This is a genomic window from Rhodoferax ferrireducens, assembly GCF_049302455.1.
GTDB classification, from domain to species: domain Bacteria; phylum Pseudomonadota; class Gammaproteobacteria; order Burkholderiales; family Burkholderiaceae_C; genus Rhodoferax; species Rhodoferax ferrireducens_B.
In genome coordinates this window covers 1-57,671 of the sequence record NZ_JBAQMD010000055.1, presented here as the reverse complement: position 1 = coordinate 57,671, position 57,671 = coordinate 1, and the positions used below count along the sequence as shown (strand labels likewise).

Here is a 57,671-nt window from a genome sequence, read left to right as displayed (position 1 = left end):
GGAGTTGGGGCCGAAGAACTTGAAGTTCTTCCAGTCGCGTGCAATGCGCACGGTGATGTAGATCAGGTGCCAGAAGAACACACCGGCAAAAATGACCGCCGCCACGCGGTGAATGATGCCTGCGGTGTGCGGACCACCGAGTGCCGACATCAGGACCGGCGCCCAGGACACATGCGAGTAAAACAAAGGCATGCCCGTCAGAGTCAAGGTCATCAAACTGAGTGCAAAGGTGATATGGGCAATGCGCCACGTCGCGCTAAAACGCCGAATGTGTTTGCCCTTCATGTGCGCGGGCACAGAGTCCGGCTTGATGTGCGGCTGGCCGGCGCGTGCCTTGCGCTCCTGGTATTCGCGGTAGAACCACAGCAAGGTATGCAGCCAGAAGAAGCCGAAGGTACCCACCAGCAGCTGCACCATGATCTGCCAGGCAACCCAAATTTGCGGGTAGCGGGCAAAATCATGGCCATTGCCGTGCGGCTGGTAGCTCGCAAAGCCGGCTGGCACATCGGGCAAACCCTTCTTGGCGTTGTGGCAGGTTCGGCAGGTCTTCATCCGGTTGGTCGGATAAACCGTGGACTCCGGATCATTGACCCGCCGTATCTCGTGGCTGCCGTGGCAGTTGTAGCACTTGGCCGTGTAGTCGTAGCCGAGCGTACTGATTTGACCGTGGAAGGTGTCCTTGTAGGAGTCGAGATTTTCCACATGACAGTTGCCACAATGGGATGAGACCGTCAGTTTGAAAGAGGTGCTGGCGGTGGCGCTGATGTCGTGGGCGGTGTGGCAATCAGAACAAACGGCGGCTTGAGCGAGCAGCTTCTTGCTGATCTCCTTGCCATGCACTGAACCCAGGTAGGACTCCAATTGGTCGGTATGGCAGCTTTCACCGCAGACCGACGGGATGTTCAAGCGCCATTGGTTGTATTGCGGAGAATTCTTGACCGGCACATTGAAGCTGTGTGTGTCGTGGCAGTTGTCGCACGCGGCATTCGGCTTGGTTTTGTCGTCCGCATTGGGGCGAGCGTGGAAAGACTTGCGGTACGCCTCGATGTTTTTGGCAACGACGCCGAGCCGCGGCCGTTCTCTCTCCTTGCCGCGTTTGACCGTCTGTTGCCACAACTCTTCATGGCAGCCGGCGCAGTCCACTTTTTTCAGTGCGAGCGCGGGGTCTTTGGCGTGCGCGTTGCCTTTGTCAGCGTTGTCGGCAATGTCGGTGTGACAAGCCACGCATTGCATGTTGGCATGTACACCCTCACTGAATTTGTCGGGCGCCACGCTGCGCAGCGCACGCGCTTTGCCTTCAACCCCCGGGACTTCAAGCTTGCCCTTCTTGCCATCGTGGCAAGTCAAACAGGTCGTGTTGTCCAGCAACGGCTGAGCGCTGGCTGGTATAGCCAGCAGCCCACTCGCAAGACAAACCAAGAATGCCCACAGGGCAGAACGCGCTAGTCGCATGTCAAAACCTTCCAAGATAAGTTAGGCGAGTGTATCTGCAACATGCCGGTTTCCTACACAGACTGACTAAGCCATGACTTGGATCAAAAACGGTATGCCAACCACCACAGATACGCGCCCTGTCGCTGGCGCTGGTGTTGATCCTAGCTAAAAAAAGAAAATGCGCGGCTGAAATATCCGAAGTTTGCTATCGGAGTCGCCACACGTTGCGCGAGGAAGTGGCGTGGCCAGGAGAGTCGATTTGCCTACAAATTAAACATCGGCGTCAGCACGCCGCGAACAACCGTCGCTGCGGTGTACACGAAAATGACAGCCGGAACAGCGGCAACAGAGGCCTTGACCATGAACCAGAAAATGGTCATGAAACGCATGTCCAAGTCGGTCACCGTAACAGACAAGGAGCGGTCAGAATCTTCCGGCAGGGCGCCACAATGGGGACAACTGGCCGCCGTATCGCTGATCTTGGCTTTACATTCATAGCAGTCTATTAACACGATATTTCCTTTCGTTATGGCCAGCGGTCTTCAGGCCGCGCCTTGCAGGCTATTACTTGGCAACGGGAGCCGCCTGGATTTCCTGGGGACCTGGACCATCCGGCTCTGTGTGGGCAATGCCAAAATGGCAATCGACACAGGTAATATTTTCGGTGCGTAGCCGCTCGTGGCGCGCCTTGGCTTTGGCCGATTGCTTGTCGGGGTCCATCTTGGCGGTTGTATGGCAATGGCGGCATTCACGTGAATCGTTTTCTTTCATGTAAACCCACACCTTCTTGGCCAGCTCATAGCGCTTGGCTTCGAATTTTTCTTTCGTGTCGATTGAATGCGTGACGAAATGGCCCCAGTAGTCTCTCCAGAGACTGAACTTGGCCAGGTAGTTGGGAATGTAGCCGTGTGGAACGTGGCAGTCGTTACAGGTGGCACGCATCCCGGTGCGGTTGGTGTCATGGATGGTGCCCTGGTGCTCCTGCGCCAACTGGCCCATTTCGTGGCAGGAGGTAGCGCAGAACTTCTCCGAGTTGGCATACACCATGAATGATCCGACGGAGCCAAAGAAAACCACACCGAGAAGCAAGCCCAAAACAAGCACGCCAATGGTTCCGGGACGTGAACCCCAACTGCGGATACCGTTAAAGAATTTTGACATCTGACCCTACTCCTCTAATACGCGCGTTGCTGATGCAAGCGCGTGGAAATCGTCGCTATATTGCGTGCTTTAGAAAATGGCGCTTCTGGGGATGAAGCTCTTGTCTACTTCAATTTCCTGTGGCCCCGGGCCCTCGGGCACGGTGTGAGCGATGCCGTAATGGCAGTCAATGCAGGTCATCTTTTCCCGCTTGGCCTTGGCGTGACGGGCTTGTGCCACTGGTGTCTGCTTGGTCGGATCCATCTTGGCTTCGTTATGGCAGAAACGGCATTCGCGCGAGTCATTGCCTTTCATGTAAGTCCAAACGCGCGTTGCCATCATCGGGCGCGCGGCGTTGAACTTCTCTTTGGTGTCCACGGCATGCGTGACGTGGTGACTCCACAAGTCATTGAGCGCACCCATTTTGGCAATGTACAAAGGAACCGGGGAGTGCGGCACGTGGCAGTCTGAGCAGATGGCGCGCACACCCGTGCGGTTTTTGTCGTGAATCGTGTCGCGATACTCAAGGGTATTGTTGTCAGCCATTTCGTGGCAATTGGTGGCACAAAAAGCCTCCGTGCCGGTATAGATCATGCTGGTACCAAAGAGGCTCAACCCGACGATGCCCATGGCAAATCCGACAAACAGCACCACAATGGCCCTTTTGCGCGAGACCATTCTTCGCACCTTTGCGATTACTCTTTTAGGCATGTAGCACTCCTCAAGGAAAACACGTATCAGCGTCGCTGATGACCCACGAACAACTGCAAGAGACAACGCTCAACCGGACTCAGGCCCGGCACCGGGGCATTCAAAACCCCGGGGAGCCCTCAGCTGGTCGGACTATTAAAGCGACAAAATCCACTGCACCAGATTCTTTTGCTCGGCAGCATCGCTGGTTTTGACTTTGGCATGCTCTTCTTTGACACCGTCGATCTCGACCATCGGACCCGTGGTGATGTGCGTGAGCAGCTTGGCTTCGGCATCGGCCTTGCCCTTGTACTTCTTGGCGACTTCCTTGTAGGCCGGGCCTTCCTTCTTTTTGTCGACGGAGTGGCATTTGGTGCAGTTGCTCTTCTTCAGCAGCGCCTGCGCCGCATCTGCATCGGGTGCGGCATAAGCAAACGAAGCGGTCATCAAACCGCCAGCCAGAAATAATGTTGTAAGAAGCTTCATTTTGGTAATCCTTCAAAGAAAAAATGACGTGGTGATTTGCCACTCGGATAATTCTACGGCTTGGAGTGGCACAGCGAACAAGAGCGCAAATTTAAGGTCGGATTCTATACGTCCCTTCGATATTTCAGGCCTCTTGCAGAACTAACTTCGTTGATCTTGACTCAAATCAAACTCGGTGGCAATCAGCCTCAACATGCCTATCATCTGCCCTTGCAGTTCTGAGTGGGACTGTCTGCAAATAGAGGCGGGGGCCTTGTTATTTCTTTTTCATGTAGAGCTCCGCGTTCTTGACCGCATCCTTGTTCGGCTGCTTGGCAATAACCTGCTGTTTCAGTCCTTCGTAAACTGCCGCGTCGATGATGTTGTGGCTCACCAGCCAGGCCTTGCTGCCGTAGGGCCGGCCAGCGATGATCTTGGCGGCTTGCGCGTCGCTGATGCCAGGGAGCTTTTTCAGTTCTGCGGCGCTGGCGCTGTTGATGTCAACCAGTTTGATTTTGGGCGCGGCCTTGGGTTTGGCATCCGCGCCGTTCTTGACGTTTTTAGGGGTCGCCTGGGCTTTGCTGGCGGCTGGCTGCGGCGCGACAGCCTTGGTGTCTGCGGCAGTGCATACGCTGGCGGACAACAGCAGAGCGAGGGAGATGAGGCTGGTTTTGGCGATGCTGAATTTCATGAAGATCGTTCCTTGATTTGTCTTGGCGCTTGCTAGTGTATTGGAGAAAGCTTAAAAAAACCCCGGAGGCGTTGCTGCCTCCGGGGTTCGTGGTGATTACAGCGTAATGCTGCTTAGTTCATGTGAACTGCCTTGATGTCGGCGACCTTGCCGCTGCCATGGCAGACCATGCAGGTTTCGACCTTGGCGAAGCCCTGTGAGCGGTCGGTGGTCTTGCTAACAGAAACGGCCGAAACCAAACCGTAAATGGTGCCTCCGTTAAGTTGCATGTGCGCAACAGCAGGCTTGCCGTCGTGGCAACCGAAGCAGGCAGACGAAACCGGAGACGACACCAGATTGCCAACCGGTGCAGTACCCGTAGTGGAATAGTTCACCTGTCCTGCGCCCAATGTGGTAATCCAAGGAGAGAGACCGACAGAAGGAAGCAATGTGGGATTACTCATGTCTCCGGCAGCCTCGGTCGTCCACACCAGATTGGGCAGGGCGGCAGCGCTAACCGATGCACTGAAGTCATAGCTACCTGCCACGTGGCATTGTTCGCAGTTGTTCAAAATGCCTGGATAGGTAACTTCAGCAAAGCCCGTCGGGTTTGCAGCTGTTGCTTCATAGGTGTAGTCGTTGGCACGCATCTTTGATGAATGGATCGAATGCACCAGGTTTTTGGCGCTGACCGACCACCCTCCGCCAAAACTGTACGTCGCACCAACGTGGCCCGTGGTCCTGGCTGGATCGTGGCACAGTGCGCAGCCTTGACCGTTGTTGCGGGCGCCGCTGTGGAAGGACGGAGCGACACCCAACTGGCCGTGGCAGCTATTGCACTTGTCACCATCGACCACGGTGCGACGAGCTGTATAACCGGCTGCAGTCATCATGGCGAACTTTGGCTCGCGCAGCCGGATGCCCTTCGGATAAGCCGGTAGGTTCAGCTGCACGAAGCCGTCGTAGCCGACACCCAGTGCCGCCGTAACCATCGTGGCATTATCGGGAATGATCTTAGCCAGGGTTGCGGTGTAATAGCCATCAGCGTCAGGCCCGGTCTGTGTGCCGCCCGTGCCATCCCGAAGACTCTTGACGGGGGTGCCGCCACCGAGGTCCAAAGCCAGCCAGTCAGCGGGCGCAGCAATGCCGTCCCGGGGAGTCGAATACACCGCCATGATATTGGGCGAACCATCAACGCCATCCATCAGAAGGCCCGTGGCGTTGAACTTCACCGGCGTGCCATCCTTGGTGATGCGATACATGACGGTGATCTTCTTGGCGCCTGCGGCACCCGAGACGGTCGCCTGCTTGATTTCCATGCCGATCTTGTAGACACCGGCCGGCAGATTCAGTTGCGAAGCCAGTGGAATCGACGGACCTTGTCCGGCTGGGAAACCTGCGGTTGGTGTATTGGGCGCAGTGTTCAGTGGGTAACCACCGCGGCCATTGGCACCGGTCGGGTCAACCGTCACGTGGTAGGTCGGGATGGTGGTTGCATCGTGGCACAAGACACATTGCGCGTCATTGGCCTTGGCGCCGCCGATGTGGCCCGTCGGTGCACCGGCCACCGTAGTGCCGCCACCGGTGGCGAAGTTGATGCCGTCGTGGCAGGAACCGCAAGCCAGCATACTTGGCACGTTCTTCCAGTTGTCGCCTTGTGTCGTCTTGTTGACTGCAGTGGCAGAACCATCATGGCACTTGACGCAGTTGGTGACCGGTTGCGGGTAGGTAACCTCGTTGTACTTGACACCAAACTGGTTGTAGCCCTGGTAGTAGAGGTCTTTGCCCATATGGATGTGATGAACCATGTTGGGGAAGTTGGGCAACGCCCGGCCCATAGCTTTTAGTGTAGCGCCGGCGCCATAGGGGTCGGCGGCTACCAGGACGTTGCCGGTCGCCGGCACCGATTCGCCGCTGCCGTACTTCACCTGCTCGGTGTGGCAGACCACACATAACTTCGGATCATGCACGCCTGGGAGGAGGTTTGTGTGCATGGTCAGCGTGCTGTGGCATTCGTTGCATTTGTTGATGGTGACAATGTCGCGCTGCGGGTCAGTCGCCGTAACGGCCTTGCCGGTCGCGGGGACGAAGTCATAAACAATGTTGGCCGAAGACTTGACCAGCGTCGTGGTACCAGGCATCTGCCAGCCGGCGGCAACAATCAGCCGGTGCGGTAAGGTCGGATCGTAGGTCAGATCGTCCAAGTCCGCCTTGACGTGTTTGGCGTCAAAACCCGTATACGCGTCCACGTAGCCCTTGACCTTGGTGATATCCAGGGAGAACGTGTAGGAATAAGTGCCGTCAAGGTTGTCCTTCAGGGTTCCGTTATGGTCGTATTCGGGGAACATGGGCACAGCGTTTGTACCAGAGGCGAATGGGAAGTAGCTCACCCAGCGACTCGGGCTGTTATTGCTACCCGGCACCAACTTGGCAATGCTGAACATAAAATTAGTATAGGCGCCCTTCGCGTCCTTATCGCCCAGCCCAACCACAGGGGTACCGGCAGAGTCGGTGATCTTGAACTCAACGACCGGCGCGCTGTTGATGGTGACTTTAGTGACTTGACCCTGAAGGGACAGCGCGCTCCACTGCTCGGACGTCAACGCCGACGCCTTGACGGTGGCAACCGCATCTGCACCAGCAGAGCCGGTCGCCCCGACAGGTCCGGTCGCGCCGGCAGCGCCAGCAGCGCCATCATCGCCACCACCGCAACCGGCGAGTGCAGCCGCGAGCAAGCCCGCCGCAGCGAACTTGAGCCAACGCGGCCCCGCTCTTTTCTTACTTGAAAGTTCAGAATATTTCACTGAGAACTCCTTAACGTTGATACAAACTTCATTCCGTGTTTACACATCTTTACGTGCGTACGCGTTTATACTACTTTAAAAAGAGTTTGGCGCAGTGAACAAAGTGACTTATTTGCGCTAGGTCAAGCTCAACATAATTGGCGTAGTCCATTTTTGTGTTCTTTCTAGATGGATTTGCAGCGGGCGGTCCTGGCAACCCGGCCATGCAAAAAAATAACCCGGATACGTCGCCGTATCCGGGTTATTTTTTTGGGCCCTACTATCGGGGCACTTTACTCAGCACCCCGACTAGGCCAGTTCCAAAATGCGTGGATCATTTGTGAACGACCGCGGCATCAAAGTCCTTGCCAGCACTGTGACACACGGCACACGATTCACCGGCCGTGTTTGCTTCAGTGCGTAGCACCAGAATCTGACCACCATTCAGGGTCATGTGGGCCTTGGCAGTCGACGTGTCATGGCAGCTGACGCAGGCGGCAGTGAACGGGGTCGTCACCTTGTCGTACACATTCGGCTGCTTGAGAGCGTTCACCGCGTCGGTGGTGGTCGTGTTCACCGCAGCAATGTTTGCCTCAAATGAGCTCACCAGCGTGTTGGCCGGAACCGTGCTGTAAGTACCCGCTTTGTGGCAGGACTCGCAGTTGTTCAGAATGCCCGGGAAGCTGATTTCCTTGCCGTCGATCAGTGTGATCGCGCCGCTTTGTGTACCAGCAGTCAAGTTTACCGAGGCCCCGCGATTGCGTGCAATGGCGATCGGATTGGTACGGTCCTTGCCAGCATGGATGCCATGGATCATGTCCTTGAAGTTATTGGAGACCTGCGGGAATCCCAAAGCGCCGTTCACCGCGGTCTTGACAACGCCCCAAGCCGTCAGGATGGCATCTTCTGCCGTCGTGAACTTCCAGTTGGCAAGCGTGGTGTTTGGAATACCCCGGCCGCTGGTGACCAGGCCAGGGTTGTGGCAAACGAGACAGACCACAATGCCTTCAGAACCAAGACCGATGTTGCGGTTGCCGCCGTGTCCTTCAAACACCTCGTGGCAGTTGCCGCACTTGTTCGGCTCCACCACAGACCGGCGTGCTGCGTCGCTACCCACCATCTTCACGACCGACAGGGTGTGCCGAGCGGCTGCAGGTGCGACCTGGGTGAAGTAGCCTTGCAATGCCACCGTGCGAAGTACCGCGCTTGCCGGGAAGACATTGGCAGTGCCGACGATAGTCGCGGTGTAGTACCCGCTGGTGTCAGGACCGGCCAGGGTGCCTGAACTGGTAGCCTTGGCGGTGTCCAGCAAGTTGGCGATCGATACGCTGACTGGCTGGGCGTTAGCTACACCATTGTCCAGGTTGTTGTAGTCGACAGGGACCGCTACGCCACCCTGAGTCTTCGCGTACGCCAGCAGGAAGCTTGGTGCACCGGCGAAGCCGACCAGCGGATTCACCATCGGGGTAGCTGGAGCCACGAAGGTGACTGGCGTTCCGTCGGCGGTAATCTTGAACACAACCGTGACGCTGGTCGCAGTAGCGGCGGCGGACTTAATTTCGTATTTGAAATTCTTCAGTCCGGCCTGAACAGTCGCGTTATGTGGCGTGGCAAATTGTGCAGCGTGGTAGACCGGAATGGTTACTGCATCATGACACAAGACACACTGCGCGTTATTGACCTTGGCACCACCGATATGACCCGTCGTGGCACCGGCAATGGTCGTCCCAGCACCGGTGGCAAAGTCAATGCCGTCATGGCAAGAGCCGCAAGCCAGGATGGTGGGTACGTTCTTCCAGTTGTCGCCCTGAGCCGTCTTGGCGGTGGAGGCGGCGGAACCGTCATGGCACTTGGTGCAGTTTGCAATATCTTGCGGAAAAACGATGTCATTGAACTTGATGTTGGCGTAGTTGTAGCCGGTCTTCTTCAAGACGCTGCCGCCATGGAGCTTGTGGATAAACGGCGGGAAGTCACCGACTGCCTTGTTACCAACCTTGTAGGTATTGCCAGAATAGCCAGTAGCGGTGGTGGTCGCTTCTGCGTTGCCGTATTTGCGCTGGTCGGTATGGCAGGTCACGCAAATTTGGGTGTTATTGCGTGAACCCCCGTGGAAGCCCAGGGCGTTCAGCTTGTCGTGACATTCATTGCACTTGGCTGTGGCAACGATCTCGCGTTGTGCGTCCGTGGCAACCACTGCCTTGCCGGTCGCCGGGATGAAGTCATAGGCGGCATTGACCGGGTTTTTCAGCGGTGCGGCCGTGACGCCAGAATTGCTGCCATCAGCCGTATTGGTGCCGGTGCCGCGGGCGTTGCCGGAAATCTGCAACACCACGCGGTGTGTCAGGTTCGGGTCGTACGTGAGATCGCCCAGATCGGCGGCGACGTTGTTACCGGTCAGTGTCAGCCCGGCGACCACGTCCTTCACCTTGGTGATATCGCGGTAGAAGGTGTATTTGTAGCTACCGTCACCGTTGTCTACCAGCGTGCCGGTGTTGTCTGTGGTCGGCTTGGCGGCAGTCACAGCGGCGGTGGTGGTTTCCACGGAGGTTACGTTGTAGCTGACCCATTTGCTGGGGTCCCCGTTGGTGCCGGGCACCAGCTTGGCTATAGTGAACGCCACGTTGGGGTAACTGGCAAATTTGGCTGTAGCGGTTTTGGTGATATTGGCAAGGCCAACGACCGGGTTACCAGCGGCATCAGTCACTTTGAAGCTGACAACTGGCGGGCTGGCAATGGCAACGCCAGTGATGGTGCCAGTAAAATTGGCATCCGCCCACTGTGCGGGCGTAAGCGCGGAAACTTGTACCGTAGAAACGGCAGGTGCGCCTGTAGGGCCGGTGGGCCCGGCAGGGCCGGCAGGGCCGGCTGGACCGGCAGCGCCATCATCACCACCACCGCAACCGGCGAGTGCAACCGCGAGCAAGCCCGCCGCAGCGAACTTGAGCCATTGAGGCCCTGCTCTGTTTTTGCTTGAAAGTTCAGAATATTTCACTGAGAACTCCTTAACGTTAATACAAACTTCATTCTTGGTTTACACATCTTTACGTGTACGGGCGTTTGTACCACTTTGGATGGAGTTTGCGGGGAAAAGAAAAGTGCGCTGTTTGCGCTATGTCAAATTGAAAATATATCAGTGAACCCTTATTGACATCGTCTCCAAATGGATTGGGAACGGTCAATTTTGGCAATCTAGCCAGAAAAAAGATAACCCGGATACGACGCCGTATCCGGGTTATTTCTTTGGGTCAGGCTGGCGGGGCAATGTGCTCAGTGCCCCGCCAGTCTCAGGAGGAGTCGCGGGGAGATGTTTGCCATAGGTCAAGCGCTATGCTGTTACCACTGTGCGCATTCGGCGTGCCAGTCTCATGCAGTAATGCTCGTTGACCACTAGGGCGGCCCATCCGCTCGAATGGACTGCGGCGTGAGAATGTGGAGCAGCGACGCCGAACGTACCGGAGCAAGTACTACCCGCTCAAGCGGGCTACTTCAACATGTAGATATAGGTGACGCCGATAAAACTGACGGTTTGATTCGGATTTTGTGTCACCGTTGTGCCGTCTGAATATGCGAACTGCGTGCCGTTGTTGTCCCAGGCCCAATCATTCACGCTCACGCGCTGGTGCACCAGATCAACACGCACTGAAGAGCCTTTCTCTAGCTCGTACTTGCCGAACAATTTCAGCGCGGTCTGGCGATAAACCACATCTGGCAAACCCCCGCTGCTCACGAGCGTTTGCTTGTAGACACTTTTGTCATCTACATAAGAAAGGTTGCCACCGACCAGGAGCTTGCTGGCAAGTTTGCCAGTGAAGCCAAAGCCGACACCCGTGTTCGTGTTGTCAAAAGCAATCACGTAACCAGCAGGATGCGACTGATTCAAGGTCTGCAAGCCGTGGGACACATAGCCGTTCAAGCCCCATTTGTCAGACAAGGCATAGCCCCAATCAACGCTGAATTGATTCATGCGGGTGTCGTGCAGACCGTAAGTGCTGGGCGTACTGAACTTGTCTTTGCCTTCTTCAGCACTGAACTGAAGGCTCAACTTCTCGCTGGGCTGCCAGTCGGCAAACAGCTTGATCTTGTCGCGCTGGCGATCGGCCAGTGTCGGCATGAAAATGGCGCTGGACAGGCTGGTGGCGGGGTCGGCAACCTCGGTGACGCCTGTCGCACTGCTGCTGCCCTGCAACCAGTTTGAGCCGTCGCGTTTGCTGCTGGAAATGCTGACTGCACCGCTCAGGTCATTTGTCAACCGGCGGCGCAACTCTGCACGCACGCCAGTCTCCGTCGTCTCCTGGCGTAGCGGGATGAAGCCCGACACCGCACTGGTCGCGGTGAAGGCGCCGCGGTCAATGGATTCGTAGTCTGCACCCAGGGTGCCGCGATAGTCACTGGTGAATTGCCAGCTGGCCTGCAACCTGCCTTTGATTTTCTTGTTGGAAAGATCGCGGTTTGTGACGGACACGGCAGTTGCGCCCGCACCCGCAATGTTGTAGTTGGCAAGCGGCGTCTGGTCATCCTTGTCTTCATAGCGCAGATCGGCCAGCAACGAGAGTTTGGGTATCGGACGCGAGGTAATGCCAAGTTTGGCCATCGTCGTATTCACCTGAGCACCCAGATTCGCGACGCCTGCAGGGCCAACCAGACCGGCACCGGCAAAGTCAGCATTCTGTGTGGCTTGGGCGTAGCCCAGCTTAAACGAGCCGTGTGTGGTGCCGGTGAAGTCGTAGTTACCACTCAGGTCGAGTTGATGCGCCTGGTTGTCTGGCGCCAAAGCCAGTGAATTCAGCTCCGACGTGGTGGTGCTGGCGAAGCCATCCAAATTCGGTTGAAGCGAGGCGTTGTCATTGCGGTAGAACGAGCCGTAATAGCCGACGCTGAAACGCAGCTTCTCCAGGGCATAACTCAAGCGGGCTTCAACCTGACTGTGGTTGGCGTTGATGGGCTCGGGCAGCATCAGCACGCCAGAACCAAGCGCTGTGTTGCACGACCCGGTGATCAGGGGGGAGCAGATCTGACCGAGACCGAACAACCGCTCGCCTTCCTTTTTTTCGGTCTTCAGGTCGACTGCAAACTGAAGCCTTGGCGAGATGATCTTGGTGAACCCGAGCCCCAGGCTGGTTCGCTTGGTCTTTAAGTCAAGTTCGGCCCCCGTGCCTTGAGGCACAACGGCCACCTGCGGTGTCGTCGAACCAGCTCCAATCAGGCCAGTATGGACCGTATTTGGGTCGTAGTGAATCAACTCACCATAGTCGGCGGTGAACTTCCAGCTACCCGGATTCTTCCAGACCAAACCCAGCTCACGCGTGTCGCCCAGCAGGTTCGAACCGGTGAATTGGACCCAGCTGGAGGTCTCTGGTTTGCGCAGGCTGTAGTCAATGTCCAGCATGCCAACGGCGCTTTCATCGCGCAAACCGTTGTACTGTCTAAACAGCGCCCGGTCAGCGTTGGAGCCGCCGACCGCGCCGAGGCCAACACTTATCGTAGTTTGTGCGGCGTTGGCAGCGTCATCCTCGGCCTGAGCCTGCACGGGGGCGAAAGCGGCACACACTGCCAAGGCAAGCGCGGTGCGCTGAAAGCTAAATGATGTAACGATACTGGTCATGATTGCTCTCCGTACATCAGCGCATCAAGAGCTGTGGGGTCGGGTTGGTGGTCGACGGATTGTTGGAACCGTGAACCTGCGTGTGGCAGTTCTGGCAACTACGGCCTTGCCAGATGGTGACAGAGTTCTGGGCACGGGTATCACCGGTGGACTGACCAAAAATCGGGCCATCGCCGGTTTGGGCGTGCGGCGTGTGGCACTGCTGGCACAGCAAGGGCGGACGGGCCTTGAGCATGGCCGCAACGGTTGTACCGTGAGCGTTGTGGCAGTTGGAGCAGTCTTCGGTGACGGGTTCATGCGAATGTACGAATGGGCCGCGTTTTTCAGCGTGGCAGGTGTAGCAGGTGTCGTTGATGCTGTCGCGCTTGACCAGCTTGGGACCGGCCGACCCATGCGGGTTATGACAATCCGAGCAGCTCATCTTGCCCTCTGGCACCGGGTGGTGCGAAGGCCGATTCATCTGTGTGCGTTGCTCCTTGTGGCAGGTGTAGCAAACATCGGTCTGAGTGGCCTTGGACAGCACCTTGTCGCTGTTGGAATGGATCTTGTGGCAGGAATTGCAGGCAACGTCAGCGGCATCGTGCTGGCTACCGCCCCACAGCGCGCGCTTGGCGTCCTTGTTGTGGCAGGTCAGGCAGGCCGCGCTGCGCTCGCTCGCAGGCGTGGCCGACTTCTTGGTGAACATCCGGTCGGGATGGGGACGCTCGCGCACACCGGCTGGCCTGCGGTTGTGAGCATGGTCGTCACTGGCGCCATGGCACGAGATGCAATCCGGCGCACGCTTGTCAGCGGTGAAGCCGTGCGCGGACCTGCTCATGTCTGGCAAGTCTTCTTCGTCGTGACAGGTCACGCACAGCGCCGCCCCGACGGGCTCGGCGCTCCAGGCTGAACCGAGCAACCCGAACAAACTGAGGCCAACGACGGCCATTAAACGCTTAATTCGCATCCCAAACCCCTTCAAAAACTTGCTCTGACCCACGGCACTGCGCCGAAGGTCCAAAAGATCCAAATAAGAGAAGAGGCTTGTGACTGGCCTCTCCTGCTCATGGCTACTTCTGACCGTGGACGGTGTCCACGCCCTTGACGCCGCCGCTTGCGTGGCAATCGGTGCAGGACTCGCGCGGCAAGGCAACGTCGGCTTGCGTCTTGTCGCCGAATGTTGCACCACCGAATTTGGTTACGTGCGCGATGGCCGCGCTTGAGTCGTGGCATGACGTGCAAGTGGCGGCCTTGGGCGAGATGACCTTCCAGAGGTTCGGGTCGGTCACGCCGGCGTCCTTCTGAACAACAGCACCCAGCGTGCCCATGTCAGTCTTGTAGGAGTTGTTCACGTGGCAGGCATTGCAGTTGATGCCAACGCCTGGCCACGCGACCTCTGCTGCATAGTTTTCGGTACCGGTCGTCATCGGTGTCACGCCGTCAGAGAGCAGCAAGCCATCCTTACCGAACGCCCCGACCACCTTGTTGCCATGCGTGAACGGATAGACGCGCTTGGAGTTGCCGTGGATGCCGTGGATCATGCGCTTGAACTGGTAGGACTCATTGAGCGCCATGCCATTCGTCATGATGGTTGAGGACATCCGGTTCGCGTCATGGCAGACCACACAAGCTTCGACCGTGTTGCGGGCACCGCCGTGGAAGGCATTGGCGAGCGTATTTGAGCCGGAAGTGGCTCCCAGCGCACCATGGCAGACACTGCACTTCTCATTGGAAACGATGGCGCGGCGCGGCAGCAAGGTACCGGTGAGGGCAAGCTCTTTGTAGGTGTGCTGCACCAGGGTGTTCACCAACACCGGGGCCCCATCCACGACCACCTCGGGCCGAGGATCCCCTGTCGAAATCGCGGACAACTTGTGCTCCTTGATCTGACCAATACTGACGACGCGGGCCGTGCCTTTCGCAACCGAAGTGGCGGTGTCATCAGGGACGGGAATGCTCACCTCGAAATGATTGTTGCCATCATTGGTGCCCTTGTACGCGTAGGCATTGGCGCTGCTACCGCCATTGTTGTAGGCTGAGAACTCGGTCGTCCCCCCTGGCTGGCCGACCATATTCTGGAAGGCGAGATAGAAGCGCAGGTTGCCGAACTTGGTCGTGTTGGCACAAGCGATGGCGGGGGCAGTACCGGTGCATTCCGACGTCACCAGGTTGTACGCGGCATTTCCGTTCGTGGGATCAGAGAGGAAGTACTTGACGGTCACACTACGGGCGGTGTGGTCAGCCGTGTCGTTGAAGGCGACGCTCTCAATGTTCATTTTGTACTTGGCGGCATTCACCTCGACCTGGTTAAAGTGCACCCGTTCCGCCGAGACGACGCCTGACTCGTGACAGCGGACGCACTGCTGGTTTGGCAGGTCCTTGGCTTGCGCGCCGGCCCCGACAAATATACCGGCAATGAGCTTATGGCTGACTTCCCAGGCCGAGCCCGAGTTGTTGGCGTGACAGGTCAGGCAAGCCTCCTTGCTGGGCTTCGTCTTCCAGTTGTCGCCCTGCGGCGTCTTGGGGTTGGCACCGGAATGGCACACCGTGCAGTTGCGCAGGTCTTGCGGGAAGCCGACCTCGGCGTAGCTGTGCTTGCTGTTGCCATAGCCCCAAATCGTATAGTCCTCACCGCCGACTGCGCTCTTGAGCAGCTTGCCAGCGTGGATTTTGTGGACCATGGTGGCCAGATTCAGGTTGTTGCCACTGTTGGCATCGGTGGTGCCAGGGTTGTGGCACATCACGCAGAACTGCGTATCGACGCGGCCGCCGCCGTGCAAGGCCAGTTTCTCGTGGCAGCCATTGCAGGAGGTCACGTCGGTCATCTTGCGGGTCTTGGCCGGGTCAGTCACCGGGACAGACTTGCCATCGGCACCGATGGTGAAGTCAAAGTAAGGATTAACCTTCACATCAGCGCCCGCTGCGTTCTTGTAGCTCAGTTGGATGGCGACGCGATGCGTCAACGCGGGCTCGAAGACCACCCCATTGGTTTGGGCAACGCCCTTGATGTCGGTCTTGAAGGTGTAGGTGTAATAGCCGTCGGCGTTGTAAACCAACTGGGCCGCCAGCAAAGCGGCGTCTGTTTGCTTGCCGTCGGTTGTGGCCTGCATGGCACTGGCGAGCACCGGCACACCGGGAGTCCCCGGCCCGACGCCAGCTGCCGCCGTTTCCTTGCGATAAATGTAGTTCACCCACTGGTCCGGGTTGCCATTGGCACCGGGCACCAGCTTGGCAATGGCAAAGCTCACATTGGTGATGACCAGACCGGTTTTGACCGCGCCGTCAGAAAACACCGTGAAGTTAACCTTGGGCGGGCTGTTGACAGTGACGACCGGTACACCGGCTGCCTGCACCGCAGTGAAGGGCGCAGCCGAATTGATCGCCGTGTCGTTTGCCGCTAATGCGCTCGCCGTTGCGATGGCGCTATTGACCGCGACTGAAGACGGCGGCTGCACATTGCCCCCATCACCGCCACCACCACCGCAGCCGGCCATGGCAACCACCACCGAGCAAGCCATACCCCATCGTACTAATAATTGTTTCATTTTTTCTCCGTCGGTTGCCCTATAAACGGTATCGCGCTACCCGTTGAACGCTGCTTGAACGGCACTGCCGCTTCTCTGCGATTCAATCTCGCTAAACATTGTTGTATTTTTGTAAAGTGGGGCAGATGTTACTGCGAAAGAATCCAATCAGACAGATTCTTCAGTTCTTTCTGATCTTTGGTTTACATGAGCTCGTAGCAGGGTTCGGCCCCGCCCAAACGACAAAACGCCAATCGCCGTAAGCGATTGGCGTTTTGTCAAGAAGATTTACTGCGAGAGAATCCAGTCGGCCACATTCTTGAGCGCGGCCGGGTCCTTGGTGTCAATGATCTTGTGCTCTTCTTCAGAGCCATCGTCAAGCTTGACCTTGGGTCCCGTCGTCATGTTCTTGATGACTTTTTCCTGGCCGTCCGCTTTGCCTTTGTACTTGGCTGAAATCTTTTGCAGGGACGGACCTTTTTTGGTCTTGTCGACCGAGTGGCACTTGGTGCAACTGTTCTTTTTAAACAGGGCTTGCGCAGCATCAGCATCAACAGCGGCATGAGCCGGGGCCACACTGGCAAATGCCAACATAAGCGACGCACTGACTATGGTGAGAGTGGATTTAAACATTCAAAAGCTCCTAAAAGAATAAGACGAAACTCAACGTGTGAATTTGAGCATTCGGCCGCCAATCATGTCAAGAGACAGAATTGAAATTTGACCGCCGATCCGCCGGAACATGACTTGCATCAAATCAAACCGGATCAGACCAGCGCATGTGTAAGCAGGGGTAAGGCCTGGGCGGCCCAAGAAGCTGCGAAAAGGCGTCAACGGCGAGCCTCTGATACCCGAAACCATGCGTGGACACACCTATTACTCTGACTGATCAATCTTGTGCACAAACGCCAGCGCAATGCGGGGCGACACGTTGAGCAGGCTGGCGATGTCGTCAATGTCGTCGGGCAGGGCCGCATTGTCCCAGCCGAGCATGGTGTGCCGGGCCAGCCGCACGGCCAGCAGGACGTTGCGCACGCTCGGTTGGTCAGGGTGCTTGCCATCACTGATGTGCACCAACAGTTCGGGCAGGCGCCAGTCTTGCATCAGCGCTTGCCGCAAATCGTCCAGCTCTATGTTGAGCACGCTGCGCTGGATGCTGGCAGAACGCAGCGTGGGGTCGACGCGCTGCGCTTCGCTCATCTTGAGCGCCAGGGCGGGCGCATGACACCAGAGCAGCATTTCGGCAAAGTCATGCAAAAACGCTGCCAGCTGGATGGCCCCGGCATCCAGGTCAGCGCGATGCACGGCAAAACCCAATGCAAAGAGCCTGGCGCGTTCGGCGCGTTTCAGCAGATCAAGCAAACCTTCCAGCGCCAGCGGCTGATCTTGCAGCCGGTCTTCAACCGTGGGCTGCGCGCCAAAGTGCTGAAAAAATGGCGAAATGCCCATCATGACCAACGCGCTGGTGATGGTTTCGGTGCCGGTGGCTGCGTCTGGCCGACGCTTGGAGCCCACATGCGCCAGCAGCTTGAGTGTCATGAGCGGGTCATTCTGTATGACCGAGCTCAACATGCTCGCATCCACATCATCCTCATGGACGCGTAACGCTTCCAGTGCCTCGGCGGTCTCGGCCAGTACCGGTATCTCGGCACTACGGAAGTAGCTCAGCCAAGCGGCAAGCCCAGACAGCGGATCCGTCAGGTGCACATGAGGCGCCGGCATAAGGGCAGGTTGGAGTAAGTTGGCCACAGCGATCCTTGTGTTGCTTGCTGGGCAAGTATCTTAGGGCCTGCGCGACAGGTCAAGGCCCGCCTTACTCTCCTGAAAAAAGAGGTCTAAGGTCGCTCTTTTTGCCTCTACGGATCACAATTGGCTGAACAAATACAGACCAGCACCCCCCAACAGCGCTCCCGTCGCGGTGATGACCCAGTTTGCCGTGCGGGCAAGATAGCGGCGAATGCCCAAACCAGCCGCCACACCGCCCAAGTGGAGTGTGGCGGTGGTTAAAAGAAAGCCAGCGGCGTAGCCGGCAAAGCCGGTATCGGGGGTTTCAGCACCGTGCGCCAGACCGTGCATCGATGACGCCAAGGCGACCAGGCCCAAGCCAAGCGCCAGCGGCATTTTTTGACGCGAGGCGACCAGCATGACGCCAAACAGCACCACACTGAGTGAAATCAGCTGTTCAAGCCAGGGCATGGTCAAGCCCATGGCGCCCAGCGCTGCACCAAGCACCAGGGTAAGCAGAAACGTCGCAGGCCCCCACCAGGCCTTGCTGGCAGGCAGGGCGGACACCGACCACATGCCCACCGCCACCATGGCCAGCAGATGGTCCAGCCCGAAGGGGTGAACCAGCCCCTCGAAGACACCCGTGGTGCCGTGACCTGTGTGGGCCTGGGCCAGACCAGCGACCAGCGCCAAGCTGCCAATGCCGATATTGCGCAGCAATCTGTGGGACAAAAATTTCATGGGATGCTCCTAAATATGATTATGAGAAAACAAGATTTTCATACAAGATTCGTGCCTGGTTCTACTCGCGTGCCAACACCAATGAAACAGAATCGTCTTAAAGGCGTAGTGGTCAATTTGGTCATGGAAATACTGGTTAGCACGCTGCATACTTGCTAACCATTGGTACTCTGAAATTGCGTTTTTTAGCTCGGGTAAACCCTTAAATTTCGACCTGAAAATCGCAGTTTCAGCTTGGCCCGTAAATTGCCTGTGTCGTAGCGATCAGGTCCAGAGTCGACCTGGCGTTACGAGGAGACAAGACATGGGCGATAGGAATGAGATATTTGACCTGGGGTCCGATGCGTTCCATGGCATCGAGCAACGTCTGGGCATGTCAAGGCGTGACTATTTGCAATTTTGCGCCACGCTGGCGGTCACCATGGGACTGCCCAAAGGTGCCGACGCTGCGGTGGCCAAGGCGATAGAAACCAGTCAGCGCCCGTCGGTGATCTGGCTGCACTTTCAGGAGTGCACGGGCTGCTCGGAGTCGCTGTTGCGGGCCGAACATCCAACACTGGAAAAGCTGATTCTGGACGTCATCTCGCTCGACTACCACGAGACCTTGATGGCCGCCGCCGGGCATCAGGCCGAGGCCGCCCGCAAAGACGCGATGAAGACCCACAAAGGCAAATATGTGCTGGTGGTTGAGGGCGCCATTCCGGTCAAGGACAACGGCATTTTCTGCAAGATCGGGGGCCACACCGCGATTGATCTGGTCAAAGAATGTGCCGCTGATGCGGCGGCGGTGATCGCCATTGGCTCTTGTGCCTCCTGGGGCGGCATGCCGTCTACCGGCCCCAATCCGACCGGCGCCTCCAGTGTGGCTGAGGTGCTGGGCAAGCCTGTGGTCACCATCCCTGGTTGCCCGCCCAACCCCTATAACTTTCTCGCCACCGTGGTGCACTTTCTGACTTTTGGCAAGCTACCTGACGTCGACAAATTGGGGCGCCCAAAATTTGCCTACTCGCGCCTGATTCATGAAAACTGTGAACGCCGCGCGCACTTTGATGCCGGGCGCTTTGCGATGGAGTTTGGTGATGCGGGCCATCGGCAGGGCTACTGCCTCTACAAGCTGGGCTGCAAAGGGCCGGAAACCTATGCCAATTGCTCAACCATCGGATTTGGTGACGCAGGCGAGAACAACTGGCCGGTCGGCTGTGGCCACCCCTGCATCGGTTGCAGTGAAAAAGGCGTGGGCTTTACCAAGCCGATTCATCAGGTAGCCACAGTGATCAATATCGTGCCACCGCAACAGTATCCGCGCATTGTGGAAGAACAAGGCAAGGGGGCGTCCTTTGCGTCTGCCGCCGCGCTCGCTGCGCTGGCCGGCGCCGCGGCCGGCGCTGCCGTGATGTTGACGCGCAACCTGGGCTTGTCGCACGCAGCCTCCGAGGCCGAGCGCGCCAAAGTTGAAGGCAAGTCCAACGACCAGGCTCAGGTGTAATCATGGACACTCGTCGTCACTTCTTGAAAGGGGTTGTTGCGGGTGGCGCAGCGATCACCGCAGCAGCAGTTGCGCCACCAGCTTGTGCGCGCGAGACCTATAGTCGCCCGGCCGAGGCGCTGGGCCTGTTGTATGACGCGACGCTGTGTATTGGCTGCAAGGCCTGCGTGGCCGCCTGCAAAGAGGCCAATAACAATCCGCCGGAGTTCTCGACCGAAGATCATCTCTGGGACACGCCGCTTGACACGTCGGGCTACACCTTCAACATCATCAAGATGTACCGCAACGGCACGATGCAAACCAAAGATGCCGAGGTGAATGGCTTTGCCTTCATGAAGACCTCGTGCATGCATTGCGCTGACCCCTCCTGCGTGTCTGCTTGTCCGGTGTCGGCCATGACGAAAGACCCGGTAACCGGCATTGTGGCCTACGACCCCGGCGCCTGCGTCGGCTGCCGCTATTGTGTCGTGGCTTGCCCGTTTGGTATTCCAAAATACCAATACGACTCGCCCACCGGCAAGATTGGCAAATGTGAGTTGTGCCGTCATCGCTACCAGGATGGTCACTATTCAGCCTGCGCCGAAGTATGCCCAACCGGTGCCACGCTCTATGGCCGCAGTACCGATCTGCTGCTTGAAGCCAAACGACGTATTGCCCTCAAGCCCGGCAGCGTCACACGTTACCCGAGAGGCAAGATTGGCGGCCCGGATCAGAGCTATGAAGGCCCGGTCGGAAATTATTTACAGCACGTGTATGGCGAGACGGAATACGGTGGCACGCAGGTGCTCAAACTCTCCGCAGTCACTTTTGCCAAGGTCGGCATGCCCGACTTGCCACCCAAGTCGTCGGCGGCCACGTCGGAGACCCTCCAGCATTCACTTTACGGTGGACTGGTGATGCCGGTGGTCGTGTTGGGCGCATTGAGCTTCATTGCCAAACGCAATGTGCATGACGAGGACGATGAGTCAGGCACTGGCAAAGACAAAGGGGAGAAGTGATCATGACGACTGACCAACATGCAGCGCCCACGCCGGTCGGCGGCAGTCTGCTCAATGCGGCAACGCTGGTCTGTGGCGTGCTCATTGCCATCATGGCCGCCATTCTTCTCGTGCGCTTCATATTTGGCCTGGGGGCGGTGGCCAATATCAACGACGGCTACTCCTGGGGCATCTGGGTCGTGGTCGATGTGATGATCGGCTCGGCACTGGCCTGCGGCGGCTTCTCGGTCGCCTTGCTGGTCTATATTTTCAACAAAGGTGAGTACCACCCGCTGGTGCGTCCGGCTTTGCTGGCCAGTCTTTTTGGCTACACGCTCGCGGGCGCGGGCATCTTCGTGGACCTTGGGCGCTGGTGGAACTTCTGGCACATCTTCTGGCCGGGCTATGCCAATCCCAGTTCCGTGATGTTTGAGGTGGCGGTCTGTGTCACGGCCTACATCCTGGTGATGTGGATTGAGTTCTCACCCGTGTTTCTGGAAAAAATGGGCAAGCGGGACGTGAAGAAGAAACTCAATAAGTGGTTGTTCTTCTTTATTGCGCTGGGCGTGTTGTTGCCCATGATGCATCAGTCCTCGCTAGGCACCATGCTGGTGGTGATGGGTGGGCAGGTGAATCCGTTGTGGCAAACGCCCGCGGTGCCCTTGATCTACCTTCTCACCGCCATCGTGATTGGATATGGCGTGGTTCTGTTCGAGTCCTGTGTCGCGGCAGCCGGTTACCGCCGGACGATAGAGGTGCGTCTGCTCAGCCCGTTGTCCAAAATCATGCTGGGTGTGCTGGCGGTTTATCTGGTGGTGCGATTTGGCGACCTGCTCATTCGGGGTGCGCTGGGTGAGGCTTTTCATCCGGGCTGGGTCGCCATCTCGTTCTGGATTGAAAACATCGCCTTTGTCGCGCCCTTCTTCCTGATTGGCAGCGCGCAGGCCCGGCGCAACCCGGCCAATCTGTTTCTGGCCGGCATCGCCATCATGATCGGTGGCATCTTGCTGCGCCTCAATGGCTTCCTGATTGGCTACGGGCATTTCACCGGCTCGGGCTGGACCTACTTCCCCTCGCTGGCCGAAGTCATGGTCACCGTTGGCATCTTCGCCATCGAGGTGCTCGGTTACATCATCATCACCCGCCGCTTCCCGGTGTTGCCGCGGGAAAGTGCGCAGGTCGCTTCTTAAATAAAACAAGGACGGAGACAAAAATGTCACAACGCATCACCATTGATCCGATCACCCGCATTGAAGGCCATTTGCGCATCGATGTCGATATCGATGGCGGCAAGGTCAACAAAGCCTGGTCGTCCGGCCAGATGTGGCGCGGGGTGGAACTGATCTTGCTGGGACGCGATCCGCGCGACGCCTGGGCCATCACGCAGCGCATCTGCGGGGTCTGCACCACGGTGCACGCCATCACCTCGGTGCGTGCCGTGGAAAACGCCCTGAAGATGGAAATTCCACTCAATGCGCAGTACATCCGCAACCTGATCATCCTGGCGCACTCGGTGCATGACAGCATCGTTCACTTCTACCACTTGTCGGCACTCGACTGGGTCGACGTGACTTCGGCGCTCAAGGCAGACCCGGACAAGACCGCCATTTTGGGTGAAAGCCTCTCCAGCTGGCACCTCAACAGCAAACATGAAATGCGGCGCGTGCACGAGCGGCTCAAGCACTTTGTCAATGGTGGGCAGCTCGGCATCTTCACCAACGGCTACTGGGGTCACCCGGCCATGAAGTTGTCACCCGAGGTCAACCTGCTGGCGGTGGCGCACTATCTGCAGGCGCTCGAAGTACAACGCAAGGCCAACAAGATCGTGTCCATTCTGGGCTCCAAGACACCGCACATCCAGAATGTGGCGGTGGGTGGTGTGGCCAATCCGCTGGCAACGGATTCGCAAGCGGTGCTCACGGTAGAACGCCTGATGGCCATCAAGGGCTGGATCGATGAACTCGCTGATTTTGTCAAGAATGTCTATTTGATCGACGTGGCCGCTGTCGGCGCGTTTTACCCGGAGTGGACAGCAATAGGCAAAGGCATCACCAACTATTTGTCGGTGCCCGATATTCCGCTCGATACCAAGGGAACGCAGTTTGCCTTCCCCGGCGGTTTCATTGAAGGCGGCGACCTGGCCAAGCGCAAGCCCATCACATCGTTCAACGACGAGTACTGGATCAAGGGTGTCGAAGAGTCCGTCAAGCACTCCTGGTACAACTACGACAAAGCGGGTGCTTTGCATCCCTACAAGGGCGAGACCACACCCAACTACACCGACTTCAAGGACGATGCCAAGTATTCGTGGATGAAGTCGCCCACCTTCTATGGCAAGGTCGCCCAGGTCGGCCCGCTGGCCCGCGTGCTCAATGGACTGGCCACCGGTCATGAGGCCACCACCAAATACGCCACCGCCACGCTCGACACGGTCTCTGCGCTGGCCAAGACCAAGATTGGCCTCGACGCCATGCACTCCACCATCGGTCGTCATGCGGCGCGCGCTATCTCTTGCTGCGTCAACGTGGATCTGCTGGCCGACCAATGGACCGCCTTGCTGACCAATATGGGCAAGGGTGATCTGGCCACTTTCAACAAGCCGGTATTTCCCAAGGGCGAGGTCATGGGTGTGGGCTTTCATGAGGCGCCGCGCGGCGCCCTGTCGCACTGGGTGGTCATTGACAATGGCAAGATCAAGAATTACCAGTGCGTGGTGCCTTCCACCTGGAACGCCTGTCCCAGAAACGAGAAGGATGAGCCGGGCCCCTACGAGGCCTCCTTGCTCAATACACCCATCGCCGACCCGGAGAAGCCCTTGGAAGTGCTGCGCACCATTCACTCCTTTGACCCCTGCATTGCCTGCGCCATCCATTTGACCGACACTGTGAGCGGCACGGCCATCTCGGTCAAGGCGGTCTAGCAGCGGCGTAGTATTCAAGGGTCAGCGAATGGCTGACCCTTTTCATTTGGGGTCCCACTTTATGCGTGCAGTTGTACTGGGTATCGGCAACACGATCCTGACCGATGAGGCGGCAGGCGTGCGCGCGGTAGAGGCGCTGGAGCTGGCCTTTAAGATGCCCGCTGAGGTGCAGCTTATCGACGGCGGCACCTCCGGCATGGAGATGATTGAAGACCTGTCCAACCTCGATTTCCTGATCGTGATCGATGTCGTCAAGACCGGTGCCGCAGCAGGGACGGTTGTCAAGATATCCGGCGATCAGATCCCGGTTTTCTTTCGCAGCAAGCTCTCGCCCCATCAAATTGGTCTGCCCGATGTGCTGGCCAGTCTGGAACTGCTCGACACCATGCCGAAAGAAATTGTGGTGTTGGGCGTTGAGCCGATTTCACTTGAACTGGGCATGGAGATGATGCCCGCCATCGCGGAAACAATTCCTCAACTGGTCGAGATGGCCGTTGCTGAACTGGTTTCGCGCGGCTATGCGCTTGAGCCCTTGACGGCACAGGTCGCTTGAGATGTGCCTGGCCGCACCGTCCCGTGTGATCGAGGTTCGTGCTGGCACAGCCATCACGGAGTGTTTTGGCTTGAGGCGCGAGGTCAGCCTGCTGTTGCTGGATGAAGAAATTGCGGTCGGCGATTACCTGTTGATTCAGGCCGGTGGTTTTGCGTTTGAGCGGATCGACTCGGCGCGTGCGCAGGAATCCTTGGCATTGATGCAAGAACTGATGGCAGAGAACGATGACGCCCGGCGCTGGGGTGAATCCGCATGACCCCCAACATTCACACGGTCAGTCCGGCTGACGCGGTTGAAGCGGCTTTTTCTCGCATCCAGCAGGAATGCATGGTCGACGTGCCCATTCTCAATCCGGCGCTGGCCGTCGAGGCCATTGATTTCCAGCACTGGCAGGGGCATTGGCTGGGCATGGTGGTGACGCCCTGGTGCATGAGCCTGTTGCTGCTGCCCGGCAGCATCGACAACTGGATCTCCACGGGTGAAAACAAACGCCGCTTTGTCAGGTTCCCTGCGGGTGATTTTGCGTTTCTGGGCGGCCATGAAACGGAGCTGGGTGAATACCAGAGCTGTTCGCTGTTTTCGCCCATGGGCAAGTTCTCAAGCCAGTCGGAGGCGACCATGACGGCGCGCGCCTCCTTGGTCGGCCTGTTGACGGCGCCGCAGCCGCCCCAGGTGGCTGACAAAAAGGATAGGACACCGGGGGAGACACCGGTGTCTCGTCGAAACTTTTTTGCTTTTCGAAAGCAGTAAGCTGCCCTTTATGCACGAAATGTCGCTCGCGGAAGGGGTGCTGCAACTGATAGAGGATGCAGCGCGCAAAGATCACTTTGCCAAAGTCAACACCGTCTGGCTTGAAATTGGTCAGCTCTCTGGCGTAGAGCCCGAAGCCATGGTATTTTGTTTTGATGCGGTGACGCGGGACAGCGTCGCCCAAGGTGCGCGGCTGGAGATCATTACATTGCCTGGAACTGCCTGGTGCATGGCCTGCGCAGAAACAGTGCCGATGACGGAAGTGTTTGGCGAGTGCCCGCAATGTGGCGGCTACCAGCTGCAGGTCACCGGTGGCACTGAAATGCGGGTCAAAGAACTTGAAGTAGAGTAACAACAAATAGGAGACTGGCTATGTGTGTCACTTGTGGCTGCGGTGTGGGTGAAGTCAAGATTGAGGGTGCGCAGGCGCATGCGCACGACCATGTGCATCCGGATGGCAGCAGCCACAGTCATGATCATCCCCACGATCACGCGCACGCGCATGCGCACGACCATACCGACGGCCAAGCCCACCCACATTCGCACGACGAAACCCCGGCACACGCGCACGCCCCAGGCGTCACGCCCAAACGCATGGTGCAGATTGAGCAGGACATCCTGGCCAAGAACAACGCTTACGCGCAAGCCAACCGGCAAAGTTTGGCTGAACGCGGCATTTTTGCGCTGAACCTGGTGTCCAGCCCCGGCTCCGGCAAGACCACGCTGCTGTGCAAGACCATTGCCCTGTTGGGCCAGCAAGCCGTGGCCGTGATTGAAGGCGACCAGCAAACCAGTCAGGATGCTGACCGCATTCGCGCCACCGGTGCGCAGGCGATCCAGATCAACACCGGCAAGGGCTGTCATCTGGATGCCCACATGGTCGGGCACGCGATGGAACAACTCAAGCTGGAGGATGAATCCCTGCTGATGATTGAAAACGTGGGTAACCTGGTGTGCCCCGCCGCCTTTGACTTGGGTGAAGCACACAAGGTGGTGATTTTGTCGGTCACCGAGGGTGAAGACAAACCGATCAAGTACCCCGACATGTTCCGTGCCGCCAGCCTGATGCTGCTCAACAAGATCGACCTGCTGCCGCATCTGAATTACGACGTGGATGCGGCCATCGGCTTCGCGCGCCGGGTCAATCCTGGCATTCAGGTCATTCAGCTTTCGGCCACCGGTGGCGAAGGCATGGACGAGTGGCTGGCGTTTCTGCGTGATGGCATAGCCCAGGCCAGCGCCGACCGGCAGCAGACCGTGGATGGGCTGAAGGCACGTATTGCCCATCTGGAAGCGCGCTTGCAGCAGGCGCAGGCTTGACGACTGCGTTGCCACTCGTTGCGCGTCACATCCGGGTCAGCGGCATTGTTCAAGGGGTCGGATTCAGGCCTTTTGTCTGGCGCCTGGCGCAAGAACTCAAGCTCACCGGCTGGGTGCGCAATGACGCCCAGGGGGTCGAGATGGTGGCCCAGGGCGCTGCGCCCCAAGTTGCCGAACTGTTGCAGCGTCTGCGCACGGATGCACCACCGTTGGCGCGTGTTGATGCAGTGCAAGCGCGCGAGGCTCTGGTAGAAGACTGGGCCGGTTTCTCCATCATTGACAGCGTCCAGGGCCGCGCCGTCACGGCCATTGGCCCGGATGTTGCCGTCTGCGCAGATTGCCTGAACGAGCTGTTTGACCCCATGAACAGGCGCTGGCGCCATGCTTTCATCACCTGCACGCATTGCGGCCCCCGCTTCACGGTGACTCGCGCCTTGCCTTACGACCGGCCGCAAACCAGCATGGCGCAGTTCCCGCTGTGCCCGGCCTGTGGGGCTGAATACAGGGCAGCGGCAGATCGGCGTTTTCATGCCGAGACCACCTGTTGCCCGCAATGCGGCCCCACCCTGGCGTTGCTGGATGCGCAGCACCAGACGATTGAAGGCGATCCGATTGAGCGCACCTTGCACCTGCTGCAAAACGGGAAAATCGTCGCCATCAAGGGGCTCGGCGGTTTTCACCTGGCGTGTGACGCACGCAACTCGGAGGCGGTGGCGCGGCTTCGGTTCACCAAGAACCGCGAAGAAAAACCCTTTGCCGTGATGCTGGCCAACGTCGCCAGCCTGGCGCCTTATGCGCAGGTATCGGATGCAGAGCGTGCTCTGCTGGAAAGCCGCGAACGCCCCATCGTGCTGCTGCGCGCGCGGCCAGGTGGCGATGCCGCCTTGTGTGGTGTGGCGCCGGGCCTGCTGTGGCTGGGTGTGATGCTGCCCACGACGCCGACCCACTTCCTGCTGTTTCATGAAGCCGCTGGCCGACCTGCGGGCAGCGCCTGGACAAACAAGCCGCAGGCCATGGTGCTGGTGATGACCAGCGCCAACCCGGGTGGTGAGCCCATCGTGCGCGATGCGGCTGAAGCGCGCACGCGTCTGGTTGGCATTGCCGACGCCTATCTGGACCACGACCGCGACATCGTGGCGCGCTGCGACGACAGCGTGGTGCGCCCGCTGGGACAGGGAGCGCAGTTCATTCGGCGCAGTCGGGGTTACGCGCCCGTCGCCATTCGCTTGCCACACGCTGGGCCATCCGTGCTGGCGTTTGGCGCCCATCTCAAAAACACGGTGTGCGTGACCCGTGGCGATGAAGCTTTTTTGTCGCCTCACATTGGCGACCTGGACAACGCGGCAAGCTGTGACTTCCTGAACGAGACGGTGCAGCGCCTGTGCGATCTGATCGACGTCAAACCGGAGATCGTCGCGCACGACCTGCACCCCGATGACTACAGCACACGCGCTGCCATTGAATTTGCCGATCGCCATGGGCTGCCCACGCTGGCCGTGCAGCACCACCACGCCCACATTGCCGCCGTGTGTGCCGAGCACGGCTGGCAGGGCCCCGTGTTGGGGCTGGCGCTCGATGGTGTGGGCCTGGGGACCGACGGCAGCGCCTGGGGTGGTGAATTGCTCCAGGTCGACGGTGCGCATGTTGAGCGTCTGGGGCACCTGTCGCCCTTGGCCATGCCGGGTGGCGACAGGTGCGCGCGTGAGCCCTGGCGCATGGCGGCCTCCGTGCTGCATGAGCTGGGCCGCAACGCCGACATCGTGAGACGTTTTCAGGAGCCCGGCGCAGCTACCGTGGCCACCATGCTGCAGCGCCAGTTCAACAGTCCGCGCACGTCGAGCATGGGCCGCGTGTTTGATGCGGCAGCGGGTTTGCTGGGTCTTTGTTCTTATATGAAATATGAGGCTCAAGCCCCCGTGTTGCTTGAACAGTCTGCTACTCTTTTTATAGAGAACCAGGGCTGGCCTGCCGCCATGACTGAGGGCTGGACGGTCAGTGACCAAGGCCAACTCAATTTGCTGCCCGTTCTGGCATCACTCCTGGGTGCCAGCGACGTCAACCAGGCCGCCGCCCGCTTTCACGCGACCTTGGTCGCCGCCTTGACCGACTGGGTGCTGCAAGCCTCAGCCGCCACCGGACTGAGCACCCTGGCGTGGGGTGGTGGCTGCTTTCTCAACACCCTGCTATCGTCAGGTCTGCGGCAAAATCTGGAACAAGGCGGCATCACCGTGCTGGCACCGGTTGACACGTCGCCGGGCGATGGCAGCATCGCGCTCGGGCAGGCCTGGATCGCCATGAATTCTTTGGAGACTAAAGATGTGTCTTGCACTACCGGTCAAAGTGATTGAAGTGGGCTGCGGCCCGGCGGGCGACTGGGCCATCGTTGATTTGGGGGGCGTCAAAAAAGAGATTTCGCTGGCGCTGCTGGACGATGTTCAGGTGGGCGACTATGTGATTCTGCATGTAGGTTATGCGCTGTCAAGACTGGACCCGCAAGAGGCCGAGCGCACGCTGGCGCTGTTTTCTGAGATGTCTGAATCAGTTGCTGCGGCGTCATGAAATACATCGACGAATTCCGTGACGGCGAGGTCGCCAAAACCCTGGCCCTCAAGATCGCCCGGCTGGCGCAGCCTGAGCGCAGCTACAGTTTCATGGAATTTTGCGGCGGCCACACCCACGCCATTTCCCGCTACGGCCTGTCCGACTTGCTGCCGCCCAACGTGCGCATGGTGCACGGCCCCGGCTGCCCGGTGTGTGTGTTGCCGATCGGCCGCATTGACATGGCGATCGACCTGGCACTGCAGCAAGGCGTGATCCTTTGCACCTATGGCGACACCTTGCGCGTGCCAGCGTCTGAAGGCTTGTCGCTGATGAAGGCCAAGGCGCGCGGTGGCGACATTCGCATGGTTTATTCCACGCTCGATGCCTTGCAGATTGCGCGCGACAACCCACAGCGCGAGGTGGTGTTTTTTGCCATTGGCTTTGAGACCACCACACCGCCCACGGCACTGGCCATTTTGCAGGCCGCTCAGGAGCAATTGCGCAATTTCAGCGTGCTGTGCTGCCATGTGCTCACACCCGCTGCCATCAGCCAGATTCTGGAGTCACCCGAAGTACGGCAGTGGGGCACGGTGCCGATTGACGGCTTCATCGGCCCGGCCCATGTGTCAACCGTGATTGGCAGTCGGCCGTATGAATTTTTTGCCGAGGAATACCGCAAGCCGGTGGTGATTGCCGGCTTTGAGCCGCTGGACGTGATGCAGGCGATTGCGATGCTGGTCAAGCAGGTCAATGAAGGGCGCGCCGAAGTTGAAAACGAGTTCGCCCGCGCGGTCAGCCGCGACGGCAACCAGAAGGCGCAGGACCGGGTCGCCGAGGTGTTCGAGTTGCGCCGCGAATTCGAGTGGCGCGGGCTCGCCGTGGTGCCCTATTCCGCTTTGATGATCCGTGAGAAATATGGCAGCTTCGATGCCGAGCGCCGCTTCAAGATGGATTACCAATCGGTGCCCGACAACAAGGCCTGTGAATGCGGGGCCATTCTGCGCGGCGTCAAGCGACCGCAAGACTGCAAGATTTTCGGCACCGTCTGCACGCCGGAGAACCCGGTGGGCTCGTGCATGGTCAGCAGCGAAGGTGCCTGCGCGGCGCATTACAGTTACGGGCGTTACAAGGACATGACCCCATGAGTGAAGTCAAACGCGGCTACGTGCGTCCGCTCGATCTGAAACATGGCCGGGTGGACATGACGCATGGCTCGGGCGGGCGCGCCATGGTGCAACTGATCTCTGAGCTGTTTACCCGCCATCTGGGCAACGCCTACCTGGGCCAGGGCAATGACGGTGCCGTGTTGCCCGCCGCAATTTTGAACGGCAAGCCCGCGCGACTGGTGATGTCCACCGACTGCCATGTGGTCTCCCCCCTGTTTTTCCCCGGTGGCGACATTGGCTGCCTGTCCGTGCACGGCACGCTCAATGATGTGGCGGTGATGGGCGCCACGCCCCTCTATCTGGCCGCCGGTTTTATTCTGGAGGAAGGTTTTGCGCTGGCTGAGCTGGCCCGAATCGTTGAATCCATGGCACGCGCCGCCCATGCTGCGGGAGTGCCCGTGGTCACCGGTGACACCAAAGTGGTGGAGCGCGGCAAAGGCGACGGCATTTTCATCACCACCACCGGTGTCGGTGTGCTGCCCGATGGGCTGGAGCTGGGCGGAGCCCGGGTGCGGCCGGGCGATGTGGTGATGGTGTCCGGGTCCATGGGCGACCACGGTGTGGCCATCATGAGCCAGCGCGAAAACCTGACCTTTGAGGCCAGCATTGAATCCGACACCGCCGCGCTGCATGGCCTGATCGCCCAGCTGCTGGCCACCGGTGCCGACATCCGCTGCCTGCGCGACCCCACCCGGGGCGGCCTGGCGTCGACCTTGAACGAAATTGCGGGTCAATCCGGTGTGGGCATGATGCTGCATGAGAAAGCCATCCCGATCAAACCGGTGGTGGCTGCGGCCTGCGAATTCCTCGGCCTGGACCCGCTCTATGTGGCCAACGAAGGCAAGCTGATTGTGATTTGCGCGGCTGTCGATGCGCCGCGCCTGCTGGCCACCCTGCGCGCACATCCGCTGGGCGTGCATGCCGCCGTGATTGGCGAGGTGACGGCCGACGACCATCATTTTGTCCAGCTCACCACCGCCTTTGGCGGCCGACGCATTGTCGATTGGCTGGCCGGCGATCAACTGCCGCGCATCTGCTAAAAAAAGACCATGCGCATCCTGCTGCTCACCCATGCCTTTAACAGCCTGACCCAACGGCTCGGCGCTGAACTGCGCCAGCGCGGGCACGAGGTATCGGTTGAGTTTGACATCAGCGACTCGGTGACCGAAGAAGCTTGCGCCTTGTTTGCACCCGAGCTGATCGTGGCGCCCTACCTGCGCCGCGCCATTCCTGAGTCAGTCTGGTCGCACTGTCTGTGCCTGATTGTTCACCCCGGCGTGCCGGGCGACCGGGGACCCTCGGCACTGGACTGGGCGCTTGATGCGGGACGACAAGAATGGGGCGTGACCGTGTTGCAGGCCGAGGCTGAAATGGACAGCGGGCCGGTCTGGGCCAGCGCCAACTTCTGCCTGCGCGCCGCCAAAAAAGCCAGCGTCTATCGCCATGAAGTCACGCAAGCGGCCACTCAGGCCGTGTTGCAGGCCGTGGAGCGCTTGGCCAGCGGCAGCTTTGTGCCGCAGCGCCCAGCCAACAGCCACTGGCAACCCCTGATGAAACAGACCGAGCGCACGATTGACTGGCAGCTTGACGACAGCGCCACCGTGCTGCGCAAGATCAATACGGCGGACGGCTTGCCCGGTGTGGCCGACGCGCTGTTTGGCCAACCCTGCCATCTGTTTGATGCTGGTGTGGAAGCCACTTTGCGCGGCACGCCGGGGGAGGTGATCGCGCAGCGCGAAACCGCCTTGTTGCGGGCCACTGTTGATGGTGCGGTCTGGATCGGCCATGTCAAACGCCCCGGCAGCATCAAGCTGCCCGCCACGCTGGCGTTTGCCCCTGAATTGACCGCCATACCGCAGTCGCCGCTACCCGGCTGGTGGCGTGTCCAGATTCCCACCTGGCAAGACATTGCCTACGAAGAAGCGGAGCAAGTCGGCTATTTGCACTTTGAGTTCTACAACGGCGCCATGTCCACCGGGCAATGTGAGCGCCTGCGTTCTGCCCTGGCCTGGGCCAAGCAGCGGCCAACGCGCGTGCTGGTGCTCATGGGCGGACAAGACTTCTGGTCCAACGGCATCCACTTGAACGTGATCGAAACGGCAAGTTTGACCGGTGGTTCAGCCGCTGACGAGTCCTGGCGCAACATCAACGCCATGAACGACCTGGCACTCGAACTCATCACCACCGAACATCAGATCACCGTGGCCGCCGTGGGCGGCAACACCGGCGCCGGTGGCTGCTTTTTGGCGCGGGCAGCCGACTTGGTGTGGGCGCGTGAGGCCGTCATGCTGAACCCGCATTACAAGAACATGGGCAATCTGTATGGCTCTGAGTACTGGACCTATTCTCTGCCACGCCGGCTGGGCCTGGAGGCGGCGCGCGCCATCATGCATAACCGCCAGCCTTTGATGGCGCAGCAGGCGCTGCAGATGGGCTTCACCGATGACTGCCTGCCAGGCGATGTGCCAGCGTTTCGCGCACAGGTCGCCCGTTATGCATCAAAACTGGCTGCAGCCCCCGATCTGCAAGCACAGATAGCTACTAAAAACGAAGCAAGAGCGCGCGATGAAGCCGCCAAACCGCTGGCCACCTACCGCGCCGAGGAGATGACGCACATGCACCGCAATTTCTACGGGTTCGACCCCAGCTACCACGTGGCGCGACACCATTTTGTTTACAAGTCGCCCGCCTCATGGACACCCCGGCACCTGGCCGTGCATCGCGAGCTGGGCTGGAAGCGGCCATGAGCGCGCGCGCACCCCTGGCGGTGTTGGTGGTGGATGACGAACAGCGCTCGCTGGAGACGCTCAAACGCACGCTGGATGACCATTTCACCGTGTTCACGGCCTCGTCGGCCGAACAAGGCAACGCCGTGATGGCGCAGGAGTTGGTGCAGATCGTGGTGTCGGACCAGCGCATGCCCGGCACCTCGGGTGTGGCATTTTTGCGCGGCGTGCGCGCCCAGTGGCCCAACACCGTGCGGCTCATCTTGTCCGGTTACACCGAGGCCGAAGACATCATCACCGGCATCAACGAGGCCGGCATCTGGCAATACCTGCTCAAACCCTGGCACCCGGACCAATTGCTGCTGACACTGCAAAGCGCCGGCGAGCTGTGGCGCCTGCAGCAGGAAAACCAGCGCCTGACGCTGGAACTGCGCGCCAGCCCCGAAAACCTGGCCCTGCGCGTCTTCAGCCTGCGCCAAAAAGCCAAAGCGCTAGCCGGCTTTGACAAGTTGATCCGCGCCGACAGCAGCCCGCTCAATGAAGTCTGTGCGCTGGCCGAGCGGGTGGCTGGCCACGACCTGTCCGTGCTGATCACCGGTGAATCGGGCACTGGCAAAGAGCTGCTGGCACGCGCCATCCACTACGCCAGCGCCCGCGCCGAACAGCCTTTTGTGGTGGAAAACTGCGGCGCCATGCCCGACACCTTGCTGGAGAGTGAGCTCTTTGGTCACAAGCGCGGCGCCTTTACCGGTGCCACCGACACCCACATCGGCCTGTTTCAGCAAGCCGATGGCGGCACGCTGTTTCTGGATGAAATTGGTGAAACGTCGCCCGCCTTTCAGGTCAAGCTGCTGCGGGCGCTGCAAGAGGGAGAAATCCGCCCGGTCGGCAGCCCACGCTCGGTCGGCGTCGATGTGCGCCTGATCGCCGCCACCAACCGCGATCTGGAGGCCGATGTGGCGAGCGGGCGCTTTCGTGAAGACCTGTACTACCGCGTGGCCGGCATCACGCTGTACCTGCCGGCGCTGCGCGAACGTGCGCAGGACATCGAGCCGATCGTGACCGACATGCTCGAAAAGTCACCCCTGGTCGGGCGAAAAATGTCGCGTGAAGCCCTGAACCTGCTGACCCGCCACGCCTGGCCCGGCAACGTGCGTGAACTGCAAAACGAGATCCGCCGGGCGCTGGCGCTGGGCGACGGCCCCGTGCTGGGCGCTGAACTGCTGTCACCGCGCGTGCGCCAGACCCTCACCCTGCCCGATCCAGTGTCTGACGCCGTTGAAGAAGAATCAGGGCAGCTCAAACACCATCTGGATCGTATGGAGGCCCAACTCATCCGCGATGCCATGCTGCGTCACAAGGGCAATAAAACCCACGCCGCTGACGAACTCGGTTTGACGCGGGTTGGGCTACGGATGAAGATGGTGCGGCTCGGGCTCGGGTGAGTGGCACCTGGGGGCACGGGCAACTGGTTACAGCCCCTTCTCCACCATAGCCAGCAAGCGCTGCCCAATCTGCTGCATCTGCGGGCCGACGACGCTGCCCAGCGGGCCGTCAATAACCAGCATGGCCAGGCCGTGCACGGCCGACCAGGCGAGAAATTCCGCGCCGGGTCGCTTCGCGCAGCACCACCGCAACAGGCGCGCCAGTTTCAAGGCAGCATCTGAGAATATCTATCCGCTGATCAACGACTTTCACTTGTGGGAGACAAGGACTTCGAGATGGGGCCTGCAAATTTAAAGTCGATTGCGGAGAATTAACGCCAGTCGCTTCAGACCCGCCAAGCGTAAAAGCCTCAACAGTCATGGCACGTCGCCCTCGACCGCCTGGGCTGACACCATGCTCGCTGCAACCCTTGGAGACACCCATGGAAAAACTCGATTGGAAAAAGGAACTCAAGCACCTGTACCAGGCTTCCGCCCGGGAGGTGGTGCAAGTGGAAGTCCCAGCCATGAACTACCTGATGGTGGACGGCCAGGGCGACCCGAACACCTCGCAGGAATACGCCGATGCGGTCGCTGCCCTGTTTGCAACGGCCTACAGCCTCAAGTTCATGGTCAAGAAAGGGGCGCTCGCCATCGACTACGGCGTGATGCCACTGGAAGGCTTGTGGTGGGCGAAGGACATGAGCAAGTTCAGCCCCGACGACAAAAGCAACTGGCTGTGGACAGCGATGATCGCGCAGCCGCCTTTCATCACGCGGGAGATGGTGGACACCGCCATCGCCGCAGTGGCCAGGAAGAAGAACCCGGCGGCCATTTCCAGGCTGCGCTTTGAGGCTTACACCGAAGGCCGTTGCGCGCAGATCCTACACATTGGCCCATTCAGCGAAGAAGGGCCTGCGATAGAAAAGTTGCATCATTTCATCCAGGCCAGCGGGCGCAAGCGGCACGGCAAGCACCACGAAATCTATTTGAGCGACATCAGCAAAGCCGATCCGGCGAAATGGAAGACCATCATCCGCCAGCCCATGTCGCCATCCGAACGATGAGACGCAGCAACGTTGCGTTGCGACGCGATGTTCGCCGCCAGGACCTGAGTGACCTGAAATCGTCTCGGGCCGCACTCACGCTCAAGCCTTAAGGGGGGAGTATTTGATTAACCACTGAAAAAGGAGATGGCCATGCAAGTTCAGCCCTACTTATTCTTTGAAGGCCGCTGCGAAGAGGCGCTTGAGTTTTACCGCACTACCCTGGGCGCCAAGGTGACGATGCTGATGCGCTTCAAGGAAAACCCGGAGCCGCAGCCTCCCGGCATGTTCCCGCTCGGCTCGGACGACAAAGTGATGCACGCGAGCTTCACCATTGGCGAGACAACGCTGATGGCGTCCGACGGACGGGCCACGGGTAGCCCGGTGGTCCAGGGGTTTTCGCTGTCGCTGTCGGCCCCGACCGACGCCGAGGCCCAGCGACTGTTCAGCGCCTTGGGCGAGGGCGGACAGGTGCAGATGCCGCTGGCCAAGACCTTTTTTGCCTCATCCTTCGGCATGGTGGCCGACCGCTTCGGCGTGGGATGGATGATCATCGTGGCGCCTTGATGCGCGGTTCATAAAAAACGCGCCCGAAGGCGCGTTAACTATTTATGGGCAGCGAAGACCCGCTTACTTGGAGACCACGCGCGCCATCTCCAGGCACTTGCTCGAATAGCCCCATTCGTTGTCATACCAGCTCACCACCTTGACAAAGGTGCTGTCGAGCGCGATGCCGGCGTCGGCATCAAAGGTCGAGGTGCAGCTCTCGCCACGGAAGTCGGTGGACACCACTTTGTCTTCGGTGTAGCCCAGCACGCCCTTCATGGCACCCAGGGATGCAGCCTTCATGGCGGCGCAGATTTCTGCGTAAGTGGCGGGTTTGTTCAGCTCCACGGTCAAGTCCACCACCGACACGTCGGAGGTCGGCACGCGAAACGACATGCCGGTGAGCTTCTTGTTCAGCTCGGGAATCACCACGCCCACCGCCTTGGCCGCGCCGGTGCTGCTGGGGATGATGTTTTCCAGAATGCCGCGGCCGCCGCGCCAGTCTTTGTTGGACGGGCTGTCGACGGTTTTTTGCGTTGCCGTGGCAGCATGCACGGTGGTCATCAGGCCGCGCTTGATGCCCCAGTTGTCGTTCAGGATCTTGGCCACCGGTGCCAGGCAGTTGGTGGTGCAACTGGCATTGCTGATGATCGGTTCACCCGCGTATTTGCTGTCGTTCACACCATAGACAAACATCGGAGTGTCGTCCTTGCTGGGTGCCGACATGATGACTTTTTTGGCGCCCGCGGTGATGTGTTTTTGCGCCGCTTCCTTGGTCAGGAACAAACCCGTGGCCTCGATCACGATGTCGGCGCCGACTTCGTTCCACTTCAACTCAGCCGGGTCTTTGACCGCCGACAAGCGAATCTTTTTCCCGTTGACGATGAGGTTGTTGCCTTCGACGGCGATGTCGCCCTTGAAGCGGCCATGCACCGAGTCGAACTGCAGCATGTAAGCCAGGTACGCCGGCTCCAGCAAGTCGTTGATGCCGACCACCTCAATGTCCTTGAAGTCTTGCACTGCGGCACGGAACACCATGCGCCCGATACGGCCAAAGCCGTTGATACCGATCTTGATTGTCATTTGATTTTCTCCATTAGTTAAAACTTGAAACCTGCTTACTTGCGCAAAACTTTTTCCACCGTGTCCGCCACATTTTCGGGGGTAAAGCCGAAATGCTGGAACAACACCGGCGCGGGTGCGGATTCACCGTAGCTGTCGATGCCGACCACCGCCGCGCAGCCATATTTCCACCAGCCGGCGGAGACGCCCATTTCGACCGCGATGCGCGGTATGCCTGCGGGCAGCACGGCTGCTTTGTAGGCCGCACTTTGTTGGTCGAATGTGGTGGTACTCGGCATGGAGACGACGCGTACCGCTATTTTTCTGCTAGCTAGCAACTCCTGCGCCTTGAGTGCCAGTTGCACCTCGGAGCCGGTGGCGATGAGCACCGCCTGGGTCTTCTTCTTCAGGCCCACCTCAGACGGCTCGGCCAGTATGTAGGCGCCCTTGCTGATGTCACCCAGACCGGCCTTGGGCGCGTAGTGGATGTTCTGGCGGCTCAGCAGCAGCGCGGTGGGCTTGCTTTTGTTCTGCAAGGCCACAGCCCAGGCGACGGCGGTTTCGGCCGTGTCACCGGGGCGCCAGACATCCAGGTTCGGGATCAGGCGCAACGATGCCGCGTGTTCGATCGACTGGTGCGTCGGGCCGTCTTCACCCAGACCAATGCTGTCATGCGTGAACACATGCACCACGCGCAGTTTCATCAGCGCAGCCATGCGGATGGCGTTGCGGCTGTAGTCGCTAAAGGTCAAAAAGGTGCCGCCGTAGGGGATGAAGCCGCCATGCAGCGCAATGCCGTTCATGATGGCGGCCATGCCGAACTCGCGCACGCCGTAGTTGATGTGGCGCCCACCCACCATCACGCCGTTGGCGTCCGGCGTCTGCACCACGCCACCGGTAAAGTCAAAACGCAAATTTGGCGTGCTCTTGGTGTTGGTCAGGTTCGAGCCGGTCAGGTCGGCGGAGCCACCGAGCAATTCCGGCAGCGCAGCAGTGAAGGACTCCAGTGCCAGTTGCGAGGCTTTGCGCGAGGCCACGGTTTCTGCCTTGGTGTGGGCCGCCACGGCGGTATTGACCGCGACCTGGGCAAAGTTCTTCGGCAGCTCACCCTTCATGCGGCGCACCAGCTCTTTCGCCAGGTCGGGGAAGGCCGCTTTGTAGGCGGCAAACCTGTCGTTCCAGGCCGCCTCGGCAGCGGCGCCGGCGGCCTTGGCATCCCACGCGGCATACACGTCTTGGGGAATGCTGAAAGGCTTGTGGGACCAGCCCAGCGCAGCGCGGGTCAGCAGGATTTCTTCCGCACCCAGTGGCTCGCCGTGGGCCTTGGCGGTATTGGCGCGATTGGGGCTGCCCTGCCCGATGGCGGTCTTGCAGATGATCAGCGTGGGCTTGTCAGCCGACGTTTTGGCGTCCGCAATGGTTTTGGCGACCAGGTCAGCGTCGTGACCGTCGATGGGGCCGAGCACGTTCCAGCCGTAGGCCACAAAACGCAGCGCGGTATTGTCGATAAACCAGGGTGCCACCGGGCCATCAATCGAGATGCCGTTGTCGTCGTACAGGGCGATCAGCTTGTTGAGCTTCCAGGCGCCAGCGAGGGCGGCCGCTTCGTGGCTGATGCCCTCCATCAGGCAGCCGTCGCCCAGGAAGGTGAAGGTGTTGTGGCTGACGACGTCGTGACCTTCGCGATTGAACTCTTTGGCCAGCAGTTTCTCTGCCAGCGCCATGCCCACCGCATTGGTGATGCCCTGGCCGAGCGGACCGGTGGTGGTTTCCACGCCGGGGGTCACCCCCACTTCGGGGTGGCCGGGCGTTTTGGAACCAAACTGGCGAAATTTTTTCAGCTCGGCGATGGGCAGCTTGTAGCCGGTCAGATGCAGCACCGAGTACAACAACATGGAGGCGTGTCCGTTGGAGAGTACGAAACGGTCGCGGTCAAACCAGTGGGGATTGGCGGGATTGTGTTTAAGGTGCTGACCCCACAAAGCCACCGCCATGTCCGCCATGCCCATGGGCGCGCCGGGGTGGCCCGAGTTGGCGGCCTGCACCGCGTCCATCGCCAGCGCGCGGATCGCGTTGGCCATCTCAGCGCGGCTGGCGCTGATTGTTTGTGGTGCTTGCGCTTGTTCTGTATCAGCCATGGGTGGCAACTCCGGGAGTGTGTGGGGTGAGGGGAAACCATGGATTTTACCGGGCTGAAAAACACGCCCGGCCTGGGCTATGCTTTGGGCTACCCATCAACTCTGGAATGAGCACCATGAGCCTGCTGTTTTCTCCCCTGCATCTGCCCTCGCCACGCGGTGGCCTGACCTTATCCAACCGCATCGTGGTCGCGCCCATGTGCCAGTACTCGGCCCACAACGGTGAGGCCAGCGACTGGCATCTGATGCACTGGGGCAATTTATTCAACAGTGGCGCGGCGATGTTCACCATCGAGGCCACGGCCGTGCTGCCCGAAGGCCGCATCACCCCCAACTGCCTGGGGCTGTGGGATGCGCGCACCGAGGCCGCGCTGGCCGACCGGCTGCAGCGGGCGCGCCAGCTCGCGCCACCCTTGCCCGTGTGCATCCAACTGGCGCACGCCGGGCGCAAAGCGTCCAGCGCGGTGCCGTGGCAAGGTGGCCAACTGCTGCCCGCCACGCAAGGCGGCTGGGAGACTTTTGGACCTTCGGCCTTGCCGCAGTTGCCCAGCGAGCCCCCGCCCACCGAGTTGACGCTGGCGCAGATGGCGCAGATCCGTGACGCGTTTGTGGCCGCTGCCCAGCGCGCCGCGCGCATCGGGCTGGAGGCTGTGGAGATTCACGGCGCCCACGGTTATTTGCTGCATGAGTTCTTGTCGCCGCTGGCGAACCAGCGCAGCGACGCCTATGGCGGCAGTTTCGAGAACCGCATCCGCTTTCCGCTGGAGGTATTTGCCGCCGTGCGCGCCGCCTTTGACGGCGTGCTGGGCCTGCGCGTCTCGGCCTCGGACTGGGTCGAGGGCGGCTGGGATGTGGCGCAAAGTACGGAGTTCGCGAAACGGCTGAAGGCGCTCGGTTGTGACTTCATCCACGTCTCCTCCGGCGGTGTCTCGCCCCAGCAAAAGATCGCTTTGGGGGCGGGCTATCAGGTGGCCATGGCGCGGGCTGTTCGTGCCGCCAGCGGCATGGTCACCACCGCCGTTGGTTTGATCACCGAGGCCCAGCAGGCCGAGGCGATTTTGCAGGCCGGTGACGCCGACCTGATCGCACTGGCGCGGGCCTTTTTGTATGAGCCGCGTTGGGGCTGGCACGCCGCTGCCGCCCTGGGCGGTGAGGTGGTGGCCAATCCGGTCTACTGGCGCTGCCTGCCGCGCGAGGCGCAGACGGTGTTTGGCAAGGTGTCAATTGGCGGGCGCTAACGGGAGTTATATGGGTTTTTAGGCTGTAGCCCCCGTAGATAAAGCGCTTGTAGCTATTTTATTAATAGCGAAAATGCACTATTGCTGGCCCTACCCGCCGTCTGTCACCATGTGTTTTTTTCATCGTTGTGTCTTTCTTCTGCTGATGATTTTCGTCGGCCCGACGCTGGCTGCGTCCGCCGAGCCCCGCACGGTGCGCATTGGTCTGCTGGCCTTTCTCGATGCCGACGTGATGAGCAGCCAGTGGGAACCTTTGCTCGACCATCTCGCCACTTCGCTTCCAGGTTACAAGCCGGTTCTTGTTCAACTCGATCATGCCGCCCTGCGCGCGGCGGTGGCAGCCTCTTCAGTCGATTTCGTCATCACCAATCCTGGCAGTTATGTCGCGCTTGAAATGGAATTTGGCATCAGCCGGATTGCCACGCTCGATACCGCGCAGGCGCCTTCTCCCCTGCGCGCGGTCGGATCGACCGTGATTGTGCTGGCCGAGCGCAAAGACTTGAGATCCTTGGCCGACCTGGCAGGCAAGCGGGTGATGGCCGTTGGAGAGGACGCTTTTGGCGGTTTCCAGTTGGCGTGGCGGGAGTTTGCGCAGTTGGGCATGGATCCTTTTACGGATTTCTCGACCCTCGACTTCGTCGGCTTGCCGATGAGTAAATTGACACAGGCCGTGTCCGAGGGGCGCACTGACGCGGGCATTGTTCGGGCCTGCATGATTGAGAGTCTTGCGCCACAAACCCGATCGAAATTTCGCGTGCTGTCGCCACGCTTCGAGCCCGATTTTCCTTGCCAGACTTCGACCCGCCTCTATCCGGACTGGCCCATTGCGACCTTGCGCAGCACGCCGCCCGCACTGGCCAAATCAGTCGCCACGGCCTTGCTCGCCATGCCGCCAACACCCGAGGGCATGTCGTGGACCGTGCCAGCCGATTACCAGTCGGTCCATGAGTTGTTTCGCGAACTGCGGACCGGCCCCTACAGCTACCTGCAGGAAAGCACGCTGCGCGCAACGGTCGTGCGTTATTGGCCGGCAGGTCTTGTGTTGGCCACGTTGTTGGCGGCCTGGATTATTCACACCGTGCGGGCTGAGCATCTGGTGCAGTCGCGCACGGCTGAACTGCGTCGGGCACTGGATGAGCGCGAGGCGATTGAAAGGCGAATGCTCGCCCACCAGGAACAGATTGAGCATCTGTCCCGACTGTCGATACTCGGTGAGTTGTCTGGCACGCTGGCGCATGAAATCAACCAGCCACTGGCGAGCATTGGCAATTACGCACAGAGCCTGATGCTGCGTGTTGACAACGGCCGGCTCACGGATGCGGCGGTGCGCGAGGCCAGCATCGAAATTGCCGGCCAGGCCGAGCGGGCAGCGGGCATTCTGGGACGCGTCCGCAGTTTTGCCCGCAAGCGTACGGCCTTACGCGAACGCCGCGCCTTGCCCGAGCTGGTGCGCGAGGCAGTCACCCTGTTTTTGGGCATGCTGTCGAGTCGGCCCAAGATTGAGGTTGAAGAGGGTACGACCGCCAGTTACGTGGTCGACGTCGATCCCCTGCAAATCCAGCAAGTGGTGCTGAACCTGTTGAAGAACGGGCTTGATGCGATGCAGCAACTGCCGGAGGCCGAGCGTCGTCTGGTCATCGTTCTGGATCAGGTCGGTCATGTGCTGCGTGTCGCCGTGCGTGATTTTGGGCATGGCCTGACGCCCGAGGCATGCCAACAGCTGTTCGAGCCTTTCTTCACGACCAAGCCTGACGGACTGGGACTTGGCCTGTCGATCTGCGCGACCATCGTCGAAGCGCACGGCGGCCGGCTTTCGGCGCAAGCGCCGACTGAGGGCCCTGGGCTGGTCATCACCTTCACACTACCTTGTCATGCCTGAACTTGCTCGCAACCCTGTCATCCATGTCGTCGACGATGACGCCGCGTTTCGGCGTTCGCTCATTTTCCTGCTGGAGTCCCTTGGCTGGCCAGTTGTGGCGCACGCCTCGGCAGCGGACTTTCTGGCTGCCTGCCCGACACCGCCTTCCGATTTTGGCTGTCTGGTGCTGGACATCCGCATGCCCGGCATGAATGGGCTGGAACTCCAACAAGCCTTGCACGCCCGGGGTTGGATGCCGGCCGTCGTGTTCATGACCGGTCACGGTGATGTTGAACTCGCGGTGCAGGCGATGAAGCAGGGGGCCTTTGATTTTCTCGAAAAACCGTTTCGCGATCAGGCCTTGCTCGATACGGTTGCCGCCGCCGTGCGCCACGGCGGCGAACAGCGGGTCGCGGAACAACGGCGCGAGCGCGCGCAACTGCTGCTGGCCCGCCTGTCGCCACGCGAGCAGGAAGTCGCCCGCCTCGTCGCGCTTGGACGGCCGAACAAACTGGTGGCGCGCGACCTCGCCATCAGCGAAAAAACGGTGCACGTGCATCGCCAGCACGTCATGGAAAAGGTCGAAGTCGCCAGCGCGGCCGAATTGGCTCGCCTGATGCTGAGTGCCAACCCACGGGCATTGGACTGAGGGCACCACAAACCCCGTCTCGCCCCGGCCGAGGGTTTTGCGGTGACGCCGGGTCAAGCGCTTTCAGGCTCTACCCAGCCTGGCGGGCAGGCCGTTGCGTACCGTGGTGCCTGCGATGGCGTCAACCCACACTGATTTGCCGGGCCGGGTGGGGTCGGCCAGCCCGAGGTCGTTGAGGTTGATACCGGCGCGCAGTGCCGGCTTGTCCGGCTGCTGCTCCTGGCCAATGCGGTGGGCACGGGCGCCCAGTTCACGGTGGCCAAACCCGTGCTCGATGGCGACGACGCCCTGCATCACGCCCTCATGCACGATCACGGTTGTTTTGACGGCACCGCCCGGCGTGCTGAGCGTCGCCGTGTCACCACTCTTCAGGCCGGCCCTGGCGGCATCGGCCGGGTGCACCAGAACCGGGTTGTTGGCATGGATGCCGGTCAGCCGGGTGGCCGCGATGCTGTAGGAATTTTGCAGCGCCGACTTGAAGCTGACCACCTGCAGCGGCCACTGGGCCTCGCTGTAAATCTTGCGCATGGGCGTGCCGTCGACGAAGGCCGGTACTTGCCAGCTGGCACAGCCCGTGAAGCGCTTGCCCGTGATGCTGTTTTTGCTACCGCCGACCATGTCGCTCCACAGCCAGAGCGGACTCTTGAAACGGTTGGTCTGCCACTCGGGGTTGGCTTCGTCCTGGGCCTCCTTGGCGGGCTGGTAGCGTCCGCCACGGGTGTACAAGAAGGCAACTTTGCGCCACTCCTCGGGCTTCAGGTTGGCTTCGAGCAGGGGGCGCAGGCGGTCAACCCCGGACAGCGCCAGGTCCTCGTCAGTGGCGTCGGGCACCGGCTCCTTGCCGAGCCAGGCGATGTTGGCGCCCCCGCGCAGGTACCAGTGCTCCGGGCGTTCCAGCGCCAGCGGTTGGCCTTGCGTGTCGCTCATCGCCTGCGGCCCGAAGCCGGGCAGCGCCATGGCTTTGGCCAGCGCGATGAAAAAGGTTTCCATGCCTATGGCCTGACCGTCCGGCGTCTTCGCGGCCCTTGGCTCGACCACTGGCCAGCGCGCGGTACTGGTCTTGGTCGGCACACCGCTCCACGGCGCGGCCCAGCCCCAGCTTTCGTACATCAGCGAATCGGGCACGATGTAATCGGCGAATGCGTTGCTTTCGTTGATCAGCGGATCGACCGAAATGATCAGCGGAATTTTCTTCGGATCGGCGAGGTCCGTTTCGATCTGCGCCCGCAGGCCGGTGATGCCGTAGAGCGGGTTCGAACTCCAAAGGATCAGGGCCTTGATGGTGTAGGGATAGCCGTCCATGGCCCCGGTGAACCATTCCGTGGCCAGACCCGGGGCATTGGGGAACCACGGCGACTGCGCCGGGTAGGGCTTGCCCTGGGCTTTCTTGCGCGCAAATTCGCTGGTTTTCTCGTAGGGCGCGTTGCGGCCCAGCGGCGTGCCTTTCGGTTTGAGCGCGCCGGGAAAACTGTCGAGGTTGTAGCGCGGCCCCTCGCCGTTGTCCTTGAAGCTCCCGCCATTCATCACCAGGCCGCCCTTCCAGTTCAGGTTGCCGATCAGCAGATTGAGCGTCATCACCGAGAAGGCGTTGTAAAAGCCGGCACCCGACATCATGCCGCCATGGGCGATGACTGAAGCCTTTCTGCCGTGCCGCGTCAACTCGTCGGCCAGCGCGCTGATGGTGGCGGCCGCAATACCGCAGGCGTCGGCGCATTGCGCGATCGTCTGTTGCTGGATCGAGGCCTTGAGCAGCAGCCAGGCGGTTTTCACGGCAAGCGGCTTGTCGCCCAGCGTGAGACTGGTCTGTGCGTCGAGCGAGGCCGGCCCGCTCGCCTGGTGGGCCAGGGATGGCTTGCCGTCGGCGCCCAGGACCAGATAGGGATCGTTTTCCTTGTAGCGCTCTTCTTCGGCAACCGGCAGCCCGATGTCCGAGCCGCGCAGGAAGCGTCCCTGACGCGGGTGGCCCGCTTCGGTGACGACCAGCCAGGTGGCACTGGAGAAGGACGGCTCGCCCTGCTGTTCGGCGACCGTGAGGTTGGGGTTGGCGAGGTAAGCGGTGTTGATGCGCTCGTTGTCGAGCATCCAGCGCATCATGCCCAGCGCGAGTGCACTGTCGGTTCCGGGTCGGATCGGAATCCAGCGACCACGATCCGCGGCGGCGCGGTTGTCGGCATTGGTCAGCACCGGGTCCACGACGACATAGTTGAGTTTGCCGTCGCTACGCCCCTTGGCGAGCATGGCGCCGGTACGCTTGAAGGGATTGCCTGCATTGCCCGGCGCTGTGCCTATGAAGATGACGAACTCGCTGTGGGCCAGATCGGGCTTGGCGTGCGGCATCTTTTTCATGTCGCCGAACAGGGCGCCGGAGCCGGATCGGTAGGCGCCGCCACAGTAGGAGCCGTGGCCGACAAAATTGAGGGTGCCGTAGGCGCTGTTCCAGAAGCGCCGGGCGAAAGCCTCGCGACCATCATTGACGCTGGAGAGCAGCGCCACCTGGTTGACCTTGGCGCCGAGCTCGGGCTGCGCCGGGTCAATCGGCGTGGTCAGATCACGCAGCGCCTTGAGGCCCGCCACCGGCCCTTCGCCGAACAGGTCCCCGCCGTCGGTCACTTCCCGGATCAATTGATCGAAGGCGATGGGCTCCCACTTGCCCGAATTGCGCGGGCCGACGCGCTTGAGCGGCGTCAGTACGCGAAAAGGCGAGGTGATCTGCGAGAGCACCGCATTACCACGGCCGCAGGCGGTCGAGCGGCCGACGAGGCCTTTATCCTGAAAGCCCGACATGGCGATCAGGCTTTCCTTGACGGAGACCTTCATCGGCAGGTGCGGTTCGGTGGAGAGCGGGCTGTAGGGGTTGCCGGCGACGCGGATGACACGGCCCGAGGCTTTGTCGATGCGCACGCGCACACCGCACTGGGTGGTGCAGCCCAGGCAAGCGGTGTAGCTGACCTGCTGCGCCGGGTTGGGCCGCAGCTGGCCCGTGCTCGCATCCACCGTAAATTCCGGTGCAGCGGCGTTACCCCAGACATTGTGTTTGGGCGCATCCTTGCCCATCACCTTGTCGGCCATGCGGCCCAGGGTTTGCGAAAAACCGACGGTGAAGGCGGTGAGCCCCCCGGCGGCGATGAGTTGGCGACGAGTGTTTTTCATGATGATTTCCTTTCGCTTACGCGGCCTTGCGGGTCAAGCGGGTGAGCGGCAGCAGGGTAGTGATGGCGATGAACAGGAACACCCACAGGCCAGCGGTGCCGACGATGCCGAGCAGGCCGTCAAAGCCCAGTGGCAATTGATACGGGTAGAAGCCGGCGCCGGTCTTGGGCACTTGCTGCCCCCCAATCAGGATGGTCCAGCGCATCAGCCACGCGCTGTGCACGGCGAGCAGGCCGATCAGCAGCCCACTGCCGGGGTGGCGCAGGGCCAGCCACAGCGTCAGCGCGGTGCTGCCTGCCGCCCACACCGCCGTCACTTTCCAGCCCGCAGACGGTGCCAGCTGAGCCAGGGCTTGCGCGTGAATCGGCGACAGGCCGGTGAAGCCGAGCAGCAGCCAGACCGCGCCGATCACCAGGGCCGCACCCTGGCTCAAAGCCAGCGCCCGGGACAAGCGTGCGGTGTCGTCGGCTGACGGCGGACCCGCCAGGCGCTGGAGCAGCAGCGTGAGGCCGATGCCCCCGGCCAGCGCCGTGACCACGAACAGCAGCGGCAGCAAGGGCGTGTGCCACAGCGGGATCGCCCGCACCGCCATCACCTCCATGCCGGTGTAGAGCGCGACCAGTGAGGCCCCGACAAAGGCGAGGGCGGCGGCGACGAGCAGCGCGCCCCGGCTCTGCGATCCGCTGCCACCCAGCAGCCGGCACAGCCACGCCAGGCGCGGCGACAGGCCACCCTGCAGCGCCTGCTGTGCCAGCAAGGGCCGCCAGGCCAGCCAGGCGTAGAGCATCAGGGCGCCCACATAGACGGGAATGAAGAAGGAGCCCCAGGACATCCAGGAGGACGGCGTGAAATGCAGGTAGAAGTGATAGGAGCGGCCCGGCTGATGCAAGTCGGCCAGCAGCGCAACCGGCGCGCTCAGGCCGCAGATCAACGCGACCAGCAGGGCGACGCGCGAAATCCCGATCCAGCCGCTGCGGCGCCAGACGATGCCCGGCAGAGAGACCACAAAGGCGCCATAGGACAGGCCGATGAGAAAGAAGTACTGCACTGCCCACGGCAGCCAGGCAACGTCACGAACGACATTGACGGTTTCAACGATGGTCGGGTTCATGATCAGACTCCCTGAGTTTTGGATTGCCACAGCGCGCCCTGGCCTTCAACCTTGCCCTGGAAGCGCTCGTCCAGGCCGATGTAATAGACATTGGGCTTCGTGCCCAGCTCGGGCTTGAGCACTTTCAGTTGCTCGCTGGCGGCGTTCATGCGCAACCGCAATTCACCCTTGGGATCGTTCAGGTCGCCAAAGATCCGCGCGCCGCCGACGCAGGTTTCGACGCAGGCCGGCAGCAGCCCGGCCTCCAGGCGGTGGCCGCAGAAGGTGCATTTGTCAGCCTTGCCGGTCTGGTGGTTGATGAAGCGGGCGTCGTAAGGGCAGGCCAGCACGCAGTAGCCGCAGCCGACGCAGCGGTCACCGTCGACCAGGACTAGGCCGTCCGCGCGTTTGAAGGTGGCGCCGACCGGGCAGACCGGCACGCACGGCGGGTTGTCGCAGTGATTGCACAGACGCGGCAGCACGTAGGTGCCAGCCGGTTGGCCGGCCTGCTCGTTCTGCTTGACGCTGTAAGTGGAGACGATGGTGCGAAAGCTGCCCTCGGGCACATCGTTTTCGTTGATGCAGGCGATGGTGCAGGCCTGGCAGCCGATGCACTTGCGCACATCAACGAGCATGCCCCAATGCGCGCCGGACGGCGCGGCAAGGGCAGCCGCTGGCAGGCTGACGGCGCCCACGGTGACGACGGGAATCCCGCGCAGAAACGCGCGTCTCGAAGAAGACGCGAGCAAGTCGGCGGGGCTGATTGGATCGATTTTCATGGCAACATTCCTCGGTTCAAGGTGTGCCACGACGATAGGTTCAGAGTGACCCCGCCGCAATTGGGGTGATAGGGCAGGCTGCTAGATGGTTTTACCTATTGAACTGCCCATCCTCATGTTGACCACACGGCCCCAAGTGGTCCCGCATTCAAGCCTCCCTGCCACCGGGCGCTGCCCAAGCGCAGCGTGTCGTGATACCTGCCTGGTTTGTGGTGTTTTGACGCTGTAGCCCCCGTAGATAAAGCGTTAATAGCTATTATTATGATAGCATATTCAGGCTCCGGCGGACGTGGTCGCCAGGTAGCGGCAGCCCTGCCAGCTTGAGCGCCGGGCCAGTTCAGCGGTCAGGCGCGGGGCCAGTTCGGACAGGCGCAGGTTCCACTGCGGCGCGAGTTTGAGTGACGGCGGCACTTCGCTGCCGACGCGCTGCAGCAGGATCGCCGGCGACAAGCGCTCGATGAAATCGACCAGCAGACTGATGCAGGCCTGTTCATCGAGCAGCGGCACGGCCTCGGGATTGCGCTGCCATTCGCGCGCCAGCGCGGTGCCGCGCACCAGCTGCAGCTGATGCAGTTTCAGCGCATGGATCGGCAGCGCCGAAAGCTGGCGCGCGCCGTCCAGCATGCTGGCGTGGGATTCGCCCGGCAGACCGAGCATGACGTGGGCGGTGACTTCCAGTCCGCGCGCCGCCGCCCGCTGGATCGCATCGACGCTGGCGGCAAAATCGTGGCCGCGATTGACCCGCACCAGCGCCGCGTCGTTGCAGGACTCGACACCGATTTCAAGTTCAACGATGGCGTGACCCGCGAGCTCGGCAAGGTAGTCCAGCACCACATCGGGCAGGCAGTCGGGGCGGGTGCCGATGGTCAGCCCGCAGATTTGCGGATGGGCCAGCGCCTCGGCGTAGCAGGCGCGCAGCCGCTCGAATTCGCCGTAGGTGTTGCTGTAACTCTGAAAATAAGCGATGTAGCGCTGCGTGCCGGGATAGCGCCGGTGCAAGAATTCCAGCCCGGCGTCGATCTGTTCGGTGATGCTCTGGCGCCGGTGCAGGTAGCCCGGCGTAAAGCTGGCGTTGTTGCAAAACGTGCAACCCCCGGTGCCGACCAGACCGTCGCGATTCGGGCAGGTGAAGCCCGCCAGTACCGACACTTTCTGCACCCGCCCGCCATGACGCGCCTTCACATGGTCGTTCCAGGCGTTGTAGCGACGTTCGCCAAAAGGTGAGCTGGCGGCTGGATTCATCCGGTGCGCCGTGACCGCGCGGCGCCAGAAAGACACGGCGAAAGGCGGGGAGTTGAGGGCGCCATGACGTTGTGGGAGTAGACAATGAAGCGTTGAGCGGGCCATTGTAAGTAGCGACTCCGCATCCAGCGCGTTGACCTGCAGCAGGCTGGACGCCAGCTAAACTGCCCTACGCCATGCCGCACGGCCTAGACCGAGTTCGCCTCAGCGACAGAAAGGAAAACAACAGTGACAGCGCCTGCACCCGCGACCGCGACTGCTGCCCCTTGGGATACGCTCAGCGGGCAGTACCAACTGTGCCCGGGCACGCCGCGCAGCATTGTCGGCCAGCGCCCGGTGCTGGGCGCCGGGCAACTCGGGCGTTTGCTGCGCGGCCAGCGCGGCGAGCAGGTCGGCCGCACGTTGAGCAGTGTGTTCACGCTGTGCGCCCATGCCCATCGCCGCAGCGCCGAACTGGCCTTGGCCGCCGCACAGGGCGAGGCAGGGGCCGCGCCGCCCAGTCCACCACCGCTGTTGCTGTGGGTCGAGACCGCGCGGGATCACCTGCGCAGCATCGCACTCGACTGGCCGCAGCGCCTGCCCAGCCTGTGGGCCGAGGGCCCGGCGCTGGACTGGCTGCGTGACTGTCCCCTGCCGCTGGCCACCGCCACGCGGCTGGATGCGGCGGCAGCGGGCGCGGCGCTGGACGCTTTGCGCATGTGGCTGGAGCAGCGCGTCTTGCAGCAACCGGTGTCAAGCTGGCTGAGCGCCCACCGTCACCCCGACGCCTTGGCGCACTGGTGCCAGGCGCAGGCGGCGCGCCTGCCGCCGGCCCGTTGCCTGGCCCATTGGCAGCCGGTGGCGCATTCATTGCGACCCGAGCTGCGCGGCCTGAATGTGCTCGATGCGGATGTGGTCCTTCAGAATTCCCAATTGCGTCAGTTGGCGCAAACCCTGGTCGATCAGCCTGACTTTGCGCAGCAGCCAACGTGGCTGGGCCAATGCTTTGAGAATGGTCCCTGGACGCGCTTGTGCCACCGGCAGACTCAAGCGACAGCGCCACACAGCGCCTGGACGCGCTTGAGCACGCGCTGGCTGGAACTGATCGACATCGCGGCTGCTTCTGCGCCAACCCAAAGTCTGGGCCGGGTCGCGCTGTTGGCCACCGGGGCCATGAAGCTGGGCCCCGGCCAGGCCCTGGCCTGGTGCGAAATGGCACGCGGCCTGCTGCTGCACTGGGTGCAACTCGATGCCCAAGGCGCGGTACAGGACTACCGGGTGGTGGCACCCACGGAGTGGAATTTCCATCCCGACGGGGCACTGGCGCGCGCCCTGGCGGCCTTGCCAGCCAGCGACACGCTAGCCGCCAGCACACTGGCGGCGGCCTTTGACCCTTGTGTGGTCTGCACAATCAAACAGGTATAAACCGCACAGCAGCGGGGCATGCGGGCTCAGCGGGTGGCGGGTTGGCGCTGACAGGATTCTGATCCATGGTAATCGCGTCGATGGCGCAATTCGCAGCGCATTTTCCGCAACCGCTACAGCGCTCGCTGTCGTGCAGCACGGAGGTTTTTTTCCACTCGTGTGTTTCGAAGGCGAACAGCCGGAGATGACAGGCGGCAATGCACCTTCCACATCCTGAACAACGTGCTGCATCAATCTTCGGAATTCGGATTGCCATGGCGAAGAATACCTTGTATTGCTTATTCAAGCAGCAGCGTATTTGTGGCATATTGCAGCCGGATCGATGGTGCGATGACTGAATGACCAGGAGAACCGGGATGCTCACACGACTTTTGATGTCCATGGTGTTATTCATGCTGGCTTGTTCCCCGGCGCTGCACGCCGCAGAGACGCCCAACGACCGCGAGGCGCTGGCCGGGTTGACGGCGGCCAAGGTCATCTTTGATGTACGGGTGCCAGACCTCGAAAAACTGGTTTTCAATCTGCAGCTTTTCAACGAGACTTTTGACGGCCTGGTCGCGCAAGGGGTCAAGCCGAACATGCTGCTCGCCTTCCGTGGCCCGGGCGTCAGACTGCTGACGGCCACCGCGCTTGATGACGATGCGCGTGAGCTGCTCGCGGAGTTGACACGAAAAGGTGTGCGCATTGAAGTCTGTGCGGTCGCCATGCGGGTCTACCGGGTCGATCCTGCGGGCTTGATCCCAGACGCCAGGCTGGTTGCCAATGTCCTCAACTCACTCATTGGCTACCAGAACCGGGGCTATGCCATGATCGCCATCAACTGAAATTGATAGCGCATCACGCATATTGCATAAGGGCTAGCGGCCCGTTTGTCATAAATTTTTTTTGCAGGTCGATCGCCGGCCGCGATTCGTTCGCGCGGCACCACAAAGCATGTCACGGCCGGCCGGCCCGGTATAGACTCTTGGCAGCGGGGGACTAACGATGCGTGAAACTGGAGATCACATGGCACTGAACGTGTTGTGGTTGCAAGCTGGCGGTTGCGGGGGCTGCAGCATGTCGCTGCTGTGCGCCGATACGACCGACTTCCCGGCCCTCTTGCGCAGCAATGGCATCTCACTACTGTGGCATCCCGCGCTGTCGCTGGCGGGCGAGCAGGACTTGATCCAACTGCTGGAGCGCTGCCTGGCAGGCCAGTTGCGGCTGGACGCACTGTGTATTGAAGGGGCGCTGCTGCGCGGCCCGCAGGGTACGGGGCGTTTCCATAGGCTGGCTGGCACCGGCGTCGCGATGACCGATTGGGTGCGCCGGCTCGCCGGCGTGGCCGCGCATGTGGTGGCGGTCGGTAGTTGCGCGGCCTGGGGCGGCATCACGACCGCGGGCAGCAACCCGACCGATGCCTGCGGGTTGCAGTATGAAGATGATCAACCAGGCGGCCTTCTGGGTGCCGACTTTCGGGCTGGAGCTGGGCTGCCGGTGATCAACATCGCGGGTTGCCCGACCCACCCCGGCTGGGTACTCGACACGCTGATGATGCTGGCCGCCGATCAATTGACCGAAGAGGACCTTGACCCCTTGGGGCGGCCGCGTTTTTATGCCGACCAACTGGTGCACCACGCCTGCACCCGCAACGAGTATTACGAATACAAGGCCAGTGCGGCCAAGCCCACCGACCTGGGTTGCCTGATGGAAAACATGGGTTGCAAGGGCACGCAGGCGCACGCCGACTGCAACACCCGGCTCTGGAACGGTGATGGTTCCTGCCTGCGCGGCGGCTTTGCCTGCATCAACTGCACCGCGCCGGGTTTTCAAAGCCCCGGTCATCCGTTTCACATCACCCCGAAGCTGGCGGGCATCCCGATCGGCCTGCCGGTGGACATGCCCAAGGCCTGGTTTGTGGCGCTGGCTTCCTTGTCCAAAAGCGCCACGCCCCGGCGCGTCAAGGTCAATTCGCACAGCGACCACGTGGTGCTGCCGCCAGTGGCTCGCAAGACGGGGCTGCGCTAAGCGCAGACCTGCCCATGACCCGCCTGATTCTTGGCCCTTTTAACCGCGTCGAGGGTGACCTCGAAGTCCAGCTAGAAGTCACCGATGGCCGGGTCACCGAGGCCCGCGTCAACGCCCCGATGTTCCGTGGTTTCGAGCTCATCCTGAATGGCCGTGACCCGATGGATGCTTTGAGCATCGCGCCGCGTATTTGCGGCATTTGCTCGGTCTCTCAGTCGGTGGCAGCAGCCAAGGCGCTGGCCGATGCGTCAGGCGTGGTAGTGCCGCCCAACGGCGTGCACGCCATCAACTTGATGCTGGCGTGCGAGAACTTTGCCGATCACCTGACGCATTTTTATCTGTTCTTCATGCCTGATTTCACGCGCGCGGTGTATGCCGCCCGGCCCTGGTTTCGGGAAGCCGAGCGGCGCTTCGCAGCGCTGGGTGGCAGCACCTCCAACGGCGGTCTGCGCAGCCGCGCGGCACTGGCGGCGCGCGCGCGCTGGTTTGAGCTGATCGGCACGCTGGGCGGCAAATGGCCGCACACCGGCGCCGTGCTGCCGGGGGGCACGTCACGCGCGATCGAGGCCACCGAGCGCATTCGCCTGCTGGCGCGGGTGCGCGAGATGCGCGCCTTTCTGGAGCAAACGCTGTTTGGCACAGCGCTGGAAGAAGTGGCAACGCTTGACAGCCTGGCCGCCTTGCAGCGCTGGCGCGCGCATGCTGCGGGCAGCGACATGGCGCTGTTTCTTGACTTGGCCGACGCGACCCAGTTGGCCAATTTGGGGCCGGGACCGGGCCGCTACCTCAGCTACGGCGCCTACGCCCGGTTTGAGGGTGGTCACGCCTTGGCGCGCGGGGTTTGGGACGCCGCCCTGCAGCAAGGCCTGCCACTCGACCCGACGCAGATCAGCGAAGACGCGCGCCACGCCTGGTACGCTGAAAACGCCAGCGCGCCAGCCCTGCACCCGATGGCGGGCCTGACCCAACCCGAGCCGGACAAGCCGGGCGCCTACAGCTGGAACAAGGCGCCGCGCTTGGGGGGCCAGGTGGTTGAGACCGGCGCCATTGCGCGGCAACTGGTGGACGGCCAGCCCTTGATCCGTGCCGCCGTGTTGGCGCATGGCGGCACGGTCTATACCCGGGTGCTGGCGCGCTTGCTGGAGATGGCCCGCATCGTGCCGCTGATGGAACAGTGGCTGCTGGCCTTGCAGCCACACGCGCCGTTTCATGCGGTGCAGGCGCTGCCCGAGCAGGCGCAAGGCCTCGGGCTGACCGAGGCGGCACGCGGTGCACTCGGGCATTGGCTGCGCATCGAGAACGGGCGTATTGCGCATTACCAGATCGTGGCACCCACCAGTTGGAACTTTTCGCCGCGCGATGCGGCGGGCACGCCGGGCGCACTGGAAGCCGCGCTGGTGGGCGCAGCGCTTGACGACGCCATTGAGGGCGCCGGTGGCCAGAGTGTGGCGGTGCAGCACATCGTGCGTTCGTTTGATCCGTGCATGGTCTGCACGGTGCATTGAGACCCATGCCTGTGCCACAACCGTCACCGCTGCACCATTTGCCCGTCGGTGCCCTCGAAGGCATGGACGAGGCGACCTGGCTGGACGTCATTCACAAGATGGACGAGGTCTATTCCAAGCTGGTAACCGATGAGATCGAGCTGGAGGAGAAGAACGCGCAGCTTGAACAGTCGCAGCAATTCATCTTCAGCCTGCTATCGGCCATGAGCGATGTGCTGATCGCCTGCAATCAGAACGGCATGATCGAGGAAACCAATGCAGCTTTGTGCGAGCTGGTGGGTCTGAGCGAGCAGGCGCTGCGCGGCACGCCGGTGCTCGACTTGCTGGCCGACGAACAAAGTGTGCAGCGCTGGCAGTTGGCGATGTACCAGTCGGCCTCGCGTGACGCTGCGGTGGTGGAGATCAATCTGCGCAGCGCCAACGGTGAGGTGGTCGCGGTGGACTTCAATTGCACCCCACGGCACAACAGCGCCGGTCGCCAGGTCGGCCGGGTGCTGGTGGGACGCCCCTTGGGAGAGCTCAAGCGCGCCTACCAGCAGTTGCGCCAGGCGCACGAGGCCTTGAAAAATGCGCAGGCGCAACTGCTGCATTCGGAAAAAATGGCCTCGCTGGGTCGGCTGGTGGCTGGCGTGGCACACGAGCTCAACAACCCGATCAGCTTCGTGCTGGGCAATGTGCATGTGCTGCAACGCTACGGCGCCCGCCTGAGCCGCTACCTGCAGGCGCTGCACCAGCTTGACCTGCCCGCGCCGGTGCAGGCGCTGCGCGCTGAGCTGCGTATCGACCACTTGGTGGACGACCTGCCTTCGCTGATGGCGGGCACGTTAGAGGGCGCCCAGCGCACCACCGACATCGTCAACGGCCTCAAGCGCTTTGCCACCGCGGCGCACGAGGACGTGACGCAGGTGGAACTCAACGCGGTGGTGGAGCGCGCCATGCTGTGGGTCAAAAAAGGCACGTCACCCCGGTTCGAGATGGTCTGGACGCGTGGCCCCGATTGTTTTGTCACCGGCAACGCCGGGCAGTTGCTGCAGGTGGTGATGAACCTGATCCAGAACGCTTCGGACGCCGCCAGCACAGACGACGCCACTGCGCCGCAATTGCGCATCAGCCTGCAGCAAGATGGCGGACAAGTGCGTCTGTGCTTTGCCGACAACGGCCCGGGCATTGCACCTGAACATTTGTCGCGCGTCTTTGATCCTTTTTTTACCACCAAGAGCGTGGGCAAAGGCACCGGTCTGGGTCTGTCGATCAGCTACGGCCTGGTTGAGCAACACGGCGGCCAGCTCAGCGCCGCCAACCGGCCACAAGGCGGTGCGGTGTTTACGCTGACATTGCCGATGCCAAAAGATACGCCAAAGTCAGGCGCGCAGTCATGATCGATTCCATGAGCCGCGCGCGCGCACGATGGGTCGCGATCAAATTCACTCAGCTGGCAAAGACGATTCACCCCCTCCAACGAAAGTGTGTGTTCCTACTGTTGGCGGCGGGACTCCGGTCGTTTTGGGCTCTGCTTCGTCGCCAATGACCGTGCTCTGGGAACGTGGTGCCGTGTCGTCGACTTCTGATGTCACGTCCTCGCTCGCTTCCTGATTCCGCGCAAATATTTTCAAAACCTTTTCGTTAAGTTTGCCGAGTTGAGCGAGGTCTGTGAAGGAGTCTTTGTTGGTGTTCATATTCGGCTCTCATCAACTGTACGATGTGACAATGAGCGCTGATTGGCATTTTGCTGCTCGCGGCAGGCAAGGTCTGTGCGGTATGGAACATAAAGCGCTCTGATACAAATTGATTCTCTTTAAGTCGATGTCATTCAATCTCGCGCACGGGTGGATGATGTTTTCCATAAGTCGCGTTCAACAAGACGACACTGTTTCAACAACAATTGGAACCCAAACACTGGTTGGGTGCTCAGAAGAACATGGAAAGAAAACCGTTTCACACTCCTGTTCCTGAAAGCTTTTCTGCCGCGTGTTCAGAATGCGGCGCTGTTTCCCATGGTCGCCTGTATTTGCGATCCGGCGACCATCACACCTGTGAGAATTGCCTGCTCGATTCCCGCAAACGTCTTGGCGGTTGGGGCGGACACCCGTATGAATTGTTCGTCGAAGCGATTGCCGAGGCGCTGGATTTAAGGGAAAAAGAGACTGGCCTGCATTCGAAACGTGTGGCGGCCCATACTCTTTTGCTGGCAAGACATCACTATCAAAGAGTTGAAGATCTTCAGGAGGTGTATTGGGGCAGCTTGCTCCATGACATCGGAAAAATCGGTGTACCTGATGCGGTGCTCTTGAAGCCCGGCAAATTGTCCGATGAGGAATGGCTGATCATGCAAGAGCATCCACGCAATGGGCACCTCATCTTGGAAAAACTCCCGTTCCTGTCGATGGCAGCAGATATTGTTCTGTGTCACGAGGAGCGGTTTGACGGATCAGGTTACCCTGCAGGACTTAAGGGTGAAACAATTCCTTTGGCGGCGAGGCTCTTTGCCGTCATCGACACCCTTGATGCGATGACCTTTGATCGCCCGTATCGTAAGGCACTTCCTTTCGAAACAGCACGGGCGGAAATCCTTCGCATGGCCGGAACCCAATTTGATCCGCGGGCGGTTGACACATTTCTTCTTGAGGAATCAGCACTGCGGGAGGTGTCTGAGATGGAGTTTCTCTCGGCACACGGGAAATAGCTGAATTGAGTTTTCAGGGCAGACCAGCGTGAAAGCAGGACCGTCGGCAATCGACGGCGGATTCAACCGGTCACGACCGACAGCGTCGGGCCGCCGCACTTACCAAAGTGCGCCCACCCCTGCAGACGATTGCTGGCTACCCCAGGAAAAAACGGAGCAAGTCAAAAGCAAATATTGTCAACGGCACTCAGTGGTCACCGAAATTTCCACAAATGTAACTTGGGCCCGAACCCAATGGTCAAATTTCATTTCCAAAAAAACTGATGGGCTACCTGTGGGCCTATGCCGCCGGTGCCTTCGAGGATACCCGGGCGGTGGTCTATGACTTTTGCGAAAGTCGTGCCGGGGAGAATGCCAAGGTCTTTTTGGGTGACTGGCGCGGTAGCCTGGTCTGTGACGACTTCAGTGGCTATAAGCAACTGATGGCCCAGGGTGTGACCGAAGTCGGATGCCTGGCCCATGCCCGGCGCAAGTTCTTTGACCTGCATGCCAGCAACAAGAGCCAGATTGCGCACAGTGCGCTGGAGCAACTCGCCAGGGTTTACGACATTGAGCGCGAAGTCAAAGAACTGCTTCCCGATGAACGAAGGCGAATACGCCAGGAGAAATCAAAACCACTGCTGGATGCTTTGCATCAGTGGATGATCCTGAATCGGCA

48 protein-coding genes and 2 pseudogenes (1 of these 50 running past the window's edge) are annotated in these 57,671 nt (G+C 60.6%); 27 read left to right on the top strand and 23 right to left on the bottom strand.

The window, feature by feature from the left end:
• The 14 genes from WA157_RS09955 to WA157_RS09890 form a co-directional block, all read right to left on the bottom strand.
• Nucleotides 1-1,452 carry the 5' portion of a cytochrome C gene (locus tag WA157_RS09955; RefSeq protein WP_422620796.1) on the bottom strand. 537 nt of this gene lie to the left of the window's left edge, so 1,452 of the gene's 1,989 nt are visible here — the first part of the coding sequence; the start codon lies at nucleotides 1,450-1,452; its stop codon lies off the left edge, out of view.
• A gap of 245 nt (nucleotides 1,453-1,697) precedes the next feature.
• A complete protein-coding gene (locus WA157_RS09950) occupies nucleotides 1,698-1,946 on the bottom strand; it encodes a hypothetical protein (RefSeq protein WP_422620795.1) in 249 nt (82 codons plus the stop codon).
• Between the two features lie 52 nt (nucleotides 1,947-1,998).
• Nucleotides 1,999-2,595, bottom strand: coding sequence for a NapC/NirT family cytochrome c (locus WA157_RS09945; RefSeq protein WP_422620794.1), 597 nt, complete (start codon nucleotides 2,593-2,595; stop codon nucleotides 1,999-2,001).
• A gap of 69 nt (nucleotides 2,596-2,664) precedes the next feature.
• The gene (locus WA157_RS09940) at nucleotides 2,665-3,285 is read right to left on the bottom strand and encodes a NapC/NirT family cytochrome c (protein WP_422620793.1); all 621 of its coding nucleotides are present in this window, start codon (nucleotides 3,283-3,285) and stop codon (nucleotides 2,665-2,667) included.
• A 135-nt stretch (nucleotides 3,286-3,420) separates the two neighbouring features.
• A complete protein-coding gene (locus WA157_RS09935; RefSeq protein ID WP_422620792.1) occupies nucleotides 3,421-3,750 on the bottom strand; it encodes a c-type cytochrome in 330 nt (109 codons plus the stop codon).
• Between the two features lie 256 nt (nucleotides 3,751-4,006).
• Nucleotides 4,007-4,420, bottom strand: a complete 414-nt coding sequence (locus tag WA157_RS09930) for a ComEA family DNA-binding protein (RefSeq protein ID WP_422620791.1) — start codon at nucleotides 4,418-4,420, stop codon at nucleotides 4,007-4,009.
• A gap of 113 nt (nucleotides 4,421-4,533) precedes the next feature.
• Nucleotides 4,534-7,203 (bottom strand): OmcA/MtrC family decaheme c-type cytochrome, encoded by a 2,670-nt coding sequence (locus WA157_RS09925; protein WP_422620790.1) that lies wholly within the window; start codon nucleotides 7,201-7,203, stop codon nucleotides 4,534-4,536.
• A gap of 313 nt (nucleotides 7,204-7,516) precedes the next feature.
• The gene (locus WA157_RS09920; protein WP_422620789.1) at nucleotides 7,517-10,174 is read right to left on the bottom strand and encodes an OmcA/MtrC family decaheme c-type cytochrome; all 2,658 of its coding nucleotides are present in this window, start codon (nucleotides 10,172-10,174) and stop codon (nucleotides 7,517-7,519) included.
• A gap of 489 nt (nucleotides 10,175-10,663) precedes the next feature.
• Nucleotides 10,664-12,784, bottom strand: a complete 2,121-nt coding sequence (locus WA157_RS09915; protein ID WP_422620788.1) for an MtrB/PioB family decaheme-associated outer membrane protein — start codon at nucleotides 12,782-12,784, stop codon at nucleotides 10,664-10,666.
• 16 nt (nucleotides 12,785-12,800) lie between these two features.
• Nucleotides 12,801-13,730, bottom strand: a complete 930-nt coding sequence (locus WA157_RS09910) for a DmsE family decaheme c-type cytochrome (protein WP_422620787.1) — start codon at nucleotides 13,728-13,730, stop codon at nucleotides 12,801-12,803.
• A gap of 103 nt (nucleotides 13,731-13,833) precedes the next feature.
• Nucleotides 13,834-16,308, bottom strand: a complete 2,475-nt coding sequence (locus WA157_RS09905) for an OmcA/MtrC family decaheme c-type cytochrome (RefSeq protein ID WP_422620786.1) — start codon at nucleotides 16,306-16,308, stop codon at nucleotides 13,834-13,836.
• A 267-nt stretch (nucleotides 16,309-16,575) separates the two neighbouring features.
• Nucleotides 16,576-16,920 (bottom strand): c-type cytochrome, encoded by a 345-nt coding sequence (locus WA157_RS09900; RefSeq protein WP_422620785.1) that lies wholly within the window; start codon nucleotides 16,918-16,920, stop codon nucleotides 16,576-16,578.
• 243 nt (nucleotides 16,921-17,163) lie between these two features.
• Nucleotides 17,164-18,009 carry an HDOD domain-containing protein gene (locus tag WA157_RS09895; RefSeq protein ID WP_422620784.1) on the bottom strand — a complete coding sequence of 282 codons (846 nt, stop codon included), beginning with the start codon at nucleotides 18,007-18,009 and terminating at the stop codon, nucleotides 17,164-17,166.
• A gap of 141 nt (nucleotides 18,010-18,150) precedes the next feature.
• Complete coding sequence (locus WA157_RS09890) at nucleotides 18,151-18,753, bottom strand: HupE/UreJ family protein (protein ID WP_422620783.1); 603 nt, start codon at nucleotides 18,751-18,753, stop codon at nucleotides 18,151-18,153.
• Nucleotides 18,754-19,057: 304 nt separating this feature from the next.
• Here WA157_RS09890 and WA157_RS09885 point away from each other — a divergent pair, with 304 nt between their 5' ends.
• The 15 genes from WA157_RS09885 to WA157_RS09815 all read left to right on the top strand — a co-directional run bounded on the left by WA157_RS09885 (nucleotide 19,058) and on the right by WA157_RS09815 (nucleotide 34,637).
• Nucleotides 19,058-20,239 carry a hydrogenase small subunit gene (locus WA157_RS09885; RefSeq protein ID WP_422620782.1) on the top strand — a complete coding sequence of 394 codons (1,182 nt, stop codon included), beginning with the start codon at nucleotides 19,058-19,060 and terminating at the stop codon, nucleotides 20,237-20,239.
• A gap of 2 nt (nucleotides 20,240-20,241) precedes the next feature.
• A complete protein-coding gene (gene hybA, locus WA157_RS09880) occupies nucleotides 20,242-21,237 on the top strand; it encodes a hydrogenase 2 operon protein HybA (RefSeq protein WP_422620781.1) in 996 nt (331 codons plus the stop codon).
• A gap of 2 nt (nucleotides 21,238-21,239) precedes the next feature.
• Nucleotides 21,240-22,406, top strand: coding sequence for a Ni/Fe-hydrogenase cytochrome b subunit (gene hybB, locus WA157_RS09875; RefSeq protein WP_422620780.1), 1,167 nt, complete (start codon nucleotides 21,240-21,242; stop codon nucleotides 22,404-22,406).
• Nucleotides 22,407-22,429: 23 nt separating this feature from the next.
• A complete protein-coding gene (locus WA157_RS09870) occupies nucleotides 22,430-24,136 on the top strand; it encodes a nickel-dependent hydrogenase large subunit (protein ID WP_422620779.1) in 1,707 nt (568 codons plus the stop codon).
• 61 nt (nucleotides 24,137-24,197) lie between these two features.
• Complete coding sequence (locus WA157_RS09865; protein WP_422620778.1) at nucleotides 24,198-24,689, top strand: HyaD/HybD family hydrogenase maturation endopeptidase; 492 nt, start codon at nucleotides 24,198-24,200, stop codon at nucleotides 24,687-24,689.
• A 1-nt stretch (nucleotide 24,690) separates the two neighbouring features.
• Complete coding sequence (locus WA157_RS09860; protein ID WP_422620777.1) at nucleotides 24,691-24,945, top strand: HypC/HybG/HupF family hydrogenase formation chaperone; 255 nt, start codon at nucleotides 24,691-24,693, stop codon at nucleotides 24,943-24,945.
• Nucleotides 24,942-25,439, top strand: coding sequence for a [NiFe]-hydrogenase assembly chaperone HybE (gene hybE, locus WA157_RS09855; protein ID WP_422620776.1), 498 nt, complete (start codon nucleotides 24,942-24,944; stop codon nucleotides 25,437-25,439). The genes WA157_RS09860 and hybE overlap by 4 nt, the downstream gene beginning before the upstream one ends.
• 19 nt (nucleotides 25,440-25,458) lie before the next feature.
• Nucleotides 25,459-25,791 (top strand): hydrogenase maturation nickel metallochaperone HypA, encoded by a 333-nt coding sequence (gene hypA, locus WA157_RS09850; protein ID WP_422620775.1) that lies wholly within the window; start codon nucleotides 25,459-25,461, stop codon nucleotides 25,789-25,791.
• 20 nt (nucleotides 25,792-25,811) lie between these two features.
• The gene (gene hypB / locus WA157_RS09845) at nucleotides 25,812-26,759 is read left to right on the top strand and encodes a hydrogenase nickel incorporation protein HypB (protein WP_422620774.1); all 948 of its coding nucleotides are present in this window, start codon (nucleotides 25,812-25,814) and stop codon (nucleotides 26,757-26,759) included.
• The gene (gene hypF, locus WA157_RS09840) at nucleotides 26,756-29,107 is read left to right on the top strand and encodes a carbamoyltransferase HypF (RefSeq protein WP_422620773.1); all 2,352 of its coding nucleotides are present in this window, start codon (nucleotides 26,756-26,758) and stop codon (nucleotides 29,105-29,107) included. Before hypB ends, hypF begins: the two co-directional genes overlap by 4 nt.
• Nucleotides 29,076-29,318 (top strand): HypC/HybG/HupF family hydrogenase formation chaperone, encoded by a 243-nt coding sequence (locus WA157_RS09835; protein ID WP_422620772.1) that lies wholly within the window; start codon nucleotides 29,076-29,078, stop codon nucleotides 29,316-29,318. The genes hypF and WA157_RS09835 overlap by 32 nt, the downstream gene beginning before the upstream one ends.
• Nucleotides 29,315-30,445, top strand: coding sequence for a hydrogenase formation protein HypD (gene hypD, locus WA157_RS09830; protein ID WP_422620771.1), 1,131 nt, complete (start codon nucleotides 29,315-29,317; stop codon nucleotides 30,443-30,445). The genes WA157_RS09835 and hypD overlap by 4 nt, the downstream gene beginning before the upstream one ends.
• A complete protein-coding gene (gene hypE / locus WA157_RS09825; RefSeq protein WP_422620770.1) occupies nucleotides 30,442-31,506 on the top strand; it encodes a hydrogenase expression/formation protein HypE in 1,065 nt (354 codons plus the stop codon). The genes hypD and hypE overlap by 4 nt, the downstream gene beginning before the upstream one ends.
• Nucleotides 31,507-31,515: 9 nt before the next feature.
• Nucleotides 31,516-33,213, top strand: a complete 1,698-nt coding sequence (locus WA157_RS09820) for a hydrogenase maturation protein (protein WP_422620769.1) — start codon at nucleotides 31,516-31,518, stop codon at nucleotides 33,211-33,213.
• Nucleotides 33,210-34,637, top strand: coding sequence for a sigma-54-dependent transcriptional regulator (locus WA157_RS09815; RefSeq protein ID WP_422620768.1), 1,428 nt, complete (start codon nucleotides 33,210-33,212; stop codon nucleotides 34,635-34,637). The genes WA157_RS09820 and WA157_RS09815 overlap by 4 nt, the downstream gene beginning before the upstream one ends.
• 27 nt (nucleotides 34,638-34,664) lie before the next feature.
• Here WA157_RS09815 and WA157_RS09810 read toward each other — a convergent pair.
• Nucleotides 34,665-34,811, bottom strand: a pseudogene (locus tag WA157_RS09810) (TetR family transcriptional regulator); the annotation flags it as partial.
• Between the two features lie 248 nt (nucleotides 34,812-35,059).
• Between WA157_RS09810 and WA157_RS09805 the strand changes: the two are divergent.
• Nucleotides 35,060-35,683, top strand: coding sequence for a GyrI-like domain-containing protein (locus WA157_RS09805; protein ID WP_422620767.1), 624 nt, complete (start codon nucleotides 35,060-35,062; stop codon nucleotides 35,681-35,683).
• Nucleotides 35,684-35,815: 132 nt separating this feature from the next.
• Nucleotides 35,816-36,229 (top strand): VOC family protein, encoded by a 414-nt coding sequence (locus WA157_RS09800; RefSeq protein ID WP_422620766.1) that lies wholly within the window; start codon nucleotides 35,816-35,818, stop codon nucleotides 36,227-36,229.
• Between the two features lie 63 nt (nucleotides 36,230-36,292).
• Here the strand turns inward: WA157_RS09800 and gap are convergent, their stop codons facing one another.
• Both gap and tkt read right to left on the bottom strand, forming a co-directional pair.
• On the bottom strand, nucleotides 36,293-37,291 hold the full coding sequence (gap, locus tag WA157_RS09795; RefSeq protein ID WP_422620765.1) for a type I glyceraldehyde-3-phosphate dehydrogenase: 999 nt from the start codon (nucleotides 37,289-37,291) through the stop codon (nucleotides 36,293-36,295).
• A gap of 35 nt (nucleotides 37,292-37,326) precedes the next feature.
• Nucleotides 37,327-39,408, bottom strand: coding sequence for a transketolase (tkt, locus tag WA157_RS09790; protein WP_422620764.1), 2,082 nt, complete (start codon nucleotides 39,406-39,408; stop codon nucleotides 37,327-37,329).
• Nucleotides 39,409-39,524: 116 nt separating this feature from the next.
• Here tkt and WA157_RS09785 point away from each other — a divergent pair, with 116 nt between their 5' ends.
• The 3 genes from WA157_RS09785 to WA157_RS09775 all read left to right on the top strand — a co-directional run bounded on the left by WA157_RS09785 (nucleotide 39,525) and on the right by WA157_RS09775 (nucleotide 43,153).
• Complete coding sequence (locus tag WA157_RS09785; protein ID WP_422620763.1) at nucleotides 39,525-40,646, top strand: NADH:flavin oxidoreductase/NADH oxidase; 1,122 nt, start codon at nucleotides 39,525-39,527, stop codon at nucleotides 40,644-40,646.
• Nucleotides 40,647-40,755: 109 nt separating this feature from the next.
• Entirely contained in the window at nucleotides 40,756-42,525 is a 1,770-nt protein-coding gene (locus WA157_RS09780) for a sensor histidine kinase (protein WP_422620762.1), read from the top strand.
• Complete coding sequence (locus tag WA157_RS09775) at nucleotides 42,518-43,153, top strand: response regulator transcription factor (RefSeq protein WP_422620761.1); 636 nt, start codon at nucleotides 42,518-42,520, stop codon at nucleotides 43,151-43,153. Before WA157_RS09780 ends, WA157_RS09775 begins: the two co-directional genes overlap by 8 nt.
• Nucleotides 43,154-43,216: 63 nt before the next feature.
• Here WA157_RS09775 and WA157_RS09770 read toward each other — a convergent pair whose 3' ends face one another.
• The 4 genes from WA157_RS09770 to WA157_RS09755 form a co-directional block, all read right to left on the bottom strand.
• Nucleotides 43,217-46,303 (bottom strand): molybdopterin dinucleotide binding domain-containing protein, encoded by a 3,087-nt coding sequence (locus WA157_RS09770; RefSeq protein ID WP_422620760.1) that lies wholly within the window; start codon nucleotides 46,301-46,303, stop codon nucleotides 43,217-43,219.
• Nucleotides 46,304-46,319: 16 nt separating this feature from the next.
• Nucleotides 46,320-47,414 carry an NrfD/PsrC family molybdoenzyme membrane anchor subunit gene (gene nrfD, locus WA157_RS09765; protein WP_422620759.1) on the bottom strand — a complete coding sequence of 365 codons (1,095 nt, stop codon included), beginning with the start codon at nucleotides 47,412-47,414 and terminating at the stop codon, nucleotides 46,320-46,322.
• A gap of 2 nt (nucleotides 47,415-47,416) precedes the next feature.
• On the bottom strand, nucleotides 47,417-48,172 hold the full coding sequence (gene dsrO / locus WA157_RS09760) for a sulfate reduction electron transfer complex DsrMKJOP subunit DsrO (protein WP_422620758.1): 756 nt from the start codon (nucleotides 48,170-48,172) through the stop codon (nucleotides 47,417-47,419).
• A 273-nt stretch (nucleotides 48,173-48,445) separates the two neighbouring features.
• Nucleotides 48,446-49,450: a TIGR01212 family radical SAM protein gene (locus tag WA157_RS09755; RefSeq protein WP_422620757.1), complete on the bottom strand. Its 1,005-nt coding sequence runs from the start codon at nucleotides 49,448-49,450 to the stop codon at nucleotides 48,446-48,448.
• 192 nt (nucleotides 49,451-49,642) lie between these two features.
• On the opposite strand from WA157_RS09755, the gene WA157_RS09750 reads away from it, so the two are divergent.
• A complete protein-coding gene (locus WA157_RS09750) occupies nucleotides 49,643-50,818 on the top strand; it encodes a nickel-dependent hydrogenase large subunit (RefSeq protein WP_422620756.1) in 1,176 nt (391 codons plus the stop codon).
• Here the strand turns inward: WA157_RS09750 and WA157_RS09745 are convergent.
• Entirely contained in the window at nucleotides 50,805-51,074 is a 270-nt protein-coding gene (locus WA157_RS09745; protein ID WP_422620802.1) for an ATP-binding protein, read from the bottom strand. The two genes, WA157_RS09750 and WA157_RS09745, sit on opposite strands and share 14 nt — an antisense overlap.
• 100 nt (nucleotides 51,075-51,174) lie before the next feature.
• Here WA157_RS09745 and WA157_RS09740 point away from each other — a divergent pair, with 100 nt between their 5' ends.
• The 4 genes from WA157_RS09740 to WA157_RS09725 all read left to right on the top strand — a co-directional run bounded on the left by WA157_RS09740 (nucleotide 51,175) and on the right by WA157_RS09725 (nucleotide 55,709).
• Nucleotides 51,175-51,642 carry a DsrE family protein gene (locus tag WA157_RS09740; protein WP_422620755.1) on the top strand — a complete coding sequence of 156 codons (468 nt, stop codon included), beginning with the start codon at nucleotides 51,175-51,177 and terminating at the stop codon, nucleotides 51,640-51,642.
• 181 nt (nucleotides 51,643-51,823) lie between these two features.
• Nucleotides 51,824-52,825 carry a HupU protein gene (locus WA157_RS09735; RefSeq protein WP_422620754.1) on the top strand — a complete coding sequence of 334 codons (1,002 nt, stop codon included), beginning with the start codon at nucleotides 51,824-51,826 and terminating at the stop codon, nucleotides 52,823-52,825.
• A 14-nt stretch (nucleotides 52,826-52,839) separates the two neighbouring features.
• Nucleotides 52,840-54,330, top strand: a complete 1,491-nt coding sequence (locus WA157_RS09730) for a nickel-dependent hydrogenase large subunit (RefSeq protein ID WP_422620753.1) — start codon at nucleotides 52,840-52,842, stop codon at nucleotides 54,328-54,330.
• A gap of 5 nt (nucleotides 54,331-54,335) precedes the next feature.
• Nucleotides 54,336-55,709 carry a PAS domain-containing sensor histidine kinase gene (locus WA157_RS09725; RefSeq protein ID WP_422620752.1) on the top strand — a complete coding sequence of 458 codons (1,374 nt, stop codon included), beginning with the start codon at nucleotides 54,336-54,338 and terminating at the stop codon, nucleotides 55,707-55,709.
• Nucleotides 55,710-55,754: 45 nt separating this feature from the next.
• Here the strand turns inward: WA157_RS09725 and WA157_RS09720 are convergent, their stop codons facing one another.
• Nucleotides 55,755-56,006 (bottom strand): hypothetical protein, encoded by a 252-nt coding sequence (locus tag WA157_RS09720; protein ID WP_422620751.1) that lies wholly within the window; start codon nucleotides 56,004-56,006, stop codon nucleotides 55,755-55,757.
• A 206-nt stretch (nucleotides 56,007-56,212) separates the two neighbouring features.
• On the opposite strand from WA157_RS09720, the gene WA157_RS09715 reads away from it, so the two are divergent.
• Both WA157_RS09715 and WA157_RS09710 read left to right on the top strand, forming a co-directional pair.
• Nucleotides 56,213-57,013, top strand: coding sequence for an HD-GYP domain-containing protein (locus WA157_RS09715; protein WP_422620750.1), 801 nt, complete (start codon nucleotides 56,213-56,215; stop codon nucleotides 57,011-57,013).
• A gap of 269 nt (nucleotides 57,014-57,282) precedes the next feature.
• Nucleotides 57,283-57,671, top strand: a pseudogene (locus WA157_RS09710) (IS66 family transposase); the annotation flags it as partial.

Bases quoted from the DNA above. Each gene is read 5' to 3' on its own strand.
- WA157_RS09945 (WP_422620794.1), bottom strand. From the start codon at position 2,595: ATGTCAAAATTCTTTAACGGTATCCGCAGTTGGGGTTCACGTCCCGGA.
- WA157_RS09940 (WP_422620793.1), bottom strand. From the start codon at position 3,285: ATGCCTAAAAGAGTAATCGCAAAGGTGCGAAGAATGGTCTCGCGCAAA.
- WA157_RS09935 (WP_422620792.1), bottom strand. From the start codon at position 3,750: ATGAAGCTTCTTACAACATTATTTCTGGCTGGCGGTTTGATGACCGCT.
- WA157_RS09930 (WP_422620791.1), bottom strand. From the start codon at position 4,420: ATGAAATTCAGCATCGCCAAAACCAGCCTCATCTCCCTCGCTCTGCTG.
- WA157_RS09915 (WP_422620788.1), bottom strand. From the start codon at position 12,784: ATGACCAGTATCGTTACATCATTTAGCTTTCAGCGCACCGCGCTTGCC.
- WA157_RS09910 (WP_422620787.1), bottom strand. From the start codon at position 13,730: ATGCGAATTAAGCGTTTAATGGCCGTCGTTGGCCTCAGTTTGTTCGGG.
- WA157_RS09905 (WP_422620786.1), bottom strand. From the start codon at position 16,308: ATGAAACAATTATTAGTACGATGGGGTATGGCTTGCTCGGTGGTGGTT.
- WA157_RS09900 (WP_422620785.1), bottom strand. From the start codon at position 16,920: ATGTTTAAATCCACTCTCACCATAGTCAGTGCGTCGCTTATGTTGGCA.
- WA157_RS09895 (WP_422620784.1), bottom strand. From the start codon at position 18,009: ATGCCGGCGCCTCATGTGCACCTGACGGATCCGCTGTCTGGGCTTGCC.
- WA157_RS09890 (WP_422620783.1), bottom strand. From the start codon at position 18,753: ATGAAATTTTTGTCCCACAGATTGCTGCGCAATATCGGCATTGGCAGC.
- WA157_RS09885 (WP_422620782.1), top strand. From the start codon at position 19,058: ATGGGCGATAGGAATGAGATATTTGACCTGGGGTCCGATGCGTTCCAT.
- hybA (WP_422620781.1), top strand. From the start codon at position 20,242: ATGGACACTCGTCGTCACTTCTTGAAAGGGGTTGTTGCGGGTGGCGCA.
- hybB (WP_422620780.1), top strand. From the start codon at position 21,240: ATGACGACTGACCAACATGCAGCGCCCACGCCGGTCGGCGGCAGTCTG.
- WA157_RS09870 (WP_422620779.1), top strand. From the start codon at position 22,430: ATGTCACAACGCATCACCATTGATCCGATCACCCGCATTGAAGGCCAT.
- WA157_RS09865 (WP_422620778.1), top strand. From the start codon at position 24,198: ATGCGTGCAGTTGTACTGGGTATCGGCAACACGATCCTGACCGATGAG.
- WA157_RS09860 (WP_422620777.1), top strand. From the start codon at position 24,691: ATGTGCCTGGCCGCACCGTCCCGTGTGATCGAGGTTCGTGCTGGCACA.
- hybE (WP_422620776.1), top strand. From the start codon at position 24,942: ATGACCCCCAACATTCACACGGTCAGTCCGGCTGACGCGGTTGAAGCG.
- hypA (WP_422620775.1), top strand. From the start codon at position 25,459: ATGTCGCTCGCGGAAGGGGTGCTGCAACTGATAGAGGATGCAGCGCGC.
- hypB (WP_422620774.1), top strand. From the start codon at position 25,812: ATGTGTGTCACTTGTGGCTGCGGTGTGGGTGAAGTCAAGATTGAGGGT.
- WA157_RS09835 (WP_422620772.1), top strand. From the start codon at position 29,076: ATGTGTCTTGCACTACCGGTCAAAGTGATTGAAGTGGGCTGCGGCCCG.
- hypD (WP_422620771.1), top strand. From the start codon at position 29,315: ATGAAATACATCGACGAATTCCGTGACGGCGAGGTCGCCAAAACCCTG.
- hypE (WP_422620770.1), top strand. From the start codon at position 30,442: ATGAGTGAAGTCAAACGCGGCTACGTGCGTCCGCTCGATCTGAAACAT.
- WA157_RS09820 (WP_422620769.1), top strand. From the start codon at position 31,516: ATGCGCATCCTGCTGCTCACCCATGCCTTTAACAGCCTGACCCAACGG.
- WA157_RS09815 (WP_422620768.1), top strand. From the start codon at position 33,210: ATGAGCGCGCGCGCACCCCTGGCGGTGTTGGTGGTGGATGACGAACAG.
- WA157_RS09805 (WP_422620767.1), top strand. From the start codon at position 35,060: ATGGAAAAACTCGATTGGAAAAAGGAACTCAAGCACCTGTACCAGGCT.
- WA157_RS09800 (WP_422620766.1), top strand. From the start codon at position 35,816: ATGCAAGTTCAGCCCTACTTATTCTTTGAAGGCCGCTGCGAAGAGGCG.
- gap (WP_422620765.1), bottom strand. From the start codon at position 37,291: ATGACAATCAAGATCGGTATCAACGGCTTTGGCCGTATCGGGCGCATG.
- tkt (WP_422620764.1), bottom strand. From the start codon at position 39,408: ATGGCTGATACAGAACAAGCGCAAGCACCACAAACAATCAGCGCCAGC.
- WA157_RS09785 (WP_422620763.1), top strand. From the start codon at position 39,525: ATGAGCCTGCTGTTTTCTCCCCTGCATCTGCCCTCGCCACGCGGTGGC.
- WA157_RS09780 (WP_422620762.1), top strand. From the start codon at position 40,756: ATGTGTTTTTTTCATCGTTGTGTCTTTCTTCTGCTGATGATTTTCGTC.
- WA157_RS09775 (WP_422620761.1), top strand. From the start codon at position 42,518: ATGCCTGAACTTGCTCGCAACCCTGTCATCCATGTCGTCGACGATGAC.
- WA157_RS09770 (WP_422620760.1), bottom strand. From the start codon at position 46,303: ATGAAAAACACTCGTCGCCAACTCATCGCCGCCGGGGGGCTCACCGCC.
- nrfD (WP_422620759.1), bottom strand. From the start codon at position 47,414: ATGAACCCGACCATCGTTGAAACCGTCAATGTCGTTCGTGACGTTGCC.
- dsrO (WP_422620758.1), bottom strand. From the start codon at position 48,172: ATGAAAATCGATCCAATCAGCCCCGCCGACTTGCTCGCGTCTTCTTCG.
- WA157_RS09745 (WP_422620802.1), bottom strand. From the start codon at position 51,074: ATGGCAATCCGAATTCCGAAGATTGATGCAGCACGTTGTTCAGGATGT.
- WA157_RS09740 (WP_422620755.1), top strand. From the start codon at position 51,175: ATGCTCACACGACTTTTGATGTCCATGGTGTTATTCATGCTGGCTTGT.
- WA157_RS09735 (WP_422620754.1), top strand. From the start codon at position 51,824: ATGGCACTGAACGTGTTGTGGTTGCAAGCTGGCGGTTGCGGGGGCTGC.
- WA157_RS09730 (WP_422620753.1), top strand. From the start codon at position 52,840: ATGACCCGCCTGATTCTTGGCCCTTTTAACCGCGTCGAGGGTGACCTC.
- WA157_RS09725 (WP_422620752.1), top strand. From the start codon at position 54,336: ATGCCTGTGCCACAACCGTCACCGCTGCACCATTTGCCCGTCGGTGCC.
- WA157_RS09720 (WP_422620751.1), bottom strand. From the start codon at position 56,006: ATGAACACCAACAAAGACTCCTTCACAGACCTCGCTCAACTCGGCAAA.